The organism is Enterobacter sp. Lyrl_3 (genome assembly GCF_051948675.1).
GTDB classification, from domain to species: Bacteria; Pseudomonadota; Gammaproteobacteria; order Enterobacterales; family Enterobacteriaceae; genus Enterobacter; species Enterobacter cloacae.
This window is the reverse complement of the sequence record NZ_JAYJLI010000006.1, coordinates 172072-229124: the sequence shown is the minus strand read 5'-3', so window position 1 is coordinate 229124 and position 57053 is coordinate 172072. Positions and strand designations below refer to the sequence as shown.

Annotated in this window: 54 protein-coding genes, 1 tRNA gene and 1 other annotated feature (1 of these 56 running past the window's edge); of the genes, 28 read left to right on the top strand and 27 right to left on the bottom strand. The window is 55.7% G+C overall.

Features of this window, described 5'->3' with window-relative positions:
- Positions 1–135: 135 nt before the first annotated feature.
- Together VF709_RS14120 and VF709_RS14115 are read right to left on the bottom strand one after the other, a co-directional pair.
- Positions 136–1323: a tyrosine-type recombinase/integrase gene (locus VF709_RS14120; protein ID WP_440231782.1), complete on the bottom strand. Its 1188-nt coding sequence runs from the start codon at positions 1321–1323 to the stop codon at positions 136–138.
- Positions 1324–1488: 165 nt separating this feature from the next.
- Positions 1489–1565, bottom strand: a tRNA-Arg gene (locus VF709_RS14115).
- A 278-nt stretch (positions 1566–1843) separates the two neighbouring features.
- Here VF709_RS14115 and VF709_RS14110 point away from each other — a divergent pair.
- From VF709_RS14110 to fimZ, 3 genes are all read left to right on the top strand, one after another.
- Positions 1844–2542 (top strand): EAL domain-containing protein, encoded by a 699-nt coding sequence (locus tag VF709_RS14110; protein ID WP_038418832.1) that lies wholly within the window; start codon positions 1844–1846, stop codon positions 2540–2542.
- Positions 2543–2566: 24 nt separating this feature from the next.
- Positions 2567–3289 (top strand): helix-turn-helix transcriptional regulator, encoded by a 723-nt coding sequence (locus VF709_RS14105; protein ID WP_023622262.1) that lies wholly within the window; start codon positions 2567–2569, stop codon positions 3287–3289.
- 805 nt (positions 3290–4094) lie between these two features.
- Positions 4095–4727, top strand: a complete 633-nt coding sequence (gene fimZ, locus VF709_RS14100; RefSeq protein WP_013095936.1) for a fimbria biosynthesis transcriptional regulator FimZ — start codon at positions 4095–4097, stop codon at positions 4725–4727.
- 51 nt (positions 4728–4778) lie between these two features.
- Here fimZ and sfmF read toward each other — a convergent pair whose 3' ends face one another.
- The 6 genes from sfmF to fimA all read right to left on the bottom strand — a co-directional run bounded on the left by sfmF (position 4779) and on the right by fimA (position 10814).
- Complete coding sequence (gene sfmF, locus VF709_RS14095; RefSeq protein ID WP_013095935.1) at positions 4779–5303, bottom strand: fimbria assembly protein; 525 nt, start codon at positions 5301–5303, stop codon at positions 4779–4781.
- 9 nt (positions 5304–5312) lie between these two features.
- Positions 5313–6317 carry a type 1 fimbria D-mannose specific adhesin FimH gene (fimH, locus tag VF709_RS14090; RefSeq protein WP_020685033.1) on the bottom strand — a complete coding sequence of 335 codons (1005 nt, stop codon included), beginning with the start codon at positions 6315–6317 and terminating at the stop codon, positions 5313–5315.
- A 13-nt stretch (positions 6318–6330) separates the two neighbouring features.
- Positions 6331–8895: a fimbrial biogenesis usher protein gene (locus tag VF709_RS14085; protein WP_013095933.1), complete on the bottom strand. Its 2565-nt coding sequence runs from the start codon at positions 8893–8895 to the stop codon at positions 6331–6333.
- A 14-nt stretch (positions 8896–8909) separates the two neighbouring features.
- The gene (fimC, locus tag VF709_RS14080; protein ID WP_013095932.1) at positions 8910–9602 is read right to left on the bottom strand and encodes a type 1 fimbria chaperone FimC; all 693 of its coding nucleotides are present in this window, start codon (positions 9600–9602) and stop codon (positions 8910–8912) included.
- A gap of 34 nt (positions 9603–9636) precedes the next feature.
- Complete coding sequence (gene fimI / locus VF709_RS14075) at positions 9637–10182, bottom strand: type 1 fimbrial protein subunit FimI (RefSeq protein WP_013095931.1); 546 nt, start codon at positions 10180–10182, stop codon at positions 9637–9639.
- A gap of 68 nt (positions 10183–10250) precedes the next feature.
- The gene (gene fimA, locus VF709_RS14070) at positions 10251–10814 is read right to left on the bottom strand and encodes a type 1 fimbrial major subunit FimA (RefSeq protein ID WP_013095930.1); all 564 of its coding nucleotides are present in this window, start codon (positions 10812–10814) and stop codon (positions 10251–10253) included.
- Positions 10815–11125: 311 nt separating this feature from the next.
- Between fimA and folD the strand changes: the two genes are divergently transcribed.
- The 5 genes from folD (at position 11126) to VF709_RS14045 (ending at position 15645) form a co-directional block, all read left to right on the top strand.
- On the top strand, positions 11126–11992 hold the full coding sequence (folD, locus tag VF709_RS14065) for a bifunctional methylenetetrahydrofolate dehydrogenase/methenyltetrahydrofolate cyclohydrolase FolD (RefSeq protein ID WP_013095929.1): 867 nt from the start codon (positions 11126–11128) through the stop codon (positions 11990–11992).
- A 1-nt stretch (position 11993) separates the two neighbouring features.
- Positions 11994–12206 (top strand): ribosome-associated protein YbcJ, encoded by a 213-nt coding sequence (gene ybcJ, locus VF709_RS14060; protein ID WP_149896830.1) that lies wholly within the window; start codon positions 11994–11996, stop codon positions 12204–12206.
- A gap of 237 nt (positions 12207–12443) precedes the next feature.
- Positions 12444–13943, top strand: coding sequence for a PTS transporter subunit EIIC (locus VF709_RS14055; RefSeq protein WP_014830936.1), 1500 nt, complete (start codon positions 12444–12446; stop codon positions 13941–13943).
- Between the two features lie 83 nt (positions 13944–14026).
- Positions 14027–15043 (top strand): Mal regulon transcriptional regulator MalI, encoded by a 1017-nt coding sequence (malI, locus tag VF709_RS14050; protein WP_058681159.1) that lies wholly within the window; start codon positions 14027–14029, stop codon positions 15041–15043.
- 74 nt (positions 15044–15117) lie between these two features.
- The gene (locus VF709_RS14045) at positions 15118–15645 is read left to right on the top strand and encodes a metal-dependent hydrolase (RefSeq protein ID WP_038418829.1); all 528 of its coding nucleotides are present in this window, start codon (positions 15118–15120) and stop codon (positions 15643–15645) included.
- Between the two features lie 91 nt (positions 15646–15736).
- Here VF709_RS14045 and cysS read toward each other — a convergent pair whose 3' ends face one another.
- Positions 15737–17122 (bottom strand): cysteine--tRNA ligase, encoded by a 1386-nt coding sequence (cysS, locus tag VF709_RS14040; RefSeq protein WP_020685027.1) that lies wholly within the window; start codon positions 17120–17122, stop codon positions 15737–15739.
- Positions 17123–17296: 174 nt separating this feature from the next.
- Between cysS and ppiB the strand changes: the two genes are divergently transcribed.
- The 7 genes from ppiB (at position 17297) to mnmH (ending at position 22018) form a co-directional block, all read left to right on the top strand.
- Positions 17297–17791: a peptidylprolyl isomerase B gene (ppiB, locus tag VF709_RS14035; protein ID WP_149896829.1), complete on the top strand. Its 495-nt coding sequence runs from the start codon at positions 17297–17299 to the stop codon at positions 17789–17791.
- A gap of 3 nt (positions 17792–17794) precedes the next feature.
- The gene (gene lpxH / locus VF709_RS14030; RefSeq protein ID WP_029882625.1) at positions 17795–18517 is read left to right on the top strand and encodes a UDP-2,3-diacylglucosamine diphosphatase; all 723 of its coding nucleotides are present in this window, start codon (positions 17795–17797) and stop codon (positions 18515–18517) included.
- Positions 18518–18657: 140 nt separating this feature from the next.
- Complete coding sequence (locus tag VF709_RS14025) at positions 18658–18867, top strand: YdgH/BhsA/McbA-like domain containing protein (protein ID WP_045902393.1); 210 nt, start codon at positions 18658–18660, stop codon at positions 18865–18867.
- A gap of 65 nt (positions 18868–18932) precedes the next feature.
- Positions 18933–19118 carry a hypothetical protein gene (locus VF709_RS14020; protein ID WP_013095920.1) on the top strand — a complete coding sequence of 62 codons (186 nt, stop codon included), beginning with the start codon at positions 18933–18935 and terminating at the stop codon, positions 19116–19118.
- Positions 19119–19278: 160 nt separating this feature from the next.
- Complete coding sequence (purE, locus tag VF709_RS14015) at positions 19279–19788, top strand: 5-(carboxyamino)imidazole ribonucleotide mutase (RefSeq protein WP_040021485.1); 510 nt, start codon at positions 19279–19281, stop codon at positions 19786–19788.
- Positions 19785–20852: a 5-(carboxyamino)imidazole ribonucleotide synthase gene (gene purK / locus VF709_RS14010; protein ID WP_013095918.1), complete on the top strand. Its 1068-nt coding sequence runs from the start codon at positions 19785–19787 to the stop codon at positions 20850–20852. The genes purE and purK overlap by 4 nt, the downstream gene beginning before the upstream one ends.
- 95 nt (positions 20853–20947) lie before the next feature.
- Positions 20948–22018 (top strand): tRNA 2-selenouridine(34) synthase MnmH, encoded by a 1071-nt coding sequence (gene mnmH, locus VF709_RS14005; protein ID WP_149896828.1) that lies wholly within the window; start codon positions 20948–20950, stop codon positions 22016–22018.
- Positions 22019–22141: 123 nt separating this feature from the next.
- Here the strand turns inward: mnmH and VF709_RS14000 are convergent, their stop codons facing one another.
- From VF709_RS14000 to ybbA, 3 genes are all read right to left on the bottom strand, one after another.
- The gene (locus tag VF709_RS14000) at positions 22142–23287 is read right to left on the bottom strand and encodes a porin (protein WP_013095916.1); all 1146 of its coding nucleotides are present in this window, start codon (positions 23285–23287) and stop codon (positions 22142–22144) included.
- Positions 23288–23469: 182 nt separating this feature from the next.
- Positions 23470–25884: a putative ABC transporter permease subunit YbbP gene (gene ybbP / locus VF709_RS13995; protein WP_440231779.1), complete on the bottom strand. Its 2415-nt coding sequence runs from the start codon at positions 25882–25884 to the stop codon at positions 23470–23472.
- Positions 25881–26567, bottom strand: coding sequence for a putative ABC transporter ATP-binding protein YbbA (gene ybbA, locus VF709_RS13990; protein WP_013095914.1), 687 nt, complete (start codon positions 26565–26567; stop codon positions 25881–25883). Before ybbA ends, ybbP begins: the two co-directional genes overlap by 4 nt.
- On the opposite strand from ybbA, the gene tesA reads away from it, so the two are divergent.
- The 3 genes from tesA to VF709_RS13975 are packed head-to-tail and all read left to right on the top strand — an operon-like array spanning position 26538 to position 28873.
- On the top strand, positions 26538–27161 hold the full coding sequence (gene tesA, locus VF709_RS13985) for a multifunctional acyl-CoA thioesterase I/protease I/lysophospholipase L1 (protein ID WP_149896826.1): 624 nt from the start codon (positions 26538–26540) through the stop codon (positions 27159–27161). The two genes, ybbA and tesA, sit on opposite strands and share 30 nt — an antisense overlap.
- Before the next feature lie 28 nt (positions 27162–27189).
- Positions 27190–27960: an SDR family oxidoreductase gene (locus VF709_RS13980; protein WP_149896825.1), complete on the top strand. Its 771-nt coding sequence runs from the start codon at positions 27190–27192 to the stop codon at positions 27958–27960.
- Positions 27961–28018: 58 nt separating this feature from the next.
- Positions 28019–28873 carry a co-chaperone YbbN gene (locus tag VF709_RS13975; protein ID WP_013095911.1) on the top strand — a complete coding sequence of 285 codons (855 nt, stop codon included), beginning with the start codon at positions 28019–28021 and terminating at the stop codon, positions 28871–28873.
- Positions 28874–28921: 48 nt separating this feature from the next.
- Here the strand turns inward: VF709_RS13975 and fetB are convergent, their stop codons facing one another.
- Positions 28922–29704 carry an iron efflux ABC transporter permease subunit FetB gene (gene fetB / locus VF709_RS13970; RefSeq protein WP_020685020.1) on the bottom strand — a complete coding sequence of 261 codons (783 nt, stop codon included), beginning with the start codon at positions 29702–29704 and terminating at the stop codon, positions 28922–28924.
- Positions 29697–30368 carry an iron efflux ABC transporter ATP-binding subunit FetA gene (fetA, locus tag VF709_RS13965; protein WP_038982815.1) on the bottom strand — a complete coding sequence of 224 codons (672 nt, stop codon included), beginning with the start codon at positions 30366–30368 and terminating at the stop codon, positions 29697–29699. Before fetA ends, fetB begins: the two co-directional genes overlap by 8 nt.
- 162 nt (positions 30369–30530) lie before the next feature.
- Between fetA and VF709_RS13960 the strand changes: the two genes are divergently transcribed.
- Positions 30531–31445 (top strand): SPFH domain-containing protein, encoded by a 915-nt coding sequence (locus VF709_RS13960; protein ID WP_008499312.1) that lies wholly within the window; start codon positions 30531–30533, stop codon positions 31443–31445.
- Complete coding sequence (locus VF709_RS13955; RefSeq protein ID WP_020685017.1) at positions 31442–31894, top strand: NfeD family protein; 453 nt, start codon at positions 31442–31444, stop codon at positions 31892–31894. The genes VF709_RS13960 and VF709_RS13955 overlap by 4 nt, the downstream gene beginning before the upstream one ends.
- On the opposite strand, the gene cueR is transcribed toward VF709_RS13955, so the two are convergent.
- Positions 31891–32301 carry a Cu(I)-responsive transcriptional regulator gene (gene cueR, locus VF709_RS13950; protein ID WP_013095907.1) on the bottom strand — a complete coding sequence of 137 codons (411 nt, stop codon included), beginning with the start codon at positions 32299–32301 and terminating at the stop codon, positions 31891–31893. The two genes, VF709_RS13955 and cueR, sit on opposite strands and share 4 nt — an antisense overlap.
- 108 nt (positions 32302–32409) lie before the next feature.
- Here cueR and copA point away from each other — a divergent pair, with 108 nt between their 5' ends.
- The 3 genes from copA (at position 32410) to ybaK (ending at position 36530) form a co-directional block, all read left to right on the top strand.
- Complete coding sequence (copA, locus tag VF709_RS13945) at positions 32410–34908, top strand: copper-exporting P-type ATPase CopA (protein ID WP_149896824.1); 2499 nt, start codon at positions 32410–32412, stop codon at positions 34906–34908.
- Between the two features lie 148 nt (positions 34909–35056).
- Positions 35057–35851, top strand: coding sequence for a TraB/GumN family protein (locus VF709_RS13940; protein ID WP_149896823.1), 795 nt, complete (start codon positions 35057–35059; stop codon positions 35849–35851).
- A 199-nt stretch (positions 35852–36050) separates the two neighbouring features.
- On the top strand, positions 36051–36530 hold the full coding sequence (gene ybaK / locus VF709_RS13935; protein WP_010428207.1) for a Cys-tRNA(Pro)/Cys-tRNA(Cys) deacylase YbaK: 480 nt from the start codon (positions 36051–36053) through the stop codon (positions 36528–36530).
- Positions 36531–36652: 122 nt separating this feature from the next.
- Here the strand turns inward: ybaK and ushA are convergent, their stop codons facing one another.
- Positions 36653–38305, bottom strand: a complete 1653-nt coding sequence (gene ushA, locus VF709_RS13930) for a bifunctional UDP-sugar hydrolase/5'-nucleotidase UshA (protein WP_149896821.1) — start codon at positions 38303–38305, stop codon at positions 36653–36655.
- A gap of 163 nt (positions 38306–38468) precedes the next feature.
- Here ushA and VF709_RS13925 point away from each other — a divergent pair, with 163 nt between their 5' ends.
- Together VF709_RS13925 and ybaL are read left to right on the top strand one after the other, a co-directional pair.
- Positions 38469–39689: an MFS transporter gene (locus VF709_RS13925; RefSeq protein WP_013095903.1), complete on the top strand. Its 1221-nt coding sequence runs from the start codon at positions 38469–38471 to the stop codon at positions 39687–39689.
- A gap of 228 nt (positions 39690–39917) precedes the next feature.
- Positions 39918–41594, top strand: a complete 1677-nt coding sequence (gene ybaL, locus VF709_RS13920) for a YbaL family putative K(+) efflux transporter (protein ID WP_029882633.1) — start codon at positions 39918–39920, stop codon at positions 41592–41594.
- A gap of 73 nt (positions 41595–41667) precedes the next feature.
- Here the strand turns inward: ybaL and VF709_RS13915 are convergent, their stop codons facing one another.
- The 9 genes from VF709_RS13915 to VF709_RS13875 all read right to left on the bottom strand — a co-directional run bounded on the left by VF709_RS13915 (position 41668) and on the right by VF709_RS13875 (position 51035).
- Entirely contained in the window at positions 41668–42972 is a 1305-nt protein-coding gene (locus VF709_RS13915) for an inosine/guanosine kinase (RefSeq protein WP_020685011.1), read from the bottom strand.
- Between the two features lie 62 nt (positions 42973–43034).
- Complete coding sequence (gene hemH, locus VF709_RS13910; protein WP_013095900.1) at positions 43035–43997, bottom strand: ferrochelatase; 963 nt, start codon at positions 43995–43997, stop codon at positions 43035–43037.
- Between the two features lie 124 nt (positions 43998–44121).
- Positions 44122–44766, bottom strand: coding sequence for an adenylate kinase (gene adk / locus VF709_RS13905; protein WP_006809841.1), 645 nt, complete (start codon positions 44764–44766; stop codon positions 44122–44124).
- A gap of 195 nt (positions 44767–44961) precedes the next feature.
- Positions 44962–46836 carry a molecular chaperone HtpG gene (gene htpG, locus VF709_RS13900; protein ID WP_023620089.1) on the bottom strand — a complete coding sequence of 625 codons (1875 nt, stop codon included), beginning with the start codon at positions 46834–46836 and terminating at the stop codon, positions 44962–44964.
- A gap of 110 nt (positions 46837–46946) precedes the next feature.
- Positions 46947–47552, bottom strand: a complete 606-nt coding sequence (recR, locus tag VF709_RS13895) for a recombination mediator RecR (RefSeq protein WP_013095898.1) — start codon at positions 47550–47552, stop codon at positions 46947–46949.
- The gene (locus tag VF709_RS13890; RefSeq protein WP_003858972.1) at positions 47552–47884 is read right to left on the bottom strand and encodes a YbaB/EbfC family nucleoid-associated protein; all 333 of its coding nucleotides are present in this window, start codon (positions 47882–47884) and stop codon (positions 47552–47554) included. Before VF709_RS13890 ends, recR begins: the two co-directional genes overlap by 1 nt.
- A 53-nt stretch (positions 47885–47937) precedes the next feature.
- Positions 47938–49866 (bottom strand): DNA polymerase III subunit gamma/tau, encoded by a 1929-nt coding sequence (gene dnaX / locus VF709_RS13885; RefSeq protein WP_047023616.1) that lies wholly within the window; start codon positions 49864–49866, stop codon positions 47938–47940.
- Positions 48544–48608 (bottom strand) — a sequence feature (DnaX frameshifting element). It overlaps the preceding gene by 65 nt.
- A gap of 88 nt (positions 49867–49954) precedes the next feature.
- Positions 49955–50506, bottom strand: a complete 552-nt coding sequence (apt, locus tag VF709_RS13880) for an adenine phosphoribosyltransferase (RefSeq protein ID WP_000127359.1) — start codon at positions 50504–50506, stop codon at positions 49955–49957.
- Positions 50507–50657: 151 nt separating this feature from the next.
- Positions 50658–51035 carry a DUF454 family protein gene (locus VF709_RS13875; protein ID WP_013095896.1) on the bottom strand — a complete coding sequence of 126 codons (378 nt, stop codon included), beginning with the start codon at positions 51033–51035 and terminating at the stop codon, positions 50658–50660.
- 50 nt (positions 51036–51085) lie between these two features.
- Between VF709_RS13875 and priC the strand changes: the two genes are divergently transcribed.
- Together priC and rsmS are read left to right on the top strand one after the other, a co-directional pair.
- Positions 51086–51613 (top strand): primosomal replication protein N'', encoded by a 528-nt coding sequence (gene priC, locus VF709_RS13870; RefSeq protein WP_058651636.1) that lies wholly within the window; start codon positions 51086–51088, stop codon positions 51611–51613.
- Positions 51614–51625: 12 nt separating this feature from the next.
- Entirely contained in the window at positions 51626–51811 is a 186-nt protein-coding gene (gene rsmS, locus VF709_RS13865) for a pleiotropic regulatory protein RsmS (protein WP_023620091.1), read from the top strand.
- Position 51812: 1 nt separating this feature from the next.
- Here rsmS and mscK read toward each other — a convergent pair whose 3' ends face one another.
- Positions 51813–55160 (bottom strand): mechanosensitive channel MscK, encoded by a 3348-nt coding sequence (gene mscK, locus VF709_RS13860; RefSeq protein ID WP_038418817.1) that lies wholly within the window; start codon positions 55158–55160, stop codon positions 51813–51815.
- Between the two features lie 113 nt (positions 55161–55273).
- Positions 55274–55927 carry a multidrug efflux transporter transcriptional repressor AcrR gene (acrR, locus tag VF709_RS13855; protein ID WP_013095892.1) on the bottom strand — a complete coding sequence of 218 codons (654 nt, stop codon included), beginning with the start codon at positions 55925–55927 and terminating at the stop codon, positions 55274–55276.
- A gap of 141 nt (positions 55928–56068) precedes the next feature.
- Between acrR and acrA the strand changes: the two genes are divergently transcribed.
- Positions 56069–57053, top strand: partial view of a multidrug efflux RND transporter periplasmic adaptor subunit AcrA gene (acrA, locus tag VF709_RS13850; RefSeq protein ID WP_023620093.1) — the 5' portion only. 209 nt of this gene lie beyond the right edge of the window; the window shows 985 of its 1194 coding nt (coding positions 1–985); the start codon lies at positions 56069–56071; its stop codon lies off the right edge, out of view.

Sequence of the window (57053 nt, the reverse complement as noted above, 5' to 3'; positions counted from 1 at the left end):
GAAAGTTGTTCCAGAGTTGTTCCAGATTAAAAGCATGCATATAAATAAAAACAATAAGTTATCTTTATAAACATACATATGGAACAACTGGAACAACTGGAACAACTACTTTTCATCACACATGAAGGCAACAGGTTAACACACCACTTTTCCAGCCAACTCATCCAGGTAGTCCGCATACCACTGGAGCATTTCGCGCCGCCCATCAAGGTACTGAGCATGGTTGTAAGTCCCGCGAATGGTATTCCGGTCAGCATGCGCCAGCTGCGTCTCAATCCATGCAGAATTGAAGCCTTTCTCGTGTAGCACAGTGCTCATTGTGTGCCTGAAACCATGCCCTGTAGCCTTCCCACCATAACCTATGCGCTTAATCACCTGGTTTATGCTGGCCTCACTCATTGGCTTGTGTGCATCGTTACGTCCAGGGAAGACATATTTCCCCCAACCGGTGATCGATTTCAGCTCTAAAAGAAGCGATTTAACCTGCATAGAAAGCGGTACAAGGTGCGGGCGACGCATCTTCATGCGTTCTTTTGGTATGAGCCACAAATCGGCCTTAAAATCGAATTCAGCCCATTCTGCGGCCCGTAACTCGATTGTTCTGACACTGGTATACATGAGCAGCAGTGTCGCCATGCGAGTCACTTTACTGCCACTATAGGCGTTTACTGCATGAATAAATGGACCAAGTTCAGTGGGGAGGAGGTGCGGGAAGTGATTTTGTTTCGGGGATTTAAGTGCACCAGCCAGATCAGTCACTGGGTTAACCTCTGCCCTGCCAGTAATAATCGCGTAGGTAAATATCTGCCGGCATGCCTGGCGGGTTTTCTTTAGCTTATCCAGTACACCCCGCTCTTCCATCTTTCGCAATACCGACAGCATGTCCATCGGTTTGATTTCAGTAATTGCTCTCTTGCCAATATACGGAAATATATCCTTGCGCAGATATTCGAGAATGTCGTCAGAATAACCAGAAGACCAGTTCGGTTTCTTATGTTCATGCCATTCAAGTGCAAGAGACTCAAAACTGTTATTTACCGCGAGTATTTTGGCTTGCTTCTCCGCCTGCTTAACCTCAGACGGATCTTCACCATTAGCAAGTAATCGCTTCGCTTCATTTCGCTTTTCTCTTGCCTCAGCGAGGGTTATATCCGGAAAGACGCCAATAGAAAGGAGCTTTTCTTTTCCTGCAAGGCGGTATTTCAGACGCCAGTATCGGGAACCATTCGGGTTAACTAGCAGGTACAGACCACCACCATCCGCCAGTTTATAGGGTTTGTCTTGAGGCTTAGCTGTGCTGATCTGGCGTGCCGTTAACTTCATTTGGGGGTATCTCGCTTCATTGAACCTATAGATACCCCCGAATGTACCCCCTTCTGAGCGTAGATTTCAATAGATGATACTAGACGTTGGGATAATAAAATTCAGCTGAACCGCCTGTAAACACTGGATTTTGTAGACTTTGAAAGATGTTGAGAGAGGTTTAAATGGCACGCCCTGTAGGATTCGAACCTACGACCTACGGCTTAGAAGGCCGTTGCTCTATCCAACTGAGCTAAGGGCGCACTGAGAAGAGTGAACTTCGCGGTGGTGAAACGCGAAGAATTATACGGTCAATGGCAGGTGAGTCAATGCCTTTTCCGTTTTCACCCCCGATTAGGGTTAGCTGATTGTAAATATGGCTGTTTTTTCAACATTCCCGGCTTTTCTTTCGTAGAATTTAGCGCTGCGAAAAGGCTTAGCTGCATTTAAGTAACGCCTGCTGTTTTCCTGAGCGTCAGCTCGTCACACTAGTGTGAGGTATCCCGGCCGCCTGGAGGCTGACAGACAACAGGACAATGGAGTGACAGCGCAAAACCTGATCGATACGTCCCCCAGCTTACAGCACCTCTCTCACGGTATCGCGGGCATCAAACTTGAGCCTATCATCGCCCTCTCCTCGCAGCGCCAGGTTGGGGTGGAAGTGTTGAGCGTTCTGTCAGCAAGAGAGCAAAGCGAAGCATTTTTCAACGATCGGTCTGCGGAGTGGTCACTTACGCTGCTTGAAGCGCAACTTGTCGCGCTAAAAAATACCCCGCACTGTCATAATCTTTACGTCAATCTGCCGATAACCGTATTAACGCAGCCGGACGCCTTTCAGCGGCTTCTCCGGCTGCCTGCCGCACCGCTGAATATAGAAATTGTCGACCCGGCACGCTTTCTGGCGCTGTCTGACACAAAACGGCAGGACGTTCACCAGCGCCTGCTGCAGCTCAGAAGACAAGGCCACGGTATCTGGCTGGATGATATTGATGAAGCGATCGTCCAACCGTTTTTGTCCTGCCGGCTGCCGTTAACCGGCATAAAAATCGACAAGGAAGCATTCTGGCGTTTACGCGCCACCCCTGCGCTCGGGCAACTGGTAACACGTTGCTTTCAGCTTGCCGACAACGTGCTTATTGAAGGTATTGAGACTGAAAAGGATCATAACCGGGCACGACAGGCAGGAGCAGGACTCGGCCAGGGGTACTACTGGCCGTCCTGGACATGGCCGGAGGAATAAAAAGCCATTTCCAGGAGGGAAGCCATGCGAATGACAGTGCGCCGTTACCGGCGGCGGCGTACAGGAAGTGATGCACTGGGATTTACGCACTCGCCTTTTGCTCCCCCCTTTTTCGACCGGCTCGAATTTTTGAGCCAGTCCATCCACCAACATCGCAAAACCGACGCGCCCTTTATTATTCTGGTCACGGAAGATCATTTCCTGCGCACCGGTTTTCTGAACGGCCAGTTTCCCCTGAGCAGCTGTAGCGACTACCCGACGCTGGACGAAGCTTTTCAGGCGTTGAATCAGTGGCCTGCAGCCCGTCTGGTGGTAGATATTGAAAGCCGCACCACGGCGCTTATGGAAAAGCTGGATCAGTTGAGAAGACACAGCCTGTATCCGCCCTTTCTCACGCCGTATCTGTTGGTCAGGGCGGATAATTACGACACCCGTCTGTTCTGTAAAGCGGCGGGGCCGTTTCATGTCCTTGAACGCCAGTCAACGGCGGCGGCACTCCAGCACAGCCTGATGGACATTAGCCCTCCACAGGGCTCCAGTAAAGAGTGGTTCTCTCGCGGCGAGTGGCCCATTTTACAGGAGCTGTCGCGGGGGAAGTCACTACGTCAGATCGCCCTGCTGCAGAATCGCCCCTACAGCCGCATTATCTATCGCCTGAGCTGCATTCTGGTGAAGCTCGGGCTTAGCCATCGCCAGGAACTGCTGCATCTTCTCAATAATCTCTCCGACTGCCCGTTTTACTCTTAACCTAACCCCTTATTTCCTAAAGATCTTTAGGAAGTTACTTACTGAAAATGTTAATTTTATGTTAACCGTTAACATAAATCTCGAAATTACAACTATTCCTAATTTCTGACTCTGAACCACGTGAAATATTAAAGAATAAGTAAAGCGCAGCACTTTCATCCATGCGTTAAGGGATTGATGGTTCCGTTAACAGGATGATAATGATGTAAAAACAAGCAATTTGGTTGCACGCCCCTGGCGCTTAAAGCGAAGGCCGCAGAAGATTTTGCTCTTCCGGCATAGTATTTTTCTGATATCGGGGAGAGGTATCAGGATGAGGATGAGACGCGCTATCTGTGCAAATTCACGCCATTTCAGCAGCAGGTGAGACGTTTTACTGCCCTGTCATTTCATTAACAACTTTGCAACATATAGTGGTATCTGTTATTTTTTGTTATTACATAAAGATGAAAAGATGCGGTAAATGGAATAACAGGACATTTCCGCTAAATTTAAAAAAATAGCCATTCAGATCCAGAAGATAATACAAATCAATAATCATGAATTAATCTGCAGGCTTTTCGGAGAAAACTTACACGGTATAATAAGACGCGTACCAATTATGAATAAGAAAAACCTTTTTGCCGCCACCAGCCAAATGAGATGACCGCGCTGAGGCAATGACATTACCACTACGTTAACAAGGATGCTTTCGCTCTTTCCAGGGAAATACCACCCTATAAGGATCTGCAAATTTATCCTTCCGGCATTTCGAGAGTTTGAACCAAACTCAGCATAACGCTTTTAACAATCTGAGGCATAAAAAATGAAACCGGCATCCGTTATCATTATGGACGAACATCCTATCGTCAGAATGTCGATAGAAGTCCTGCTACAGAAAAATAAAAATATCACAGTCAAACTGAAGTCTGGCGACAGCCATGAAGTTCTCGACTGTATCCGCAATCACGCCATCGATCTGGTGATCCTGGACATTGAACTTACGGGCACCGATGGCTTCGCTTTATTGAAAAGAATCAGAAACTTAAACAAAGACATCAAGGTCCTGTTCCTCTCTTCCAAATCGGAGTCCTTTTACGCAGGCCGTGCCATCCGCGCCGGGGCAAATGGGTTTGTCAGTAAACGAAAAGATTTAGGTGAGATCTACAACGCCGTGGAAATGATTCTGATGGGCTATTCTTTTTTCCCGTCGGAAACGTTGAACTTTATTAATCACCTGGGCTCCGGGAAAGGGATGGCATCCGATATGCCATTATCGAACCGTGAGGTCACCGTACTGCGGTATCTGGCGAATGGCTTATCGAATAAGGAAATTGCCGAACAGCTGCTATTAAGCAACAAAACCATTAGCGCGCACAAATCCAATATTTATTCCAAGCTCGGTGTGCAAAGCATTGTGGAATTAATTGATTACGCCAAGGCACACGAGCTGCTATAACCTGAATTCACTCCCTGCAGTTTATCTGAGTTGCAGGGAGTGCGGTCAGCGCTAATTATAATTAATCATAAATGTGGCATCCGCATCGGCGCGTCCGGGTCGGGGGTTATCCGCTGTGGCAATATAATTAGCATAGAAAGACAGCACGGCATTACCCTGCGCATCTACCGCTACCGGCTGGCTGGCCTGCTGTAACGCAAGACGCGTTTTATCCGCATCCCTGATCTCCACCGCGACGTTATTCGCCGTACTGGCGTCATTCAACGCCAGCAATCCGCTGTCGCTCCCGTCAGTTTTCCCGGAAAACGTAATTGATGCCGAGCCTGGCGGACAGCCGGTCAGCTTCAGCGTAAAGGGCATGGGCTGCGTGCGACTCCCCGTGGTGCTGAGCTGCTTCGTCGGCCAGGTGCCCAGCGTGACGGTCTTGTCGCTGTCGCTGCCCTCTGCCACGCAGGTAAAATCAACGATATTGCCGTACATCTGAATATTGATCTCGCCCAGCGCTGTGGCTGACCACGCGTTTGCCTGACACATCGTCAGGGCCAGCGCAGCGAAAGGCCATTTCCAGTTCCCCATCTCTTCCCCTTAATCGTAATCCACGCGCAGATAGCCGCGAGAGGTGAACCGGCCTTCTGCTGGCTTATTCCCCGTAATGCTCACCGGCCAGACCCGGATCCCCACCTGCGCCTGCGCGCTGTCATCCAGACGGAACGGAATTTTGCTGTTCAGGTTGTTAGGCGTCAGAGGCGTACCGCTATCGTTCGCCACGACAAACCCTAAATCCGGGTTATCGGAAACCAGCGCATTGCCCGAGATTTTTTCCGCCTCGATGCGCATCGTCAGATACGCATTGGCCTCCACATTGGTGCACTTAATGGCAATGGTTTTGCTTTGTGGTGAGACGTTCTGAGGACGATTGCCGGCCCCCGCCTGGCTGAACAACGACGCGCCAATATCACCAAAATCAAACTCCACCACCTGCCCGGCGTTAATCGCACAGCTTTGTGGTACCTGAATGGTGCCGCTGTAGCTGATGGTATAGACCGGCGTATTCAGCGGATCGGATGACGTGGTGGTGACATAGACGGTGAACATGGTCTGCTGGGGGATCACCACCATGTTGATAAACCGCCGTGTGACCCGCAGACGAAAGACCAGCTTCGAATCGGTGACAGGAAACGCTTTGTTGTTCGGAACGTTAGGGTGCTGCCCCATCTGAATGTAGTCTGACGGTGGATAGAAGGTGCCCGCGTAGTCATCGTGGATCTGCATTGCACCATCAAGGTAGTCATTCAGCTTCACATACTTATAGCCATCAATTACCGTCGTTATCGGCAGGCTGGTGACATAACTACGCATCGTGGACTTTCCGGTTGTTCCTTTAGGGCAAATGGCGTTCACGCCCACCAGCCCGGATTTTTGCGCAAGGGTCACAATCTGCCCCGGTTTGTTATTGGAACTGTTAAAGACGTTTGAAAGATCGTATGAGATATCCTTCGGCACGCCCGTGGCGTTCTGGCAAACCGTCGCCCAAGCGGGCATCGTGCTGCAGAGCAGCGCTAAGCTAAACACATTGCGTAAACTGCGCATCTTTGGGTTCCTGTTAACGGTCACAGCTTGCCCCCGCCATGGTAATGGCCTGGTTTTGGCTTTCAGGCGATAAACGATAGTGCGCACGACACTGGGACTGCATCCCATTGCCCCACTGAATAAGCAACTCCCCTTCCAGCGGCAGCCCGCTCAGGTAAATCTGCCCGTCATCGCCCACCATACTGGTGACCCCGCTCTGGGTTTCACGGACCACGGCACCAAACGGCACAGGCTGGTTGCCGCGGGTCACGGTCAGCAGGGCACGCACGCCGATACGGGTATCGAAGCTGGCGCGCACCAGCGCACCTTTGGTCGGTACTACGCTGCTGACGTTATTTTCGATGTCGGTGTTGTTACTCATGGAGTTGGTATCCAGCGCCACGCGGTTATAGCGGTAGACGGTGGCATACGGCATGACCGCGTAGCCTCGCCAGTCGGTTTTCACCCCGGTCTGGTTTTCCACGCTGACGCCCGAGGCTCCCGGCGCTTTGATCAGGACGTTAGTGTCGCCCAGCGGCTGGCTGAAGGTGACGCCGTCGGCATGGCCCACCACCCCACCGGAGAGCTGCCAGTTGAGATCGTGCTGATCGCGCGCGTAGTTGTAGCCCACCCCCAGCGTGCCGTAGGTCGCCTGCCAGTTTGCGCTGGCGCTACCGCTTGAGCCGTTGGTGCTGGTGTGCCCCTGCGTAACGCTGTAGTTCAGGTTGCGATCTTCCAGCAGGGTGCCGCTGACCCCGGTTTGCCAGCTGGTATCACCGTCGCTGTTGCGGCTGGCTGAGGCCGTGGCGTAAGCGCGATCGATGGCGCTGTCCCGGCGATACCCCTGACGGGTAAAGAGGCTGAACGGCACCGAGACGTTAAAGGACGCGATCCGGTCCGTGCCCTCTATCCCGACGGACTTGTTCCACGACCATGACAGGGAGTAGTTGATCCCTTTTACACCTCCGGCATAGCCGAGCTGATACCAGAGGTTCGACTGGCTGGTGCCCCAGTAGGTCTGCTCGCTGCCGGAGACATAGACTGAGCCGTAATCACCCAGCGACTGAGAGATGTTGAGCTGGAAGCGCCCTTTTTTGTTCCACGTCAGGTTGTGATAGCTCTGCACGTCCGGCACGCCGTCATCATCCTTGCTGTCGGCATATTGATAGCCTTCCATCGAACGCCAGGCCACATCATCCAGGGTGTAAAACCCTTTCGTGGAGTAGCGATAGCCCAGCAGCTGGAAGTTAGTGCCGAATCCGTTGAGTGATTTTGCATACAGGAAACGCAGGGACTGGCCCTCATGGCGGCTGTCGTCCGCCAGCTGGCTGCGGGCATGGGTGATATCGACCGACACCGCCCCCCAGTCACCGAGGTTTTTCCCGGCGCCAATGGCCACCGCGGTATAGCGCGACGCCAGCTGCGTACCGCCGTAGAGCGTGTAACCATTGGCCAGACCGGTAATCAGCGTGCCCTGGGTGAAGAACGGCGTGTCCTGATCGCTGTTACCGCTGCGGTAATCCCCGGCCACGAGGTCATACTTCCAGCGACCTTCACGCTGCAACAGCGGCACGGTGGAGTACGGCACTGTATAGCGTTGCTGACTGCCGTCCTTCTCTTCTACGGTCACTTCCAGATCGCCGCTTGAAGAGGTAGGGTTCAGATCGGTAATGGCAAACGCGCCAGGCTGGACATAGCTCTGGTAGATAACATAGCCGTTCTGGCGAACAACCACTTTGGCCGGGGTACGGGCGATACCGCGCACGGTTGGCGCGTAGCCCTGCAGGCTGTCCGGGTACATGCTGTCGGACGAGAAAAGCCGCCCGCCGCGGAAACCGACGCTGTCAAAGACATCATTGCCGGTATTGCTGTCGCCCAGCACCAGCTCGCTTTTGAGCGGAATGACGGTGCGCTGCGCCCAGGTGCCAATGTTTTGCCAGTTACTGTGCCGCTGGCCGTTGTTTTGCGTATAACGCCAGGCCCCGTTATTGCGTAAACGCCAGGCGCCATAGTTCAGCCCGCTCTGCAGGTTCAGATAGTAGCTGTCATCCTCGCTTCCCCGGTTGCCGGTAAAGCTGTAGTTCAACAACGCGGCGGGGATCCCTTCATCCCACTGTTCAGGCGGAATATAGCCACGGGCGCTGTTCTGCATCGCCACCTGCGGCAGGCTGATATTCAGACGCTGCGAGGCGAAGTTAAATGCGACCAGGCTGCCGGGGATCGCTGTCGCCAGCGGGACACAGGTGTCGTCCTGCACCTTTACCAGCTCGGGAAACGCGGCGAGGTTAACGCCAAACCGTTCCAGCATTTTACGTGTGATGCACGGCGCCAGTCCGCCCGCCACCGGTGGCGTATCGTCGGCCTGCTCAAAGCGCACGTCCTGGGTCGCGATAAACTCATCGTTACGCCAGATATCCACGCGATACACGCCGGGTGCCTGCTGGTGACCTTGTTCAAAACGCGATAAATCCGCCACGCTGGCGGTATCGTCGGACAAAAAGGCCGGGTTAAAGTAGCTTTCGCTCCAGCCCGACTGCGGCCAGAGCGTTGCCATCAGCGCCAGTGCAACCGGGCAGTAACGCCATTGATGATTATTCATCGCCCTGACTCTGCTCACAGGTTGACGCTACGCGCCGGAGTAATGGCACCGTAGTCATTGACGCTCTGCCAGGAGAGCGTACCGCCCGCACCAGCCGGCAGCGCCTGCTGTGCCGAATTTTTTGGCGCAATCATGATGTTATCCAGCGTCTGTCCGCCCAGCTTCAGATTGACCAGCGTGATGTAATACGGTGAGGCGTTGCTGATCTTCAGATGCGAGCCAACGCGCTCAAAGCGCAGCTGAGAGAGCGCCTCTTCCGGCTGCATTGCCAGATTATTCGGGCGCACAAACAGCTTGATACGCGACAGGATGGCCAGTTGCAGCACGTTGTTGTTTTCGGTTTTGGCTTTGTTCACTGACGGGATCGCTTTCACGTTCATGTAAAACAGCGATTCACGATCGGCAGGCAACGCAGGCCCGGCGTAAATAATGCGCAGCGTGTTTTCGCTGTCCGGCTCGCTGACAAACAGCGGTGGCGTGACGGCAAAAGTTTTTTCTTTTTGCCCGTTTGCGTTTTCGATCCACGCGTTAATTAAATAGCGTTCTTGCTTGTTACTGTTGGTGATCGCCAGTGAAGTTTGTTTAGCATCTGCCGGATAAATAACGCGCGTGGCTCCAAGTGCAATACCGCCGGACGCATTCGCGCTTGCAGAAACCATCATTAAAATAAACGATAAAATCAGTCCTGGTTTAATTAGGGTATTCATCAAAACCGTACCTTTAATAATGTGTTCGCAGGTGTTATGGATAAATCAACGTAAACCAGACATCCGACTGAATATTGCCTGGCACAAGGTGTTCGGAAATAGCCCGATATCGGGCGCTAAAATGAAACGCAAGCTCGCGGGTATCAATGGGCAGCCAGCTGACCGCGGTGGCGTTGGGGATTATCTGACGCTGCTGTTCGTCAAAGAGTGCCAGCCCCACCCCGCTGCTGATGGGTGTTTCACCGGGGCGCGATGTCGCCAGAAAAACCTGCGGGTCTTCCGCGGGCGTGATGCCCTGAAACTGGATCCCGACGGTGCGTGAGACATCCACGCTGCAATCCAGCAGCCGCACGGTAAAAGGCACATTTACGGTGGAAAAACTGCCCACCCCGGAAAACGAGTTGGTCCGGTATTGTCCCATATCGATGCGCATATTCTGGCTGTCTGGCGCCACGGCGCAGCCACCGTTCACCAGTTCACCCCGGAGGTGTACTTTGCCGCCGTCAATCACCACCGTATGGGCGAATGCCTGGGAAGCCATCGCAAGGGTTAACAGCAGTAGTGTTCCTGTCCTTGTCATCCTTCGTTCCTGGCCTGAGCGTATGACGGGCCTCATCCCTGAGGCCAAAACATCCCTGTACGGAGGAATTATTCGTATTTCATAACGAAAGTGGCGTCAGCGTTTGCCTGGCCTGGTTCAGTGGTCGCAGCAGTGGCTTTATAACGCGCGCTGAAGTTCAGGGTGTTGGTGCCCTGGATCAGGTTCTGCGCAGCAGAGAAGGTGGCACCGTCTGGCGTCAGAACGCTGGATTTGCTGTCGAGGATCTCGATACCTACACCTTTCGCGGTGTTGTCGTTGCTACCGGAAGTCACTGCCAGCAGGGTTTTGTCAGTGGCGTCGATCTGACCGGTGAACGCCACAGCAGCCGTTTTCGCCACCAGCGGATCGCAATCGTTCAGTTCGATGGTGAATGGAATGTTGGTGGTGGTATCACCCACTTTGGTGAATTTCGCGGTACGGTACTGACCGAGATTAACAGTCTGCTCGGAAGAATCGGTATTTACTGAACATGCAGCATTAACCAGTTCACCTTTAAAATGCACGGTACCGCCATTTACGGAAACTGGCGTAACCGGATCGGCAGCGTGAGCGGCACCCGCGACCAGGGCCAGTGAAGCAATAACAGTAGAAGCAATGTTGCTGAGTTTCATGTCTATTCCTTTAAAATGTAAATAACCCTTCCCGCGAATTTTCGGGAATAAGAAATACGTTCAATTGAAAAAATTGAAAGCTTATTTCGGAGGAGACAAAGTAGCTCAGGAAACTATTTTTAAATATGTCAAAACGCTGCCATTTTACCAGGTCACATCCTAATCCTGCCTAAGAAATTGACCATCACCCGAGAAGGGTCTTTACGCCCGCCGGAGGAAAACTCGCAAAGGGTGACTGACAGCGGCGCTCGCTTCTGACAAAATACAGGCCATCCCCCCTTTCAAACGTTACAGACGGAATCTTCTCTCTGATGGCAGCAAAGATTATTGACGGTAAAACGATTGCGCAGCAGGTGCGCTCTGAGGTCGCAGAAAAAGTGAAGGCGCGTAAAGCGGCTGGTTTTCGCGCACCAGGGCTTGCCGTTGTGCTGGTTGGTAGCAACCCGGCATCGCAGATTTATGTCGGCAGCAAACGCAAAGCGTGTGAAGAGGTGGGGTTCGTCTCCCGCTCTTACGATTTGCCAGAAACCACCACCGAAGCAGAACTGCTGGAACTTATTGACACCCTGAATGCCGATAAAGAGATCGACGGTATTCTGGTCCAGCTGCCGCTGCCGGCAGGCATCGACAACGTGAAGGTACTGGAGCGTATCGCGCCGGATAAAGATGTGGACGGTTTCCACCCGTATAACGTTGGCCGTCTGTGCCAGCGCGCGCCTCGCCTGCGTCCCTGCACCCCGCGCGGCATCGTGACGCTGCTGGAGCGTTATAACATCGACACCTACGGTCTGAACGCCGTAGTGATTGGCGCCTCCAACATCGTGGGCCGTCCGATGAGCATGGAGCTGCTGCTGGCCGGTTGCACCACCACCGTGACCCACCGCTTCACCAAAAACCTGCGTCATCACGTCGAGAATGCCGATCTGCTGATCGTCGCGGTCGGTAAGCCGGGCTTCATTCCCGGGGAATGGATTAAGGAAGGGGCGATTGTCGTGGACGTCGGGATTAACCGTCTGGAAAACGGCAAAGTGGTTGGCGACGTGGTTTACGAAGACGCCGCAGCGCGTGCCTCTTACATTACCCCGGTACCGGGCGGCGTAGGCCCGATGACCGTAGCAACCCTGATTCAGAATACCTTGCAGGCATGCGAGGAGTATCACGACGTAGAGGACGCGTAACATGGCGACATTTTCATTAGGTAAACATTCACACGTTGAGCTGTGCGATCTGCTGAAGCTGGAAGGCTGGAGCGAGAGCGGTGCGCAGGCCAAGATTGCCATTGCCGACGGGCTGGTTTTCGTCGACGGCGTGGTAGAAACGCGTAAGCGCTGCAAGATTGTTGCCGGTCAGACCGTCAGCTTTGAAGGTCAGAGCGTGACCGTTACGGCCTGAGCCGTCTGATGCCCTCACCCTAACCCTCTCCCGGTCGGGAGAGGGGATAAAAAAATCCCCCCACACCCATCAAGGTTAATTATCGATCAACTTCAAATAATCACTATTTCATCTGTTGAAAAGTGAAAATTGTGTTGCGCGTTTTTCACGCTTTGCCCACGATAAGTAGAACGTTCTACTAAAACGTTCTACTTACAATAACAGCGCCAAAAAAAGCGCTTCTCGGGGGAAATCAGCATGAGTCTGATATCAGGGTTTGTTAAATCGCTGTCTAAGTTATCGATGATTGGTCGCGCCTTAATGCTGCCAATTTCACTGCTTCCCGCTGCGGGCCTGCTGCTGGCCTTTGGCGATAAGTTTCACCTGCCGCTGATGATGAACGCGGGTGGGGTTATCTTTGATAACCTGCCCATGCTGTTTGCCATTGGCTCCGCCGTGGGTCTGGCATCGGAATCCGGCATTGCCGCACTGTCTGCCGCCGTCTCGGTGTTTGTTACCAATATCACCATCAGTACCGTGCTGAGCATTACGCCGGAAATGGCCTCTCAGGGCGGTAAATACGCTATGGTGGTCGGCATCCCGACGCTGCAGATGGGCGTCTTTGGCGGGCTTATCTGCGGTATTCTGGCGGCGTGGTGCTATAACCGTTTCCACACCATGCAGCTGCCGGAGTTCCTTGGCTTCTTCTCCGGCAAACGCTTTGTGGCGATTGCCACGGCGTTTCTCTCGTTCCTGCTCGGTCTGCTGCTGCCCTACGTCTGGCAACACATTCAGGCAGGCATCGACGCGCTCTCCGTGGTGGTGAACGGCGATAATCAGGCCGCCTCAACCTTTATCTTCGGTCTGGTCGAACGCGCCCTCATCCCGCTCGGTCTGCACCATATCTGGTATCCCTCTTTCTGGTATTCATTTGGTGATTACACCACTCAGGCGGGCCAGGTGATCCACGGCGACCAGACCATCTGGTTCAAGATGCTGGAAGAAGGTGTGAAATCCTTCAGCAGCGACACCTACCAGAACGCCGGTAAGTTCATGCAGGGTGAATTCCCGCTGATGCTGTTTGCCCTGCCTGCGGCGTGTCTGGCGATGTATCATGAAGCGCATACCAAAAATAAAAAAATCGCGGCCGGTATTCTGTTCTCTGCGGCACTCACCTGCTTCCTGACGGGGATCACCGAGCCGGTGGAGTTCACTTTCATCTTCGTCGCGCCGATCCTCTACGTCTTTAACGCCATTATGGCGGGCCTGGCGTACATGACCATGTATCTGCTGCACGCCCATATCGCCAAGTCGTTCTCGGCAGGCTTTATCGATTATCTGTCATTCGGGATCCTGCCGTCATTCAACGGCTATCAGACCAATTTCCTCAATGCCATTATCATTGGTATTCCGATGGGCCTGATTTATTACTTCACCTTCCGTTTCGTGATCCGTCGCTTTGACGTGAAAACGCCGGGCCGTACCGAAGTGACCGCCAGCGCGGATGATAAATCCGATTCTGAACTCGCCACCGAAATCATTACCCTGCTGGGCGGTGCGCACAACATCGACTCCGTTGGCTCCTGTATTACCCGTCTGCGCCTGGAAGTGGCAAAAAGTGATGCGGTGGATAAAGATGGCCTGAACGGACTCGGTGCACGCGGCGTGGTCTTCGTGGGTGATAACGGAATTCAGGTGATTTTCGGTGCCAGAGCACAGTTTATCGCCCAGACCATGTCCACCATGATTGGCAAATAATAAGATGCCGGAACGACACGTCTCCTGTAGGCTGAGAGACGTGTCGTATCTGGCTGATAATCGGTAAATTTCAGGGAGCGGTTTTGAAGAAAGTCAGCATCATTGATGTCGCAAAGCACGCGGGGGTGTCGGTCTCTACCGTATCGCTGGTGCTGCGCCAGAAAGGGAAAATCTCCGAAGCAACGATCGAGAAGGTCAATGCCGCCATCACGACGCTGGGCTATGTTCATAACGTTGCCGCTGCTAACCTTCGCGCCAACACCTCCAACCTGATCGGCCTGATCCTGCGTGATTTCAGCGACAGTTTTTCCATCAAAGTCATGGCGAGTATCGTCCAGGAGCTGGAGAAGCAGGGCTATATGGTTTTTCTCGGCCAGCCGCTGAACGATCGGGAGCATTTAGAGCGCACCCTGCTCTCCTTTAAGCAACAGGGCGTGGCGGGCGTGATCTATCTCGCGTCGGATACGCGCTCCCCAACCCTGCCGGAGCAGATCCGCCAGTGTCCGCTGCCGCTGGTGGTGGTCTCGCAGTCTCTGCTGGATGAAAAATGCAACCTGGTGATGCGCGATAACCGCCAGGCGGCAAACCTGGCCGCGCGCTATCTTATCGAGCGCGGGCACCGCAACATCGCCTACATTGGCGGACGGGAAGGCTGCCTTATTCGCGAACAACGCCTGCTTGGATTTCGCAGCGCAATGACCCAGAACGGGCTGGTGTGGCGCGATGAAAGCTCCCCGGCCTGCAGCGATGACACGCAAGCCGCCGCAATGGCGACCCGCCAGCTGCTTGAAAAAAACAACACCATCACCGCCCTGCTCTGCCATTCACCGGATGCGATGATCGGCTGCATTAGCGGCATTCATCAGGTGGGCCGCACCGTGGGAAAAGATGTATTTCTGACGCAGCAGGTCGCGCTGGTGGGCTTTGAAGATATGCTGCACGTCAACCTGACCTCGCCGTCGTTTACCTATGTCTCCTCCGCCAGTGACGAGACAGGCCGCCAGGCGGCGGGTCTTATCATCCGTAAGCTGAAAGAGCCAGAGCTGCAGACGCAGCGCATTACCCTCTCCGGCCAGCTTATCGCGCGGGAATCGGCGTAAAAATCGGAATTTAGCACAGGTCAGTTTCAGCGAAATCGCTGCTATATTCCCATGATTTGTCACGGAAAATTACGATGCCTACCGTTATCACTCACGCTGCTGTTCCGCTTTGCCTGGGCTTAGGCCTGGGAACCCGGGTTATTCCTCCCCGCCTGCTTTTCGCCGGTGTCGTGCTCGCGATGCTGCCCGATGCCGACGTGCTGGCGTTTAAGTTCGGCGTTGCTTACGGCAATGTTTTCGGCCATCGCGGCTTTACCCATTCACTGCTGTTTGCCTTCGTGGTGCCGATACTCTGCGTACTGGTCGGGCGACGATGGTTCAGGGCAAGTTTGACGCACTGCTGGCTGTTTTTAACCGTGTCGCTGCTGTCGCACAGCCTGCTCGATTCCGTCACCACCGGCGGCAAGGGCGTCGGCTGGCTGTGGCCGTGGTCAGATGAACGGTTCTTTGCGCCGTGGCAGGTGATTAAGGTCGCCCCGTTTGCCCTGTCGCGCTATACCACGCCGTACGGGCATCAGGTGATTATCTCTGAACTGCTGTGGGTGTGGCTGCCGGGAGTGGTGCTGATGGGGTTGTTGTGGTGGCGAAAGCGTGCACGCTGATGCCCTCACCCCGGCCCTCTCCCACAGGGAGAGGGAGAACACCTAACAATCCCCTCTCCCTGTGGGAGAGAGGGTTAGGGTGAGGGGAAAATTACTTACGGCGCCAGGTGGTCCCCTGTGGGCCATCTTCCAGGATGATCCCCATCTCGGTCAGGCGATTGCGCGCCGCATCCGCTGCCGCCCAGTCTTTCGCCTGACGGGCTTCGAGACGCGCGTTAATCAGCGCTTCAATCTCTGCCACTTCACCGTCATCTGCCTGCGCACCGCTCTGCAGGAAGGCATCCGGCTCCTGTTCCAGCAGGCCAAGCACGGAAGAGAGTTTACGCAGGTGAGAAGCCAGCGCATTCGCCGCGGCCATATCTTCTGACTTCAGGCGGTTGACTTCACGCGCCATATCGAACAGCACCGAGTAGGCTTCCGGGGTGTTGAAATCATCGTTCATCACCTCAACAAAGCGGGCCTCAAACGCCTCGCCGCCCGCGGCCTCCACGGACTTGTCGGTACCGCGCAACGCAGTGTACAGACGCTCCAGCGCAGAGCGTGCCTGTTTCAGGTTCTCTTCACTGTAGTTCAGCTGGCTGCGGTAGTGGCCTGACATCAGGAAGTAACGCACGGTTTCCGCATCGTAATACTTCAGCACGTCACGCACGGTGAAGAAGTTGCCCAGCGATTTAGACATCTTCTCGCGGTCAACCATCACCATCCCGGAGTGCATCCAGTAGTTCACATACTCGCCGCCGTGCGCACAGGTGGACTGCGCGATTTCGTTTTCGTGGTGCGGGAACATGAGGTCTGAACCGCCGCCGTGAATGTCAAAATGTTTGCCCAGCTGTTTGCAGTTCATCGCCGAGCACTCAATGTGCCAGCCCGGACGCCCTTCTCCCCATGGAGATGGCCAGCTTGGTTCGCCCTCTTTGGACATCTTCCACAGCACGAAGTCCATTGGGTTACGCTTCACGTCAACCACGTCAACGCGGGCGCCAGCCTGCAGTTGGTCAAGATCCTGACGGGAAAGCGAGCCGTAGGTAGGATCGGTTGGCACTGAGAACATCACGTCGCCATTGTCCGCAACGTATGCGTGGCCGCGTTCAATCAGCTTTTCCGTGATCTCGATAATTTCGTGAATATGGTGGGTCGCACGCGGCTCGCTGTCCGGGCGCAAAATGTTTAACGCGTCAAAATCCTTGTGCATCTCAACGATCATACGATCCACCAGCGCGACAAAGCTTTCGCCATTTTCATTAGCGCGCTTGATGATTTTGTCGTCAATATCGGTGATGTTACGCACGTACTTCAGGTTATACCCGAGGAAACGCAGGTAACGCGACACAACATCGAATGCGACAAAGGTACGGCCATGGCCGATATGACAGAGATCGTAAACCGTAATACCACACACGTACATGCCGACTTCCCCGGCATGGATAGGTTTAAATTCCTCTTTCTGGCGCGTCATTGTATTAAAAATTTTTAACATCGAAGATTCCATGTAAACACGTGTGTGGACGAAAACCGGGTATTCTACCCGTAATTCAAACCCGAAGCAGCACACAATGCAAGGTGATCGCATCCTGTGGTTATGCTATAACAGGCCCCTATATCTGACCCGAACGCGGGTCGACGTACCACAATAACGGAACAGGATGCAAAAATGGTTACTTTCCACACTAATCATGGCGATATCGTAATCAAAACCTTTGATGACAAAGCGCCTGAAACAGTTAAAAACTTCCTGGACTACTGCCGCGAAGGTTTCTACAACAACACCATTTTCCACCGTGTGATCAACGGCTTTATGATCCAGGGCGGCGGTTTTGAACCGGGTATGAAGCAGAAAGAAACAAAAGAAGCGATCAAAAACGAAGCCAATAACGGCCTGAAAAACACCCGCGGCACGCTGGCGATGGCGCGTACTCAGGCACCTCACTCTGCCACCGCGCAGTTCTTCATCAACGTGGCTGACAACGACTTCCTGAACTTCTCCGGCGAAAGCCTGCAGGGTTGGGGCTACTGCGTATTCGCAGAAGTGGTTGAAGGCATGGACGTGGTCGACACGATCAAAGCCGTTTCCACCGGCCGCAGCGGCATGCATCAGGACGTTCCAAAAGAAGACGTTGTGATTACCAGCGTGACCGTCAGCGAGTAATTCGTGGCGACACTCTTTATTGCAGATTTGCACCTGCAAACAGAAGAACCGGCGATCACCGCCGGTTTTCTGCGTTTTTTAGCGGGTGAAGCCAGACACGCCGACGCGCTTTACATCCTTGGCGACCTGTTTGAAGCCTGGATCGGCGACGACGACCCCAACCCGCTGCACCGTGAAATGGCTGCCGCCATTCACGCGCTGGTCACCTCCGGCGTTCCCTGCTACTTCATTCACGGCAACCGCGATTTTCTGGTCGGCCCTCGCTACGCCCGCGAAAGCGGCATGACGCTGCTGCCAGAAGAACAGGTGCTTGACCTCTATGGTCGAAAAGTCCTGATCATGCACGGTGACACGCTTTGTACGGACGATACCGGCTATCAGGCGTTTCGCGCGAAGGTCCACACCCCGTGGATCCAAAAGGTGTTCCTTGCCCTGCCGCTGTTTATCCGGAACCGTATCGCCGCCAGAATGCGCGCGGGCAGTAAAGCCGCCAACAGCAGTAAGTCGATGACCATCATGGACGTCAACCCGCAGGCAGTGGTCAACGTGATGGAGAAACACCACGTCCAGTGGTTGATCCACGGTCATACCCACCGTCCCGACGTGCATACGTTGGTCGCCAACGGCGAACCGGCTCACCGTGTGGTACTGGGCGCGTGGCACAGCGAAGGATCGATGGTGAAAGTCACGCCTGAAGGTGTGGAACTGATCGCTTTCCCGTTTTAATCTCTCCCGCAAAACTCATTCTATTTTTTTGAACGATATCGGCAAATTGTTTCGATTTTAATCAGCCCGTGGTCGGCCTATCATTTATCACATCAGGGCAACACGCCCTATCCCAAACAAAACACTTAAGGATTACGACCATGAAATCTATCAAAACTTTCGTTGCAGTTGCCGCTCTGTCTCTGATCTCTTTCGGTTCTTTCGCACAAAGCATTAGCGCGACAGCCTCAACCCTGGATCGTGCAGAAGCGAAAATTGCCGCTCAGGCTGCTGAACAGGGCGCGTCTTACAAAATCACCAGCGCACAGTTCAATAACCGCGTGCACATGACTGCAGAACTGACTAAATAAGATCGCCGTTTGCCGTGCCGCCAGTAGATCCGCGACAGCGACAAGACGATGAGGAAGGAAAGAGAATGAAAAAAATCAGCATCGTAAGTGCCCTGCTGCTGGTCGCTGGACTGTCCACTGGCGCGATGGCAGCAGAGAATGGCTTCTGTGTACCGGAAGCCGGCTCGAATATCGACACCAGCATGGTGAATCATATTGATGTCAGCCACGCATTCGACAAAGAGAACCTGACCGCAGGGGATCTTCAATAACCTCTCAAAACAGACCGCCTGAATGCGGTCTGTTTTGTTATTCCCGCGCACCACAACGGCTCGGTTTTTAACCGCGCAACCGTTTTCCTTGCCCGTATTACATGCTATTCTCTGTGCCCTCGAAAGCAGTGTGTTTCGCACCACAGGAGTTTTAAGACGCATGTCTTCCCGCAATAATCCGGCGCGTGTCGCCATCGTGATGGGGTCCAAAAGCGACTGGGCTACCATGCAGTTCGCCGCCGAAATCTTTGAAATCCTGAATGTTCCTCACCACGTTGAAGTGGTTTCCGCACACCGCACGCCGGATAAACTGTTCAGCTTTGCCGAAAGCGCGCAAGAGAACGGTTACGAGGTGATCATTGCTGGTGCGGGTGGCGCAGCACATCTGCCGGGCATGATTGCCGCCAAAACGCTGGTGCCGGTACTGGGTGTTCCGGTGCAGAGCGCCGCACTGAGCGGTGTCGACAGCCTTTACTCCATCGTGCAGATGCCGCGTGGCATTCCTGTGGGTACGCTGGCCATCGGCAAAGCGGGCGCGGCAAACGCGGCTCTGCTGGCAGCGCAGATCCTGGCGACGCACGATAAAGCCTTACTTCAGCGTCTGGCGGACTGGCGTAAAGCCCAGACCGACGAAGTGCTGGACAACCCGGACCCGCGGGGTGCGGCATGAAGCAGGTTTGCGTCCTCGGTAACGGTCAGTTAGGCCGCATGCTGCGCCAGGCCGGTGAACCGCTGGGTATTGCCGTCTGGCCGGTCGGTCTGGATGCCGAACCCGAAGCCGTGCCGTTCCACCAGAGCGTCATTACCGCTGAGATTGAACGCTGGCCGGAAACCGCGCTGACCCGTGAACTGGCGCGCCATAACGCTTTTGTAAACCGCGACGTGTTCCCAATCATTGCTGACCGTCTGACGCAAAAACAGCTGTTCGACAAGCTCGGACTGGCCACCGCGCCGTGGCAGTTGCTGTCTGATAAAAGCGAGTGGAACGATGTCTTCGCAATGCTGGGCGAACTGGCGATTGTAAAGCGTCGCGTCGGCGGTTATGACGGCCGCGGACAGTGGCGTTTGCGCGCGCACGAAACCGCCGAACTGCCGGAAGAGTGCTACGGAGAGTGCATCGTTGAGCAGGGCATCAATTTCAGCGGTGAAGTGTCGCTGGTTGGCGCTCGCGGCCACGACGGGCGTACCGTATTTTATCCTCTGACCCATAACCTGCATCAGGACGGGATCTTACGCACCAGCGTCGCCTTCCCGCAGGCCAATGCTGAACAGCAGGCCCAGGCGGAAGAGATGCTCTCGGCCATTATGCATGAACTGGGTTATGTGGGCGTGATGGCGATGGAGTGTTTTGTAACGCCGTCTGGTCTGCTGATCAACGAACTGGCACCGCGCGTTCACAACAGCGGTCACTGGACCCAAAACGGCGCATCAATCAGCCAGTTTGAGCTGCACCTGCGCGCCATTACTGACCTGCCGCTGCCGCAGCCGGTGGTTAACAGCCCTTCAGTGATGATCAACCTGATCGGTACCGATCTGAACTACGACTGGCTGAAGCTGCCGCTGGTGCACCTGCACTGGTACGACAAAGAGGTTCGTCCGGGGCGTAAAGTGGGTCACCTGAACCTGAACGACAGCGACGCAGGCCGCCTGAGCGCTACCCTGGAAGCGATGATCCCTCTCCTGCCGCCGGAATACGCAAGCGGGATTGTCTGGGCGCAATCAAAGCTCAAATAAGCGATAATTGCCGGGGAGTTGATCTTCCCCTTCCCCGGCCTCTCCTCACGCGCGTAAAATCCCCCTCCATTGCTGTTTTGATTTCTGGAATAACCATGAACGATGGAACGGATTATCGCGCGATACTCGCGTCCGATACCCCTTTGATTGACGTTCGCGCGCCGATCGAATTTGCGCAGGGTGCGATGCCTGCGGCAATCAACCTGCCTTTAATGAACGACGACGAACGCGCCGCCGTGGGGACCTGCTACAAACGCCAGGGGCCCGACGCTGCGCTGACGCTCGGCCATAGTCTGGTGAACGGCGACACGCGGGAGGCCCGGATCAACGCCTGGCGCGAAGCCTGTCTTGCCCGTCCTGAGGGCTTTATCTGCTGCGCGCGCGGCGGACAGCGCTCGCATATCACGCAGGCCTGGCTGAAAGAGGCGGGCGTGGATTACCCGCTGATCCGCGGCGGCTATAAAGCCCTGCGTCAGACGGCGATTCAGGTCACTATTGAGCAGTCACAAAAACCGATGGTGCTTATCGGCGGCTGTACCGGAAACGGTAAAACGTTGCTGGTGAAGCAGCACGCGCAGGGGATCGATCTGGAAGGGCTGGCCCACCATCGCGGCTCATCGTTTGGCCGCACGCTGACGCCACAGCTTTCCCAGGCAAGCTTTGAAAATCATCTGGCCGTCGAGCTGTTGAAAAAAGATGCTGCACGTTGGGTGCTGGAGGATGAGGGCAGGATGATTGGCTCTAACCATCTGCCGGAATGCCTGCGCGACCGGATGGCCGAAGCCCCTATCGTGGTGGTAGAGGATCCATTTGACATTCGTCTTGAGCGCCTGCGCGAAGAGTATTTCAACCATATGTGGGCCGATTTTTCTGCCGCCTACGGCGAAGAGGCAGGCTGGAAGGAGTATAGCGAGTATCTGCACCACGGCCTGTTCGCCATTCGCCGCCGTCTGGGGCTGCAGCGTTATGCGGAATTCACCGCGCTGTTAGATTCCGCACTGCTGGAACAACAACGCTCTGGCAGCACTGACGCACACTTTAGCTGGCTTGCGCCGCTGCTCAGAGATTATTACGACCCGATGTACGGCTATCAGCTGGAGAAGAAAGCGGAGAAGATTGTGTATCGCGGGACGTATGGCGAGGTCGCTGACTGGCTTGATCGCTAAAAGAAAGCCGGGTGGCGAGGTAAAAGCAAAACGGCAACCTGGTTGCCGTTTTTAATGTTTGTACCCTCTCCCTGTGGGAGAGGGTCAGGGTGAGGGCATCAGACCGCACCCTGTGCTTCGACCTTAGAAGTCGTAACGCAGACGCACCAGGTTCATATCGCCCAGGTTGTCGGTGCTGGAGGTGAACACGTGTTCGTAATCCACACGGAAACCGTAGTCCAGCTGGAAGCTGATACCCACACCGTTGTCGATGCGCTGGTAGTTACGGCCGTTCACGTACTCGATACGGTCACCCATGAAGTATGGCTGGATGGATTTAACAGCATACTGATTGATTGGGAATTTGTACCCTGCGAAGTATTCGATACCCCATGCGTCACCGGCAAAGTAGTCGTTAACAGACACTTTTTTGGTGGTCAGGAAGTTCTGGTACCAGCCGCCGCCAGCAGAGAAGGTCCAGTTATCCGGTGTCCAGCTGAGCGCGGTACCGAGGATGTTCTGGTCATAGGTTTTGCTGTCGCCGTTGTCCGGGTTACGCATATCCGCACGGGTGTAGTTCCATGCCGCGCCCCAGGTCAGATCGGTGGTCAGGTGGTAATCGATACCCAGGGAACCGCCGCCTTTACGCTTGTAGCGCAGACCGTTGCCCGGCAGGTATTCGCTGTCTTCAAACAGGTAAGAGGCGTAGATATCAGCATCGCCAACGGTTTTCTTATATTTCAGCATATTGCGTGAACGATAAGAGCCATCGTAGTCGCCGTTGATACCGTTACCTGGTGCCTGACCGATCATGTCGTAGTCCCAGATATCGGTTTTCACGCCCACCACATCATAGTACACGCTGTTCTGTTGACCGAAGGTCAGCGTACCCCAGGTGTCGCTCTTCAGGCCGGTGTAGAGCATACGGCGCGTGGTGTCGTGGGCACCCTCGGCATAGTGATGATCCCAGTTGAACTGGGCTGGGATATTCACACCCAGTTCGTAGTAGCTGATCCAGCTGATGTCGTCGAACAGATAGTAATCTGCCGCAAAACGGAAACGGGTGCCGCCGTCGAAGCCGTTACGTTTGTAGCTGTTTTTACCGTCGTCGCCCGTCATGTTCTGGAACTGAGGACGAATACTGCCGCCAACGGTAAAGTTCAGACGGCTCAGCGGGTTACCCGCCTGAGGATCTTGCTTAAGAACCGTGATTTCCGCCTGAGATGCGAAGGAGGTTAATGCCACTGCGGCGCCAATAGCTGTCGCCAGCGCGGTTGTTTTTATAGTCATTATTTTTCCTTAATAGACACGCTGCTAAATATTTAGCGTGTGAATATTAACTGGAAATAATCGGGCTGTGTGGGCGGTTTTTTAATGTTTTGTGCTACTAAATGAGTGGGTATTATCGATTTGTGCTGTTAACGGGCTGCGCACCAGCATTTAAACCGGTACGCAACCATCACATCTGTGAACTAACTGACAAACTGGCGGAACAATGCCTTGCCTTTTAACAGCCGCGTTCCAAGCCAGCCGCCGCAAAGTGAAAGCAAAAGCGCACCGCACACCGGCAGCGTCAGCCACAGGCGCCAGTCTGGCTCCCACGGGAAGTCGAAGACTTTCGACTGCAGCACTGCCAGCGCCGCCTCTGCGCCAATGGCGGCCACCAGGCCTGCCACCAGCCCCAGCAGGGCGAACTCGCTCCACAGCGTAGCCCTCAGCAGGCGCTTGCCGGCTCCCAGCGTACGGTAGACCACCAGCTCCTGATGACGCTGACGCATGCCAACCTGCACCTGTGCCAGCAGCAACAGCACGCCGCAAATCGTCACCAGCACCACCATCACCTCCAGCGCGCGGCTGACCTGCTCCAGCACCTGACCGACCTGTTTCAGTATCGCGCCAATATCCAGCAGGCTGACCGTCGGGAATTCCCGGTTAAGCTGCGTCAACATGCCGTTGCCGTTTTCCCAGCGGAAGCTGGTGAGCCAGCTCTGCGGCTGTCCATCCAGTGCCCCGACAGGGAAGATAAAGAAGAAGTTTGGCCGCAGGCTTTCCCAGTCCACTTTGCGCAGGCTGGTCACTCTGGCGCTGAAATCCTGCGTGTCGCCGGTAAAGGTCACGCTATCTCCCAGCTTCACATTCAGACGCTTTGCCAGCCCCTCTTCCATCGACACTTCCCCGGCCTTTGGCGGCCAGCTTCCGGCGGTGATCGGGTTGTGATCCGGGCGCTTCTCCTGCCAGGTCAGGTTTAGCTCACGGTTGAGCGACTCATCTTTATTTCCCTCCGTCGACTGACCGTTGATCTGCGTCAGGCGCGCACGCACGATCGGATAGAACGACTCGGGAATAATGTGATGCTCAGAGAGAAAACCCTTCAGTGGCGTCACCTGTTCTGGAGCAATATTGATCAGAAAATAGTTCGGGCTTTCCGGCGGAAGCTGCTGTTGCCAGCGATCCAGCAGATCGCCGCGCAGCACCAGCAAAAGCGCCAGCAGCATAAACGAGAGCGAAAACGCCGAAAGCTGGCTCAGCGTTGACCACGGCTGATGCAGCAGACGGTTCACCGCCAGCCGCACGGGAAGGGAGTTAATCGTCATCCTTTTCAGAACAGTGAGCAACATCCAGCCCAGCACGCCACACAGCAGCGCCAGAACCACCGCCCCGACCAGCACGGCCCACAGCAGGGTACTCCCGCCCATCAGCCAGGCAAGGAGCCCGATCACCACGGCTATCATCACCGGCAGGTAGTATTTAAGCGGCCAGACGCTGGCCACCACATCGCGGCGCAGCACGCGCAGCGGCTGGGTGGCGAGCAGGAGCCGGTACGGGCGCAACCCCACCAGCAATGAAATCACGGTCATCGCGCCAATCGCCCACAGCCACGGCCAGAGGCTTGCTGGCGGCAGCGCGGCAGGCAGTACCGGTTTCAGGAGCATCATCAGCAGCTTTTCAAACAGCAGACCTGTCGCCCCACCGGTGACGGCCGACAGCGCCAGCACCATCAGCCACTGGCCAACAATCAGCCTCTGCAATTGGGCCCTGCCCGCGCCAAGAGTTTTGAGGATCGCCACCAGATCGTAACGGCTGCGGCAGTAGTGTCCCATCGCCACGGCAACCGCCGCGACGGCCAGCAGCAGGGTTAACAGCGCCGAGAGCAGCAGAAACTGCTGAGAGCGTTCAAGAGACTTGCCGAGCGCGCCTTCATCCTGCTCAAGCCCGTACCGGCGGTGCTCCGGTTTTAACTGCGGCAGAAGCCATTTTTCATACGCCTCCAGCTGCGCAGGCGTGCCGCCAAACTTATAGCGCCAGGTGACACGGCTCCCCGGCTGGACGGCGTTGGTTTTTGCCACGTCTGCGGTGTTCATCAGCAAGCGTGGGGCGAGCTGGAACGGGTTGAAGCCGGAATCGGGTTCCTGAACCACCTCCCCGGCAATGGTCAGCGTAGCGTCCCCCACGTCGATGCTGTCACCTGTTTTCAGGTTCAGCAGCGCCATCAGTCGCGGTGCCAGCAGCACCGTACCGGGTTTCGGCTTGACGCCTGGCGGGCTGGTCTGCAGTTCACCGTACATCGGGTAGATATCATCCACGGCTTTGACGCTGGCCAGCTGCGGCGTGTCACCGGCAAAGGTCATGGTCTGGAAGCTTATCTGCTCCCCGACCTTGAGCCCCCGCTTGCGCGCTTCGTCGATCCAGCCCGGCGGGACGGCACGCGAGCTTTGCAGCGCCCTGTCGCCCGCCATAAATTCGCGGCTTTGCTGGCTAAGCCCTTTCTCCATGCGATCGCTGACGCTGCCCAGCGCCAGCACGCAGGCCACCGCCAGGCTTAACGCCAGCCAGACGATCAGCAGCGAAGGCGAGCGCCACTCGCGCCAGAACCAGCGGGCAATCATGCTTCCTCCTGCAATTCACCGTTGACCAGCCGCAGGCGGCGATCGCAGCGGGCGGCCAACTGCGGATCGTGCGTGACCAGAATCAGCGTGGTGCCATGTTCCCGATTGAGCGAGAACAGCAGATCGGCAATCTTATCGCCGGTTTTACGGTCCAGGTTCCCGGTGGGTTCATCGGCAAACAGCACCTCCGGGCGACCATTAAATGCGCGGGCCAGCGCCACGCGTTGCTGCTCTCCACCGGAAAGCTGCGCCGGAAGATGGTCAAGGCGTTTCCCCAGCCCCAGCTGTTCCAGCAATGCCTTCGCATGATCGCGGCTTTCACGGCTGCTTTCTCCGCGCAGCAGCGCGGGCAACTCAACATTTTCCAGCGCGTTCAGGGTGGGGATCAGCATGAAGGACTGAAACACAAAGCCGATGTGACGGGCACGTAGCGCGGCACGCGCCTCTTCATCAAGCTGATGCAGCGGCTGTCCGACCAGGTTAACCTCGCCGCTGCTGCCGTCGTCCAGTCCGGCCAGAATAGCCAGCAGCGTGGACTTACCGGAACCGGATTCGCCAATCAGCGCAATGGTTTCGGCAGGTTTGACAACGAGTTCAACTCCGGTGAGGATGGAAAGCTCGTGTTCCCCCTGACCGACGGACTTCTTAAGACGATGAACTTCAACAATGTTTTCCGCTGGCATTTGCCCTTCCTGTTTTTGATTCTGATGACTTTCCGCGCGGCGGCAGCGGACACGTTACTGGTTCTCGGCGACAGCCTCAGCGCAGGCTATCGTATGGCGGCCAGTGTGGCCTGGCCGGCTCTGCTCAACGAAAAATGGCAGAGCAAAACGTCTGTTATTAACGCCAGCATCAGCGGTGATACCTCGCAGCAGGGCTTGTCGCGTCTGCCGGCTTTGCTCAAACAGCATCAACCGCGATGGGTACTGGTGGAGCTGGGCGGTAACGACGGATTGCGTGGCTTCCAGCCTCAGCAAACGGAACAAACCCTGCGCACCATCCTGAAGGACATTAAAGCGGCGAACGCCCAGCCGCTGCTGATGCAAATTCGCCTGCCCGCCAACTACGGTCGTCGGTATAATGAAGCCTTTAGCGCGATCTACCCTAAGCTTGCCAACGAGTTTGATATTCCGCTGCTGCCATTTTTCATGGAAGAGGTCTATCTCAAACCCAACTGGATGCAGGATGACGGGATCCACCCCAATCGCGATGCACAGCCGTTTATTGCCGACTGGATGGCAACGCGGCTGGCTCCTTTAGTTAACCATGACTCCTGATTAAGCGGAGATCCTGACAGGTAAAGTTATGCAAAAATCGGTCTTAATTACAGGATGTTCCAGCGGAATTGGTCTTGAAAGCGCGCTCGAATTAAAGCGTCAAGGATTTCAGGTGCTGGCGGCCTGCCGTAAACCTGACGATGTGGAACGCCTCAACGGGATGGGGTTCACCAGCGTGTTGCTGGATCTGGACTCACCGGAAAGCGTTGAACGCGCCGCAGATGAGGTGATCGCCCTTACCGGCAACCGTCTGTACGGTCTGTTCAATAATGCCGGTTACGGTCTCTATGGCCCGCTGAATACGATCTCCCGCGAACAGCTTGAACAACAGTTTTCCAGCAACTTTTTCGGTGTGCATCAGCTCACCATGCGCCTGCTTCCGGCGATGCTGCCTCACGGTGAAGGGCGTATCGTGATGACCTCCTCGGTGATGGGGCTGATTTCTACCCCCGGCCGCGCCGCGTATGCCGCCAGCAAATATGCGCTGGAAGCATGGTCGGACGCCCTGCGCATGGAGTTGCGTCACAGCGGGATTAAGGTGAGCCTGATTGAACCCGGCCCCATCCGCACCCGTTTTACGGATAACGTCAACCAGACGCAGGCGGACAAACCGGTCGAAAACCCCGGCATCGCCGCACGTTTTACCCTTGGGCCGGAAGCGGTTGTCGCGAAAGTGCGCCATGCTTTTGAGAGCGATAACCCAAAAATGCGCTATCCGGTAACGCTGGTCACCCATGCCGTAGGCTGGTTAAAACGTCTGCTGCCGGGCCGGATGATGGACAAAATTTTACACGGTTGAGTTGAAGCGACGACGCTCACCCCCATGTAAATAACAAACCGATAAAAGAGAATGCCGCATGTCCGTACAGAATATCGTCAATATTACTGAAGCAAACCTGCAACAGGTCCTCGAACAGTCGATGGTTAAACCGGTACTGTTCTACTTCTGGTCTGAACGCAGCCAACACTGTCTGCAACTGACGCCGGTCCTCGAAAGCCTTGCCGCGCAATATAATGGCCAGTTCATTCTCGCCAAACTGGACTGTGATGCAGAACCCATGGTGGCCTCTCAGTTTGGCCTGCGCGCCATCCCCACGGTCTATCTTTTCCAGAATGGACAGCCTGTTGATGGCTTCCAGGGACCGCAGCCTGAAGAGGCGATCCGCGCCCTGCTGGATAAAGTGCTGCCGCGTGAGGAGGAGCTAAAAGCGCAGGAAGCCATGGCGCTGATGCAGGAAGGTAAATACGACGAAGCCCTGCCGCTGTTGAAAGACGCCTGGCAGCTCTCTAAGCAGAACAGCCAGATTGGCCTGCTGCTGGCTGAAACACAGATTGCCCTGCACCGCTCAGAAGATGCTGAAGCCGTGCTAAAAACGATCCCGTTGCAGGATCAGGACACCCGCTATCAGGGCCTGGTGGCGCAAATTGATCTGCTGAAACAGGCGGCGGATACCCCGGAAATCCAGCAACTCCAGCAGCAGGTTGCCGATAACCCGGCCGACGCAGCGCTGGCAAGCCAGCTGGCACTCCAGCTGCATCAGGTGGGTCGAAATGAAGAGGCCCTGGAACTGCTGTTCAGCCACCTGCAAAACGATCTGGCTGCCGCAGACGGTCAGGCGCGGAAAATGTTCCAGGAGATCCTGGCCGCGCTGGGTACCGGCGATGCGCTGGCCTCGAAGTACCGTCGTCAGCTGTACGCGCTGCTCTACTAAAAAAAATGCCCGGTGGCGCTCACGCTTACCGGGCCTACACAAACAGGCTTAATCCGCTTTTTTTAGCTGTGTGACCACCAGCTGATGCCGGGCGTTGTAGAACTTCCGGTAGGTCAGGTAACAGGCAATGATGGTCGACAGGCTCGCCGTGGAGAGCAGCATAAAGGTCACCATGATCTGATATTTGATCGCTTTCACCGGATCAATCCCGGCGAAGATCAGCCCTGACATCATCCCCGGCAGACTCACCAGCCCGACCGTTTTCGCCGAATCCACCGTGGGGATCAGCGACGCGCGGATACTCTCACGAATCAGCCGCGCCGACGCCACTTTTGGCGTGGCCCCCAGGCTTAACTTCTCCTGCAGCTTCTGTTGCTCACTGCTGAAGCGCTGGCCAAGGTTGTTGTAGCACAGCCCTACCGCCACCATGGCGTTCCCGGCGATCATCCCGGAGATGGGGATCACCTGCATCGGCGTAAACTCAATAGAGCCAGATAGCACCAGCACCGCCAGCGTCAGTGCGGTCCCGGTCGTAATGGCAATAAATGACGAGACAAACGCCTTATCGATATATTTGCTGCGCTTCTGCGCATTCCACGCTGCGTTGAAGCAGATAAACAGCACCATCAGCAGCGTCAGCACCGCGTGGTTGACGTTAAAGATGTACTTCAGCACATAGCCAACGATGATGAGCTGAATCACCGCGCGGCAGATGCTCCAGAGAATATCTTTCTCCAGCCCCAGCTTTTCCCGGTAGCTCACTAAAATCGCCACCAGTACCAGCACCATCGAAAACGCCAGCGATGCGTTGGTGATATTATGCTCACCCATGGTTTGCCTCCTGCCATTTCCCACCCTGCGGCTGCAGCGTGATGACATCATCCGCATGGGCAATTTCATTTGCGTCGTGCGTCACCCACAGCACGGCAATATTTTGTTCACTGGCGTAGCGATGGATGATGTCGTTCACGTTGCGCTTGTTGGCCTCATCCAGCGCGCTGGTGATCTCGTCCAGCAGCAGCACCTTCGGTAAAAATTGCAGGTTACGAATCAGCGAAACGCGCTGCTTTTCGCCCCCGGAGAGCTCATTAATGGATTTGGTCAATGTCTCCTGCGCCAGGCCAAAGCGGGCCAGGTCAGCGATAAATTTATTCGGCTCCGGCGTTTGCTGGCGAATCTGCCACGGGAAGATCAGGTTGTCATAGACCGTTTCGCCGAACAGTGAAGGGGTCTGTACACAATAAGAGACCTGCTGGCGATAGCGTTCCGGGGAGAGGGTCGCAATATCGTTGCCCTCAAACAGAACGGTTCCCTCCGTAGGACTTAGCAGTGAAGCCACAATTTTCAGCAACGTGCTTTTGCCGCAGCCTGACGGCCCGGTGATTAATTTAAACTCGCCCGGTGAAAGGCAAAATTCGACGTGCTGAAGGATCGTATTTCCCCCAACACGAAATCCGACATCCCTGAGATGTAATATGTTTTTTTGATCGTTCATTCCGCTTCCGTTAACCGCTTCTGGTAAAAATCGTCTGTAGCATAATCCTTTGTCCCTTCCCAGCCTATTTTCAGAGGCGAATTTCAGCCCGATAGCCGATATACTGATGAACAATAAACATGCATTTTTACTCATCAACAGCATGCAAAACAGGAGGTTTTTATGCTTATCGTTGTTCCTGTCCTTATATTCGTTGCGCTGGTTATTGTGGGCGCCGGGGTCAAAATTGTCCCGCAGGGATATCAGTGGACCGTTGAACGCTTCGGCCGCTACACCAATACACTCCAGCCAGGTTTGAGCCTGATTGTTCCCTTCATGGACAGAATTGGTCGCAAGATCAACATGATGGAACAAGTGTTGGATATCCCCTCGCAGGAAGTTATTTCGAAGGATAACGCCAACGTCACCATCGATGCCGTCTGTTTTATTCAGGTAATTGATGCGCCCAAAGCCGCCTATGAGGTGAGCAACCTGGAGCTGGCGATTGTTAATCTGACGATGACCAACATCCGTACGGTACTCGGCTCTATGGAGCTGGACGAAATGCTCTCTCAGCGTGACAGCATCAACACCCGTCTGCTGCACATTGTTGATGAAGCGACAAACCCGTGGGGCATTAAAGTCACCCGCATTGAAATCCGGGACGTTCGCCCGCCTGCGGAGCTTATCGCTTCGATGAACGCCCAGATGAAGGCAGAACGAACCAAGCGCGCCTATATTCTGGAAGCCGAAGGGGTGCGTCAGGCGGAGATCCTGAAAGCCGAAGGGGAAAAACAGTCGCAAATTCTGAAAGCGGAAGGGGATCGCCAGTCTGCCTTCTTGCAGGCAGAGGCGCGTGAACGTTCTGCCGAAGCGGAAGCCCGCGCAACCCAGATGGTATCCGAGGCCATTGCCGCCGGTGACATCCAGGCCGTGAACTACTTTGTCGCGCAAAAATATACCGATGCGCTGAAAGAGATCGGCTCGGCAAATAACAGCAAAGTGGTGATGATGCCGCTGGATGCCAGCAGTCTGATGGGCTCCATTGCCGGGATTGCTGAACTTATCAAAGACAGCGGAAACGAGCGCAAAAAATGATCGAGCTGATCGTCGCACATCCTCATGCTTTCTGGCTAAGTCTGGGTGGCTTACTGCTGGCCGCAGAGATGCTTGGTGGCAACGGTTATCTGCTCTGGAGCGGTGTGGCCGCGGTGATTACCGGGCTGCTGGTCTGGCTGCTCCCCCTGGACTGGGCGTGGCAGGGCGCGCTGTTTGCCGTGCTGACGCTGGTGGCCGCCTGGCTGTGGTGGCGCTGGCTGAACCGTCAGGTTAACGAGCAAAAACCGCTGGATACCCATCTCAATCAGCGTGGACAGCAGATCGTCGGCCAGCGCTTTACGCTTGAGACTGCTCTGGTGAACGGCCGCGGACATATGCGCGTGGGCGATAGCTCCTGGCCGGTGGTGGCCGACGATGACCTCAGCGCCGGGACGCGGGTTGAGGTCATCGCGGTGGAAGGGATTACGCTTCGGGTGAAAGCCTGCTAAGCCTGCGCCTTACGATGACAGCAGCCGGCAAGATTATCGATAATCGGGCAGTCGGCGCTGTCATCTCCCGGACAGGATTCCGCCAGCGCCAGCAGCTGCTTGCGCATCGCTTCCAGTTCCGTAATGTGCCGTTCAATCTCCGCCACTTTTTCCAGCGTCCTTTTTTTTACATCTGCGCTGTGGCGTTTTGGATCGTTGAACAGATTCACCAGCTCACCGCACTCTTCAAGGTTAAAACCCACCTGACGCGCCTGACGCAGTAAGGTCAGCTCGTCCAGATGCAGTTGCGTGTAGCTACGGTAGCCGTTTTCGCTGCGCAGCGGCGGCGTCACCAGCCCCTTCTCTTCATAAAAGCGGATTGCTTTGCTGGTCAATCCGGTTTTTTTCGCAACATCGCTGATATTCACATTTCCCCCTTGACCTTCCCCTTGATGGAAGGTTTAACCTTCATAACAGTTAGCGAAAAGCGTTACTCCGGTCAACAACTGACCAGTTCATTATACGGGAGTTTTGTTATGTCTCACACAATTGACCTGACACTGGACGGCCTCTCCTGCGGCCACTGTGTCAAACGCGTTAAAGAAAGTCTGGAACAGCGTCCTGATGTCGAAAGCGCTGACGTCACTATCGATCACGCCGCCGTCACCGGCAGCGCCAGTGCGCAAGCGCTGATTGATACCATCAAACAGGCAGGTTATGGGGCGGAGCTGAGCCACCCAAAGGCTAAACCGCTGGCAGAGTCATCATCCCCGTCGGAAGCACTGACAGCGGCCACTCCTGAGCTTCCGGCAGCTGATGATATCGATGACAGCCAACAGCTGCTGATCAACGGCATGAGCTGCGCCAGCTGCGTCTCCCGGGTGCAAAATGCCTTGCAGGCGGTACCCGGAGTCGCGCAGGCACGGGTCAATCTTGCGGAGCGTACTGCGCTGGTCATGGGCAGTGCCTCCGCCGCAGAATTAGTGCAGGCTGTTGAAAAAGCGGGCTATGGCGCAGAGGCCATCGAAGATGATGCCAAACGCCGCGAACGCCAGCAGGAAACGGCTATCGCCACCATGAAACGCTTCCGCTGGCAGGCCATTGTTGCGCTGCTGGTCGGGATCCCGGTGATGGTGTGGGGCATGATCGGTGACAACATGATGGTCACCGACGATAACCGCACGCTGTGGCTGGTCATTGGTATTATTACGCTTGGTGTAATGGTATTTGCAGGCGGACATTTCTACTCCAGCGCCTGGAAGAGCCTGAAAAACCGCACCGCAACCATGGATACGCTGGTGGCACTCGGCACGGGTGCGGCATGGCTCTACTCCATGAGCGTGAACGTCTGGCCACAGTGGTTCCCGATGGAAGCCCGCCATCTCTATTATGAAGCGAGCGCGATGATCATCGGCCTGATTAACCTGGGCCATATGCTGGAAGCCCGTGCCCGTCAGCGCTCCTCAAAGGCGCTGGAACGGCTGCTGGATTTAACCCCCCCGACCGCCCGCGTGGTCACTGACGACGGAGAAAAAAGCGTTCCGCTGGCCGAGGTTCAGCCCGGTATGACGCTGCGTCTGACCACCGGTGACCGTGTTCCCGTGGACGGAGACATCACGCAGGGTGAAGCCTGGTTTGACGAAGCGATGCTCACCGGGGAACCCGTTCCGCAGCAGAAATCACAGGGTGATGGCGTGCATGCCGGTACGGTGGTGCAGGACGGCAGCGTGCTGTTCACCGCCAGTGCGGTGGGAAGCCACACCACGCTGTCCCGTATTATCCGCATGGTGCGCCAGGCACAGAGCAGTAAGCCTGAAATAGGTCAGCTGGCCGATAAAATCTCCGCCATTTTTGTGCCGGTAGTAGTGGGCATCGCGCTGCTGAGCGCGGCTATCTGGTATTTCTTCGGCCCGGCGCCGCAAATTGTCTATACCCTGGTGATCGCCACCACGGTACTGATTATCGCCTGTCCTTGCGCGCTCGGCCTTGCGACGCCGATGTCGATTATCTCCGGCGTGGGCCGCGCCGCCGAGTTTGGCGTGCTGGTACGTGATGCAGATGCCCTGCAACGCGCCAGCACTCTCGACACGCTGGTCTTTGATAAAACCGGTACCCTGACCGAAGGTAAACCGCAGGTTGTATCCGTGCATACCTCAGGCTTCGCGGAGGCAGACGCGCTGCGTCTTGCCGCGGCCCTGGAACAAGGCTCCAGCCACCCGCTGGCGCGAGCCATCATTGAGAAAGCCGGTGAGGCCAGCCTGCCGCAGGTGAACAACTTCCGCACCCTGCGCGGATTAGGCGTCAGCGGTGAGGCCGAAGGACACACACTGCTGCTGGGTAACCAGGCCCTGATGAATGAAAACGGCATAGCGACTTCAACGCTGGAAAGTGAACTGAATGCCCAGGCATCACAGGGCGCAACCCCTGTCCTGCTTGCGGTGGACGGTCATATTGCGGCCCTGCTGGCCGTGCGCGATCCGTTACGTCAGGACAGTGTGGATGCCTTACAACGACTGCACCGCGCGGGCTACCGCCTGGTGATGTTAACCGGGGATAACCCAACCACGGCCAACGCCATCGCCAGAGAGGCGGGGATCGATGAAGTCATTGCCGGTGTCCTGCCGGACGGCAAAGCGGACGCCATTAAAACGCTGCAACAACAGGGGCGCCAGGTCGCGATGGTTGGCGACGGTATTAACGATGCGCCGGCGCTGGCACAGGCAGAGGTGGGGATTGCCATGGGAAGCGGGAGCGACGTTGCCATTGAGACGGCAGCCATCACACTGATGCGACACAGCCTGATGGGTGTTGCCGATGCGCTGGCGATTTCGAAAGCCACGTTGCGCAACATGAAGCAGAACCTGCTGGGTGCGTTTATCTATAACTCGCTCGGTATCCCGATTGCTGCCGGCATTCTGTGGCCCCTGACCGGTACGCTGCTTAACCCGGTGGTCGCAGGTGCAGCGATGGCGCTCTCCTCCATTACCGTGGTGAGCAACGCCAACCGTCTGCTGCGCTTTAAACCGAAAGCGTAATACGTTGTAGGCCGGGGAAGCGCAGCGCCACCCGGCTTTTTTGCCTGATGGCGCTGCGCTTATCAGGCCTACGAAACGTGCCGACGTTCACCTGTTGCGCCGCCCTGCCCCACGCGTTAGCATGAACCTTTCCGTTTATGGAGCGCGTATGAGTCTGTTTCGCCGTATAAAAACATCGTTTCGCGCCCTCTTCCCCCGCCGTTATACCTGGCCCGGAATGGATATTTCGCTCCCCGGCGGTCAGCATCTGCACCTGGTGGGCAGCATACATATGGGCACGCAGGATATGTCCCCGCTGCCCTCTGGTCTGTTATCCCTCCTGAAGCAGGCCGATGCGCTGGTGGTTGAGGCGGATATTTCAGGCCACGAGTCTCCCTTTGCCGGGCTGGAGAGCGATTTGACCCTGGCCGACCGTCTGGACGAGGCTCAACTCGCCGAACTGACGCGCGTGGCGGATGAAACCGGCGTTTCGCTCTCGATGCTGGACACCCTGCCGCTCTGGCAGATTGCCATGATATTACAGGCGACGCAGGCGCAGCGTCTGGGTCTGCGCGGTGATTACGGTATTGATTACCAGCTGCTGAATGCGGCCCGGGCACACCGTCTGCCGATCATTGAGCTGGAAGGTACCGATAGCCAGATTGCCCTCCTTCGCCAGCTGCCTGATGACGGTCTCATTCTTCTTGATGATACGCTGACGCACTGGCATACCAACGCCCGTCTGCTGCAAACCATGATTGGCTGGTGGCTGGATGCCCCGCCTGCTGAGGGGAAATTAACGCTGCCGTCGACGTTCAGTGAATCGCTGTATGATGTGCTGATGAACGCACGCAATGCGGCATGGCGGCAGACGCTGCATGCGTTACCTGCCGGGCATTACGTGGTTGCGGTGGGGGCATTACATTTGTACGGAGAAGGAAACTTGCCGTCGCTGCTGAAATAAAAAAATGGCCAATATTTCTATTGGCCCGTCAAAGAGGAATTTCATCGTTTTTATTATGCCGAAGGAGACCTTCGGTTGAGCCGATTGTCGCTCAAAGTGACCATCACTGCCAATACTATTGCGCAAGATGGTGCTATTTTTTAGACAAACGTCAGGCGTATGCTGTCAGCATGAATTGTCTGTCGTAAGAAGGATAGCTATGACTCCCGCCGTTAAATTACTCGAAAAAAACAAAATTTCTTTCCGGATCCACACTTACGATCACGATCCGAACGAAACCAATTTTGGTGATGAAGTGGTGCGCAAACTGGGGCTGAACGCCGACCAGGTCTATAAAACGCTGCTGGTGGCCGTGAATGGCGATATGAAGCATCTCGCCGTCGCGGTCACGCCCGTGGCTGGTCAACTGGACCTGAAGAAAGTGGCCAAAGCGCTGGGAGCGAAAAAGGTAGATATGGCAGACCCAATGGTTGCGCAACGCACCACGGGTTATCTGGTGGGCGGGATCAGCCCGCTCGGGCAGAAAAAACGCCTGCCAACGCTGATTGACGCCCCTTCTCAGGAATTTGAAACCATCTATATTTCCGGCGGCAAGCGCGGGCTGGATATCGAACTGGCCGCAGGCGATCTGGCCAAAATGCTGGATGCGAAGTTTGCGGATATTGCGCGCAGGGATTAAAAGAAAAAGCCGGGTGGCGGCTGCGAGGTAAAAGCAAAACGGTAACAGACGTTACCGTTTTTTGTGTTCGCGCCCTCTCCCGGTGGGAGAGGGTTGGGGTGAGGGCATCAGGCCGCACAACGTTACTGCCAGCTCACCTCGCCTTTCGGCTCATACGCATTCACGTCGATCGGTGAATTCTGCTCGATAAACTGCTTCAGAACCTCGGCATCAATAAAGCCGGTATTCACATAGCCCGGTTTGTTATCGATGTGCGGATAACCGTCGCCGCCGGTGGCGTTAAAGCTTAAGGTTGCCAGACGGTAGGTTTTCGCGGGATCAACCGGCTCACCCTTGATTTTGAGATCGTTGAGCTTGCCGTCTTTGGCCACAAAGTTGACGTTAGCGAACTGCGGATAGGCGCCGGAGTCCGGCTTCATCTGCGCCACGGCGGTAAGGTACTCAATCACCTCTTTCCCGCTCATATCGGCATAAACCACCACGTTGCCAAACGGCTGCACCTTCAGCACATCTTTATAGGTGATATTCCCGCCTTCGATGGAATCACGGATCCCGCCGCCGCTCATCACACCAAAATCAGCGCCGGTGCGCGCGATTTGTGCCGCCAGCACCAGGTGACCCATATTGGTCTGTACGAAACGGACTTTGCTGCGGTCCCCTTCCAGACGCCCGTTCAGCGTACCGATTTTCACGTCCAGCTGCGCTTTGCCTTTATTCTGGAACGGGGTTAACAGGGAGAGCATCTGTGGGTTCTCGGGGATTTCCGGGGTGTAGAGTACGCGCTCACTTTTCCCGTCCGGATAGGTCACTTTTTTCTTCAGGTTGACCGGGATGAGCTGATAATGCACCAGTTTCATCTCGCCGTTACGGAACTCAAAGTCGGCACGGCCAACGTATTTACCCCACTCGTGTGCCTGCACAATCCAGATCCCGTTCTGACGGTCTGGTGCACACGGCGTGCCCGGAACATAATCCACCTGCTTTTTATTCTCCGAGGCCATGCACACCGGATCTTGTGAGTGACCACCCACAATCATTGCCAACGAGCCCGCAGGGAGGCTGCGCGCCATTTCAACATCGCCCGGCGCGTTAGAACCATGCTCGCCGTTGTCGTAATGTCCCATATGGGTGGTGGCGATGATCACGTCCGGTTTTTCGTTTTGCTGCAACTCCTGAATCACCAGCTTCGCTTCGTCTGCCGGTTTACGGAATTCGATATCGGTAAAGAACTCCGGGTTGCCAATTTTTGCCGTATCGTCCGTGGTGAGGCCAATCACCGCGATTTTCAGATCCTGACGCTTAAACAGCGCCCACGGTTTAAACAGGCGTTCACCGGTACTTTTCTGATAGATATTGGCGGAGAGGAATGGGAACTTGGACCACTTTTCCTGCTGGCGCAGCACGCTCAGCGGGTTATCAAACTCATGGTTTCCGACGGCCATCGCATCGTAACCGATTAAATTCATACCGCGAAAATCAGGCTCAGCATCCTGTAAATCGGACTCCGGCACGCCGGTATTGATATCGCCCCCCGATAACAGCAGCACGCTGCCCCCTTCGGCGGCAACCTCTTTACGAATGCCATCCACCAGCGTTTTTTGCGCGGAGAGACCATATTCGCCGTACTCGCTGCGCCAGAAATGGCCGTGGTGATCGTTGGTATGCAGGATCGTAATTTTATACGTTTTGTCTTTTTCATACGCCTGTGCGGGCAGGCTTGCCAGACCCCAGGCGGCGAGCAGCGCCAACGCGACGCCATGCTTCATTAACTTCATCTTCTCTCTCCCTGACCAATAGACAAACGCAAAAATTACAGTGAGTAACAAGAATAGACAAATAAGTTTTCATAATTGCGACTTTCTTCAAATGTCGCTGACAGGTATGTTAGTTGGATAATAATTACCCCCTGCATTTTTCATCACTAACGACGTGGTATTTATGGCAATCAGTGAATCAACCCAGCCCGTTTCGGGCGCGCCGGCGTCGCCGCCACCCTCGCGCACCTCATTTAAAGTCTTAGGCGCTATTAGCCTCTCCCATCTGCTCAACGACATGATCCAGTCGCTGATCCTGGCGATTTACCCGCTGCTGCAATCCGAGTTTTCATTAACCTTCGTGCAGATCGGGATGATCACCCTGACCTTCCAGCTGGCCTCTTCGCTACTGCAACCTATCGTCGGTTACTGGACGGATAAATATCCGATGCCGTGGTCGCTGCCGATTGGCATGTGCTTCACCCTGAGCGGGCTGGTGCTGCTGGCTATGGCGGGAAGTTTTGAAGCGGTGCTGCTTGCCGCCGCACTGGTGGGAACCGGCTCGTCGGTCTTCCATCCGGAGTCCTCCCGCGTGGCACGTATGGCCTCCGGCGGGCGCCACGGGCTGGCGCAATCACTCTTCCAGGTGGGCGGTAATTTTGGCAGTTCCCTCGGCCCGCTGCTGGCGGCAGTGATCATCGCGCCGTACGGCAAGGGTAACGTCGCCTGGTTTGTGCTGGCCGCCCTGCTGGCAATCGTTGTGCTCGCCCAGATCAGCCGCTGGTATGCCGCACAGCACCGCGTAAACAAAGGCAAACCAAAAGTGAAGGTTATCAATCCCCTTCCACGCAATAAGGTTATCCTGGCCGTGTCCGTGCTGCTGGTGCTGATTTTCTCGAAATATTTCTATATGGCGAGCATCAGCAGCTATTACACCTTTTACCTGATGCAAAAATTCGGATTATCGGTACAAAACGCGCAGTTCCATCTGTTTGCTTTCCTGTTTGCCGTCGCAGCAGGGACGGTGATTGGCGGGCCAGTCGGGGATAAAATTGGCCGTAAATATGTTATTTGGGGCTCTATCCTTGGCGTTGCCCCCTTTACCCTTATTTTGCCTTACGCCAGCCTTGAATGGACGGGCATTTTAACGGTGATTATTGGTTTTATTCTGGCTTCGGCGTTCTCGGCTATCCTGGTGTATGCGCAGGAGTTGTTACCGGGGCGTATTGGTATGGTTTCCGGGCTCTTCTTTGGTTTCGCCTTTGGCATGGGCGGCCTTGGTGCAGCCGTGTTAGGTATGGTTGCCGACCACACCAGTATCTTCCTGGTTTATAAAATCTGCGCTTTCCTGCCACTTCTGGGGATGTTGACCATATTCCTGCCTGATAATCGTCATAAAGCGTAATTTCATGGCTGCCAAAGTGTAACTTTGGCAGCCTGATGCCCTCATGGCATAAGGCTTTCCTGTTCATCCCTTCTCTGAATTTATCAAAACCTGCCTTTTCTGAGGCATATTGCCGTTTTATTCAAACTTCAACAATTATTCATAAACACAAGGGTAAAAATTGTCATAAACTATTACTCGGTTTTTGGTTTTCACCAAAATGGAACACCCACAACGAAAGGAGACGGAATGCACCACGCCACACCGCTTATCACCACCATTGTTGGTGGACTTGTGCTCGCTTTTATTCTCGGCATGATTGCCAATAAACTGCGTATTTCCCCTCTTGTGGGCTATCTGTTAGCCGGGGTACTGGCGGGACCGTTTACGCCTGGCTTCGTTGCGGATACCAAACTGGCACCTGAACTGGCGGAACTGGGCGTGATTCTGCTGATGTTTGGCGTGGGGCTGCATTTTTCCCTGAAGGACCTGATGGCGGTAAAGTCGATCGCCATACCGGGAGCGATCGCCCAGATAGGGGTGGCGACGCTGCTGGGCATGGCGCTTTCGGCCGTACTGGGCTGGTCGTTAATGACCGGCATCGTATTTGGGCTGTGTCTCTCAACCGCCAGTACCGTGGTGCTGCTGCGCGCGCTTGAAGAGAGGCAGCTGATAGACAGCCAGCGCGGACAAATCGCAATCGGCTGGCTGATTGTTGAAGATCTGGTAATGGTGCTGACGCTGGTCCTGCTCCCTGCCGTCGCCGGAATGATGGAAAAAGACACCCTCGGCTTTGCCTCGCTGGCGCTGGATATGAGCATCACCATCGGAAAAGTGGTGGCGTTTATCGCCATCATGATGCTGGTAGGCCGCCGTCTGGTGCCGTGGATCATGTCGCGCAGCGCGGCCACCGGCTCGCGTGAACTGTTCACCCTTTCCGTCCTTGCGCTGGCGCTGGGGATTGCCTTTGGTGCGGTGGAGCTCTTTGACGTCTCCTTTGCCCTTGGCGCGTTCTTCGCCGGGATGGTGCTGAACGAATCCGAACTGAGCCACCGAGCGGCGCACGACACCCTCCCCCTGCGTGATGCCTTCGCGGTGCTGTTCTTTGTCTCCGTCGGGATGCTGTTTGATCCGATGATTCTGGTTCAGCAGCCGCTGGCCGTACTGGGGACGCTGGCGATTATCATCTTTGGTAAGTCGGTCGCCGCCTTTTTCCTGGTGCGAATGTTCGGCCACTCGCCGCGTACCGCTCTTACCATCGCCGCCAGCCTGGCACAGATTGGTGAGTTCGCCTTTATTCTGGCGGGTCTGGGGATGGCGCTGAACCTGCTGCCGCAGGCCGGGCAGAACCTGGTGCTGGCGGGAGCGATCCTCTCGATTATGCTGAACCCGGTGCTGTTCGCCCTGCTGGAAAAATATCTCGATAAAACGGAAACCCTTGAAGAGCAGACGCTCGAAGAGGCCATTGAAGAAGAGAAGCAGATCCCGGTGGATATTTGCAACCACGCCCTGCTGGTCGGCTTTGGCCGCGTGGGAAGCCTGCTCGGCGAGAAGCTGATGGCGCAGGGGATCCCGCTGGTGGTGATTGAAACCTCGCGTACCCGCGTCGATGAGTTGCGCGAGCGCGGTATCCGCGCGGTGCTGGGCAATGCGGCGAACGAAGAAATTATGAACCTGGCGCATCTGGACTGCGCCCGCTGGCTGCTGCTGACCATTCCAAACGGCTACGAAGCGGGTGAGATTGTGGCCACTGCACGTGAGAAATGCCCAACGATTGAGATCATTGCCCGCGCTCATTACGACGACGAGGTGGATTACATCACCGAACGGGGTGCGAATCAGGTGGTGATGGGTGAGCGCGAAATTGCGAATACGATGCTGGCGCTGCTGGCGAAGCCGCCGGTTGAAGAGGCTGTGACGAGGTAAGTTTCGTGCGGCCTGATGCCCTCACCCTGACCCTCTCCCCACAGGGGCGAGGGTTAGGGTGAGGGGTTTTCTTTTACCTGTCCCAGTACGCCTCTTCGAGGCTGTCTTCCCTTTCCGGCAGGCCACGCGTTAAGCGCGGGGAGTGCTGGTTCAGCACCTGATAACTGACGCGGTTCGCGTATTTACACACCTGCGCCAGCGACGAATAGGTGAGCCAGCTGAACTTATGTTTGCTGGAATTCGGCACGTTGGTTTTGTGGTAGGCATTGGCGGTGATGTCATGCAGCAGTGCCGCCAGCGCGCCGTCGCCCGCGCCGTTGGTGTTCATGATCTTCTCCGGGCCGCCCATGTACGGGGCGATGTGCGAGTAGATCCGCAGCGGATTAACACAGTCTTTATAACGCATGCCACGGCTAAACTCATACTGGTTGAACTCGGCGATGGCGCCAGGCAGCAGCGGATGCTGGGTTTTGCGTTTGCTCTCTTCTTCCGTGAAGCCTGCCATATACAGCCCTACCGGTCCGGCGGTGCAGAGCACCAGATCCACCCAGTCCAGCGCTTTATCGGAGGCCAGCAGCGGATCGCTCTCGCCGGTGAGAGCCTCAGCTTCTTCTTCGTTCATCGCCAGAATCGAGACATGCTCTTTCAGGAAGGCCTGCCACCACTCCGGGTTGTCGGCAATCACAAATTTCGTTCCCAGCGTCAGGACCACCGGCACATCGTACTTTTTAGCGTACTCAATCGCCTTCATGGTGGCTTCCGGCATCGGCTCGCCCGGCTTGCAGCGCACCAGGTAGGAGGTGAGCACCAGCGCCGACGCGCCCGCAATCACCTCTTCGGGAATACTCTCGGCACGCAGCTTGTTCATGTGGCCAGGGCTGATGGCAAAGGTACGCTCGCCGGATTCACCGATCAGCGTAAAGCAGCGGCCAATGGGGCCGTCGACACCCTGCAGATAGTTAAGATCGGTACGGCTGGAGGTATTGCACAGGTAACGGTAGGCGTAGCCACCAATTTCGATGTTGCTGCACATCACGCCGAGCAGCACTGAGCGGTCGTCTGCCAAAACGGAGTAGTTGTGCATGGTATTGCCGATAGTGCCACCGGCAAACTGATGGGTGATCAGGTTGTCACGCACCAGCTCCTGATAGAGCGCCTCAGCAACGTCGTCTTCAATTACCAGCGAGTGGCCGGCGCTCAGACCGTAACGGGCGACAAACGCATCATCCACTTTCGCTTCAATGTCCACCAGCGTCTGATCAATACCGACGACCCATGCGGCGCTGGTTTCATTTTCAGGCTGGATTTGCTGCAGGAGCGGATCGCGGGCATCAACAGGGAAGTAGTGTTTGGATTTGCGTTTACCGGGAAATTTCATGGTCTGAACTGTGCATAGAATATGGGCCGGGAATGGTAGCACAAACCCGGCCCAGAGTGCGATCAGCGGCTGTTGGTCACCAGCGAGACCATCATGTCGATATGTTCCGGAGCGTCGTTAAGTGCCGGAATGTACTCGTACTTCTCACCGCCAGCCTCCAGGAAAAACTCCCGGTTTTGCACCGCGATCTCCTCCAGCGTTTCCAGGCAATCGGCCGAAAAGCCCGGGGACATTACCTGAATATGCTTCACGCCTTTCTCGCCGAGCATTTTGAGGGTTTCGTCCGTATACGGTGTCAACCACGGCTCGCGACCAAAGCGCGACTGGAAAGTCATCATCACCTTCTCCGGCGGCAGGCCGAGCGCGGACACCAGCTCACGCGTGGTATCGCGACAGCGCTGCGGATAATCATCCCCTTCGTTAGCGAAACGCTGCGGAATGCCGTGATAGGACAACAGCAGCAGATCCGGCTCGCCGTGTTTTTCAAACGACGCGCGGGCACTGCTGGCAAGCGCTTTGATATAGAGTTCGTTATCGGCGTAGTCGCGTATAAAGGTCACGCCCGGAATGCGGCGGCGGGTCGCCAGAATGCGGGCCAGTTCGTCCCACACCGCAGCGACTGTCGAGCAGGAGTACTGCGGGTAGAGTGCCAGCACCACAATGTGCTCAACCCCCTGCGCCAGCAGCGCGTCGACCGCACTTTCCAGAGACGGTTTGCCATAGCTCATGCCGAGTGCGACAGGCATATCCGGCAGGCGGGCAGCCAGCGCTTTCTCCTGACGACGGCTGTAGACCATCAGCGGCGAGCCCTCTTCCATCCAGACAGACTGATAGAGTTTGGCGACGCGCGGTGAACGAATGGGCAGAATCACGCCACGCAGTAATGGCCACCACAGCAGTCTTGGGGTATCCACAACGCGCGTGTCGCTTAAAAATTGTCGCAGATAGCGTTTTACCGCTTCTGGCGTAGGTGCTTCTGGGGTGCCCAGATTGGCAAGCAGGATGCCGGTTTTCGCCTGACTCATTCACGCCTCTTAACCATTTGAATGGTTGTCAATTGTAGCGGAAATGCGTTTAAACGGAACCCATTGCTGTAATAGGTAAGATGAGAAATATTCTCACCCGGGGCCCCGGGTGAGAGCAGTGCGATTAGCCGAGGATTTTTTCCAGCTCTGCACGAACGTCAGCCACGGCTTTAGTGCCGTCAACTTTCGCGTATTTGGTGTTACCCGCCTGCGCTTCTTTGGTGTAGTAGCCGATCAGCGGCGCAGTCATCTGATGGTATTCCACCAGGCGCTTACGCACGGTCTCTTCCTGATCGTCTTTACGGGTGGTCAGCTCTTCGCCGGTTACGTCGTCTTTACCTTCAACCTTAGGTGGGTTGAATTTAATGTGGTAAACGCGGCCAGAAGCAGCGTGCACACGGCGACCAACGATACGATCAACGATCAGCTCGTCTGGTACGTCGAACTCCAGCACGTAGTCTACGTTGATGCCCGCTTCTTTCATGGCGTCAGCCTGAGGAATGGTGCGTGGGAAGCCGTCCAGCAGGAAACCGTTACGGCAGTCTTCCTGAGCAATGCGCTCTTTGACCAGAGCGATAACCAGCTCGTCGGTCACCAGTTTGCCAGCGTCCATGATGTCTTTCGCTTGTTTACCCAGCTCAGAGCCAGATTTAACAGCGGCGCGCAGCATATCACCGGTGGAGATTTGCGGAATACCGTATTTCTCCATGATGAACTGAGCCTGAGTTCCTTTACCCGCGCCCGGAGCGCCAAGCAGAATAATACGCATTGCGAAAATCCCCTCAAAAGTCGATTCAATTTTTCAAAAGCGCTAAACAATACCACCAGAACGGATGCGGCTCAAGGAAGGCGGGAGGGCTGAAACGGTTAATGGGGGGAGATAATTTGGGGGAGTGCGGTCTGGTGCCCTCACCCCGGCCCTCTCCCACGGGGAGAGGGAGAAGACCAGGGGAGGCGTGGTCAATTACGCCAGCAGCAGCGCATTCACACGTTTAATGAAGAGGTTAGGATCTTCCAGCGTGCCGCGCTCGGCCAGCAGAGACTGATCCAGCAGCAGTTCAACCCACTCGGCAAAGCGGGTTTCGTCCTGGGTATCCGCCGCGCGTTTCACCAGCGGGTGATCCGGGTTCAGCTCGAAGATATATTTCACTTCTGGCATCGCCTGACCTGCCGCGGCGAACAGTTTCGCCATCTGGGTACCCATTTCGTCCGCATCGGTAGTCACAATCGCCGGCGTATCGGTCAGACGGTGGGTGAAGCGCACCTCTTTCACACGATCGCCCAGCAGGGTTTTCACGCGCTCAACGAACGGCTCCAGCGCCTTCTCGGCTTCTTTCGCGCTTTCATCCACTTCATCCGCCAGCTTGTCGATGGATTCATCGGCTTTGGCAACAGACTGGAATGGCTTACCGTCGAACTCGGTCAGGTAGTTCATCATCCACTCGTCGATGCGGTCAGAAAGCAGCAGCACTTCGATGCCTTTCTTACGCAGCAGCTCCAGGTGTGGGCTGCTCTTCGCCGCGGCGTAGCTGTCGGCGGTGATGTAGTAGATCTTCTCCTGCCCTTCTTTCATGCGGGAAACGTACTCTTCCAGCGACACGGTCTGCGCAGAGGAGTCAGTGTGCGTAGAGGCAAAGCGCAGCAGTTTGGCGATCGCTTCTACGTTCGCGGTGTCTTCCGCCGGGCCTTCTTTCAGCACCAGGCCAAACTGCTTCCAGAAGGTCTGGTATTTTTCCGCGTCGTCTTTCGCCAGTTTTTCCAGCATCTGCAGCGTACGTTTGGTCAGCGCGTTACGCAGGTTGCGGGTCACGGTGCTGTCCTGCAGAATTTCACGGGAGACGTTCAGCGGCAGATCGTTGGAATCTATCAGGCCACGGACAAAGCGCAGGTAATTCGGCATGAACTGCTCGGCGTCGTCCATGATGAAGACACGCTGAACGTAAAGCTTCAGACCGTGCTTGTGATCGCGGTTCCACATATCCCACGGCGCCTGCGACGGGATATACAGCAGGCTGGTGTACTCCTGCTTACCTTCCACACGGTTATGGCTCCAGGTCAGCGGATCGGTAAAGTCGTGGGCGATGTGTTTGTAGAACTCGTTGTATTCGTCGTCCTTGATTTCAGCCTTATTGCGCGTCCACAGGGCCTGCGCCTTGTTGATTTTCTCCCAGGAGACCACGGTTTCACCGTCTTTCTCTTCCTGTTTTTCAATCTCAACCGGCAGGGCAATATGGTCGGAATATTTGCTGATGATGGAGCGCACGCGCCAGTCGTTCAGGAAATCATCTTCGCCTTCACGCAGGTGCAGGGTGATTTCGGTGCCGCGATCCGCTTTGGTGATGTCATCAACGGTGTATTCACCTTCACCTTTGGATTCCCAGAACACGCCGTTTTCCGCGCTGTCACCCGCCGCACGTGTACGCACGGTCACTTTGTCCGCCACGATAAACGCCGAATAGAAGCCCACGCCGAACTGGCCGATCAGCTGGCTGTCTTTCGCCTGGTCAGAACCCATAGATTCCAGGAACGCTTTGGTCCCGGATTTGGCGATAGTCCCGAGGTGGTCGATCACCTCGTCGCGGTTCATGCCGATGCCGTTATCGGCGATGGTCAGGGTACGGTTCTCTTTATTGAAAGAGACGCGCACGCGCAGCTCGCCGTCGCCTTCATACAGATCCGGGTTAGACAGCGCGCGGAAACGCAGCTTGTCCGCCGCATCGGAGGCGTTGGAAATCAGCTCACGCAGGAAGATTTCTTTGTTGGAATACAGGGAATGGATCATCAGGTGCAGAAGCTGTTTTACTTCTGACTGGAAACCACGGGTTTCTTGTCCTTTCATCTAAGTCGACCTCAACAATGCCATTTAATGGGGTTGTAAAACGTTGAGGGAGAGATGGGGATAAGCAGGGAAATTTTCAAGCGGAGGCTGCGAATGCCGCCTCCGTTTGGTCAGAAAATAATCTTGTGACGTCCGGCCAGAGAGTGCGACAGCGTGGTGCCGTCAACCATCTCCAGCTCGCCGCCAACCGGCACGCCGTGAGCGATACGGCTGGCGTCAACGCCGTACTGCGCGCACAGCTCGGCGATGTAGTTGGCGGTTGCCTCCCCTTCCACCGTGGGGTTGGTGGCGAGGATCACCTCTTTGATGGTCTCGGACTCCAGACGCTGTTCAAGGCGATCAAGACCGATATCATCCGGGCCAATACCGTCCAGCGGGGAGAGATGCCCCATCAGCACGAAATAGCGGCCAGAGAACTGCCCGGTTTGTTCGATGGCATAGATGTCCGCCGGACTCTCCACCACGCAAATCTGACCGTTCTCCTGACGACGCGGATTCGAGCAAATATTACAGACGTCCTGCTCGGTAAAAGTACGGCAATCCGCACAGTGACCAATTTCTGACATGGCGCGGGTCAGAGCCTGCGCCAGGCGCATCCCGCCGCTGCGGTCGCGCTGCAATAGCGTAAACGCCATACGCTGCGCCGACTTCGGGCCTACGCCCGGCAGGCAGCGCAACGCTTCCATTAACTGCGTGAGCAGCGGACTGGTTTGCATCAGAACGGCATCTTGAAGCCCGGCGGCAGTTGCATACCGCTGGATACAGAGGCCATTTTCTCTTTCTGGGTTTCGTCGATACGGCGAGCGGCATCGTTGAACGCGGCTGCAACCAGATCTTCCAGCATCTCTTTGTCGTCTTCGAGCAGGCTTGGATCGATTTCAACGCGGCGGCAGTTATGCGCACCGTTGATGGTCACCTTGACCAGACCGGCACCGGATTCACCCGTGACTTCCAGCTGAGCGATCTCTTCCTGCATCTTCTGCATTTTTTCCTGCATCTGCTGAGCCTGCTTCATCAGGCCACCCAGACCGCCTTTTCCACCAAACATAGGCTTCTCTCTCTTTCACGTTTAACGATGACAACCGTAAGTCAGACTCACGATCAAATGGGGCGAATACTCTCTTCATCCAGATCGGCGTCGAAGAACCGGCGCAGGGTCTGGATGTTGTTATCCGCAATAATCGACTCACGCGCCTGCGCGAGTTTCTCTTCATAAATGGCCTGGCGCCACTCCAGTGGCGTTCGCACCGCCGGATTATCATCTTCAATGATAGTCAATTCAACCGGTGCACCCTGCAATGTGGCCAGCGCCTCCGCCAGTGCTTTTTGTGCGCCGGGGGAGTTCAGGTGCCGTTGACCGGGACGCAGATGCAGACGCACCTGATTACCGTCCTGCTCTTTCCAGGCATTCAGCGCGACCTGCTCGACCAGCTTAGGCAGTTGCAGTTTACTGACCTCAGCGGCCCAGGCGTCACGCGCGATAGACTCTTCCGCGAGCTTCGCGGAAAGCTCCGGTGTTTTTTCATGCTCCAGCGCTTTCTTCAGCGCTTTTGGCGTGGCAACCTCTTTCTTCACCTCTTCGACGATAGTCGTCGACTTCCAGCGGTAAGCCTCTTCTTTCACCGGGGCTTTTTGCTCGAGCGCGGACGGTGCCGGGCGCGCCTGTACGCGCTCCGTTACCGAGGCCAGTCGTTCAAGCGCGGCGTTGTTAACCGGCCGCGCTCTTCCTGGCGCTGCCGGTTCACTCTTTTTTGGTTTGGTTGCTCCCTGCGCTCGCTGCAACTGGCTGCGGGCGGCAAGCACCGAACTGGTGGCATCCGACAGCGGTACATTTTGCGGCGGCGGCGCTGCCGGCTGTGCTGGCACCTGCTGCGGCGACATCACTGCCGTCGGGGCGGTCGGGGCGAATGACTGCCGGGGCACTTCAGGCTCTGGCAGCGGCATACGCGGGTGGAACGCCAGCGCACGCAGCAGCGTCATTTCAACGCCCATTCTAGGATCCGGCGCAAACGGCAGCTCTTTACGGCCAATCAGCAAGGTCTGGTAATAAAGCTGTACGTCAGCAGGCGGCACGGTTCGCGCAAGTTCACGCATCCGCTGTTCAATGGCCGCCATATCCGCCCCCATTGCTGACGGAGAGAGCTGCAGCATCGCTACACGGTGCAGCAGGCTAAGCATCTCGACCAGCAAGGCTTCCCACTCGACGCCACGGGCTGCAGCGGCATTCACCAGCGACATGACGCGCTCACCGTTCGCGGCGATCGTGGCTTCAATCAGGGAGAGCGCCTGGTCGTCGTCCAGCGTGCCGAGCATGGTGCTGACCGCCTCCGTCGACAGTTTACCGTCACCGCTGGCAATGGCTTGATCCGTCAGGCTGAGCGCATCGCGCAGGCTGCCGTCCGCTGCACGGGCCAGCAGTTGCAGGGCGCGCGGCTCGTGGACAATGTTCTCTTCGTCGAGAATGTGTTCCAGCTGAGTACGGATCTGTTCAACGTCCAGCGCCTTCAGATGGAACTGCAAACAGCGCGACAGAATCGTCACCGGCAGCTTTTGCGGATCGGTGGTAGCCAGCAGGAATTTCACATGCGCAGGCGGCTCTTCCAGCGTTTTCAGCAGGGCGTTGAAGCTGTGACGTGACAGCATGTGCACTTCATCGATCAGATAGACCTTGAAGCGGCCACGCGCCGGGGCGTACTGCACGTTATCCAGCAGGTCACGGGTATCTTCAACTTTGGTGCGCGAGGCGGCGTCGATCTCGATCAGATCGACAAAGCGCCCCTGCTCGATCTCACGGCAGTTGTCACACACGCCACACGGCGTGGCGGTGATCCCGGTTTCGCAGTTCAGACCTTTTGCCAGCAAACGGGCAATAGAGGTTTTACCGACGCCGCGGGTACCGGAGAAGAGATAGGCGTGATGGATACGACCTAGCGACAAGCCGTTCGCCAGGGCCGTCAGCACATGTTCCTGACCGACAACGTCGGCAAAGGTTTGTGGTCGCCATTTACGGGCTAACACCTGATAACTCATGGGCAGGCTCTGCAACGCTGGAAGGTGAATTAATGGAGGGGAATGCTATCACAACCTCACCCATTGAGCGAGGTTGTGAGAAACGGGATTAATGACCCGGGAAAGGCACCAGGCTGTAGCTGGTAATACCCTGTTTTTCCAGGCGCTGTTCGCCGCCCAGATCGAACAGATTGATGATGAAGGCCGCATCGGTCACTTCACCACCCAGGCGACGAATCAGCTTCACGGTCGCTTCGATAGTGCCACCGGTTGCCAGCAGATCGTCCACCACCAGCACTTTGTCGCCAGGCTTAATGGCATCGACGTGGATTTCCAGCTGATCGGTGCCGTATTCCAGCTCATAGCTCTCCGCGATGGTTTCACGCGGCAGTTTGCGCGGCTTACGCACTGGCACAAAACCTACGCCCATTGCCAGCGCCACCGGTGCGCCAAACAGGAAGCCACGGGCTTCGGTACCTACTACTTTGGTGATCCCGGCGTTTTTATAACGCTCTACCAGCAGTTCAATGCTGAGCGCGTACGCTTTCGGGTCTTCCAGCAAGCTGGTGACATCACGGAAAAGAATGCCAGGTTTTGGATAGTCCTGGATGCTTTTGATGCTGTTTTTCAGATATTCAAGCTGCTGTGCAGTTGCGGTCATCGGTTTGTGCCTAAATGAAACAGTGTTACTCACAGCGCGCAAAGAGGCGGTAAAGGTAACAATTGTTTAACCTTTAACCAGGCGCGCCTGTGCTCGAAAACGGTCGAATTTACTGGCTGCGCACAATAATTGCAACAGCCATTATAAGGCTTCAGTGCTTTTGTTGCTTTTCATCAACCACGGGGATCCGCCACATGAAGATAAGCAGGCAGGTCAGGATAACCAGCAGCAGGATCCGCACCCACATCATTTTCACCAGCCATAATGAAATGGCGAAGGTGATGAGGATGACTGCAATCGCACGCGGCTTTGCGCCAGGCGGCATGGCCCGGTGTTTCTGCCAGTGGCGCAGATAGCCGCCAAACCACGAGCGATACAGCAGCCAGTGATGAAAACGCGGGGATGAGCGGGCAAAACACCAGGCTGCCAGCAGAATAAACGGCGTCGTGGGCAAAAGTGGCAAAACCACGCCCAGGGTGCCTAACACTACCGCCAGCCAGCCAATGATGATTAAAATAGTACGCTGCATAATGCGAATCGTTATCAAACTGAACGGCTACTTTACCACTGGAGCGCGCCTTGAAAATAGCCCTGCTTTTAGAGACGCTGCAAAATCAGCTCGTTGCCCTGCGCACGCAGGCGTCACCGTTGATGCAGCATGCGACGCTCAAACCGCGCTTTGACCGGCAGTTATTTCATACGCGAAGTACGCTGATGAAAGACTATCTTGATGAGGCGCAGACCAACCTCGACGAACTGCGACAGGCCGTGAATGACGGTAAACATGAGCAGGTGGCCTGGCTTGCGGAGCATCTCACCAGTCAGATCACCGCCTTGCACCGGGAGATCGCAGCCTGGCCCCTGCGTACCTGGGATAGCGCGTCTCCCGGCCTCGGTAAATGGCAGCGAAAACGGCTGGAGCACCAGGAGTTTGAACGCCGTCTGTTTGAGATGAAGCGCGAGCGGGAAGCACGTCTGAACAACAGTGAAACGCTGGAAGAGCAGCAGTTATTGATGCGCGAAATCGACGCGCTGGATGGACGTCTTGTCCGTTGCCGTCATGCGCTGGATGAGATCGAACGCGTCATTGAACGCCTGACCCGTTAAAAGGAGCCACACATGTCGCTGGAAAATGCCCCCGATGAGGTCAAACTGGCCGTCGATTTGATTATGCTGCTGGAGAATCATGAGATCCCGGCTGAGACGGTGCTGAAGGCACTGGAGATTGTGCGGCGGGATTTTGAGGGAAAGGTGAAGGCCGGTTGCCCTCACCCTAACCCTCTTCCACAGGGAGAGGGAAAATAGTTCAGGCGGGAGTCGGATCGTCACCCTTAATCTCACGCTTCACTTCCGTATGCTCGTCACCTTTCTCGTTATGCAGGTGAACCTCAAGCTGGTTGAAAGCAATATTGATATTGTTTTCACGGCACAGACGGTCGATGGAGCGGTTCAGTTCATCCACGGTGTAGCTGCGATCGCGAAGCTCACGCACGTATAAACGCAGCTCGTGATCCAGCGTGCTCGCCCCGAAGGTGGTGAAAAAGACGTCTGGCGCCGGCTCGTGCATAACCTTTGGATGCTCTTTTGCGGCCTTCAGCAATACCTCTTTCACCTTATCCAGATCCGAACCGTAGGCTACGCCGAGGCGGATCACCACACGCGTCGTCGTATCAGAGAGCGACCAGTTGATCAAACGCTCGGTCACGAACGCTTTGTTCGGGATGATCACCTCTTTGCGATCGAAGTCGGTAATAGTGGTCGCACGAATGCGGATCTTGCTGACGGTACCGGAGAAGGTCCCGATGGTCACCGTATCGCCAATTCGCACCGGACGTTCGAACAGGATGATCAGGCCGGAAACGAAGTTACCGAAAATCTCCTGCAGGCCAAAACCGAGACCCACAGAGAGCGCTGCCGCCAGCCACTGCAGTTTGTCCCAAGACACGCCCAGCGAGCCGAAGACCGTCATCGCCCCGACAATAATAATGACGTAGTTGAGGATGGTGGTAATGGCATAGGACGCCCCCTGACGCAGGTTCAGGCGCGACAGCACCAGCACCTCCAGCAGACCCGGCAGGTTTCGAATCAGCGCCCAGGCCACCATCGACGACACCACCGCAAACAGCAGGCTGCCCATGGTGACGCTTTTCATCACCGCAGCGCCTGCTTCGGTCCCGCTGTACTGCCAGAGAGTGATACTGTCGAGATAGGCAAAGACGGTAATCAAATCAGACCAGATGGCCCAGAACATCACCGCGAACAGGGCGATCATCACCAGCATGGTGATACGCAGCGTCTGCTGGTTAACCTGCTCCAGCGCGATGGTCGGCTCTTCCTGCGGCTCCGCGCCTTCGGCGCCCTCTTTCACCTGATGCTGACGACGCGCAATGGCGCGGCGATAAGCGATACGGCGAGCCGCCACGCTCAGGCCGCGCAGCACGGTCTGGTAGAGCAGGTTCCAGACAATCACCAGATAGACGGTTTCTATCCAGCGGCCGGACAGGCGCAGCGTGGTGTAGAAGTAGCCCGTCGCCGTGAGCACCATCAGCGCCAGCGGAATGATTGCCAGCACCGTGACGGTGGCGAGGCGCAGGTTGTGGGACTCTTTATCACGCCAGCTATCGCGGCACATCGGCCACATCAGGATGGCAATCAACAGCAGGTTCAGCAGAATGACCAGCTGACCCAGAACGTCATCCATCAGATGCAGCGGAGAAAGCTCGGAAACCACCGACCAGAAGTGCAGCGGCAGGAGCGCCAGGCTGATGCGGACAATCTGACGACGCCAGTGGCTGGTCAGTTGCTGTGGCATATTGAAGTGACGCACCGCCACGCCGTCTTTTTCCAGCACCTTCCAGCACAGACCAAACACCAGCCAGAACAGGGCCAGCTTTTTACTGAAAGCCCACAGCAAATCGCTGACGTTGAGCTGCATGGTGAGCAGGATCAGGCCAACAGCAAGGATGATCAGGCACACCGGCAGCGCGCGAATGAGATCGATCAGAATCGCTTTTGGCGTATGCAGCTGGCTGTCATTTCGCAGTTGCCCCACTTCTGAGGCCAGCTTCGCCTGATAGTTCTTCAGCCATCCCAGACGCCAGCGGATCACGCCCGCAATCAGCAACAGCGGTAATCCCGCCAGGAAGGCAATCATCACCGCGGGCCAGGCTTTCTCCCAGTTCCCGGTGATTTTCATGCTTTTAATCTGCGTTTTCAGCGTTTCGGGGAAGGATTTAACCCAGTCCCAGTCCATCGGTTTGTTGCTGTTAACCCAGAAAATCTGCTGGGTTAAAATCTCCTGCAGACTTTTAGAAACGCTCACCAGCTGCTGCTGGTTGATCTGCAGGTTAATCGCCATCATCAGCTGATTACCCAGCTGTTTATTGAGCTGGTCAAGCAGCTCGCGGCGCATATCCACCACCTGCAACAGTGCGTCGTGCACTTCCGGGTTCACTTCACTGGAGTGGCCCTCTTCTATTTTGGCGACAAAGGTATCGCTCTGGAAAAGGGCATCGCGCTGCTGGTTGACGTCAAACTGTTCCAGACGTAAATCCGCAATGCGGTTGGTCATGTCCTCCAGCTCGTCGGCAGAGGGCAGCGTCTGCTGTTGCTGATAAAGAATGCGTGACAGCAGAAGGCTGCCTTTCAGCACCGCAATTTGCTCTTTGATGTTACGTTCCGCCTGGAGCGCGCGGTCCAGCCAGTTTTTAACTTTAATGTTCTGTTGAACCAGCGAGTTACCGTTTTCGGTCGCCTGAATCAGGCGCTCGCTCAGCTGATGGTTCGCATCGAGCTCCTGCTTCACCAGCGGATTGGCCTGGATGCGGGCGGTTTCGTCCGGCGATACCGCCTCCTGGGCGGTTTTTTCCGTCAGCGTCAGGCGCTTGCTGTTCACCGCCTCCTGCAACAGCTGAAGCTGGTGTTCCAGACGGTTGATGTTAGCGGTCACGTAATCACGCTGTTTTTGTAACGTGTCCTGCAGCACCGTATTCCCTTCCAGGCTTTTACGCTGCTGTTCAATTTGCGCATTCAGTAACGACTGCTGAACCAGCAGCAGCGTTTGCTGCGTCGGGCGCAGCGTGCCTTCACCCACCGTGGTGCCGTTCAGGCGGTTGCGGATTTGCTGCAGTTGCTGAGACGCGGCGTACATCGCGTTTTGTACGCGCTCGGGCTGAGTCTGCAAAGAGACAAGCTGACTGTTGTAGGTGGCGAGATCCGACTGTGCGGTTTGCAGGTCGTCGAGCAGTTGTGCGACGCGCGACTCCAGCTGACGCAGCGACAGCGTTGCCAGCGTTTTGCGCGTTTCGTCGTCGTTATCTACGTCGCTCAGGGCATTTAGCGAATCCGTTGCCTTACGCATGTTTTCAGGCGCCTGCGCCACCTTCTGACGAAGCTGGGTGGTTTCCGCTTTGACGCGATCAATTTTATCCAGTGATTCCAGCGTTTCCGTCAGATCCTGCTGAACGAGTTTGTCCTGCGGCGTGAGATCTTTTTGTTTATTCAGGGCGTCGAGCTGCGACTGAACATCAGCACGGGATGGAATGTCATTGCCGTTATCGGCGCGGGCCCAGGAAAGCGGTGCCGTTGCGAAGAAAAACAGCGTCGCGAAGAGTAGTGCAAGAACAGGATGTTGCGAGCGATTGGTGTGCAGCATAGTCGTGAGTGATGTCAGAAGATGACCGAAAATAGTCCGGCGTGCAGAATATCACGCTCGCCTGAAGCAGAATAGCGCGAACGTGAGCCTCTGAGATAAATCCTGGGAATGGCTCAGGCAGTGAGCGAAGGCGCGTCGCTGCGCAGCGTCGGGCAGAGCTGTAGCATTTCCAGTAAAATCGCCACGTAGCTGCGGGCTTCCGCTTTTAAGTCAAAGGATTGCGGGGCGAAAAGCCAGTTTTCCATCAGGCCCGAAATGTAGCTGCGCATCAGAATAGCCGCCCGGCGGGTCAGGAGATTGGCCGGTAGCAGTTTAGCCTGCATGCACTGGTTCAGGTTCTGTTCAATGCGGTCATAGCTTTCCAGGCTGAGGCTGCGTTGCGCCTGCTGCACGACAGCCATCTCTCCCACAAACTCACATTTATGGAAAATAATTTCCATCATTAACCGACGGCGCTCTTCAACTACCGTCGCTTCAAGGATATATACTAATATTTCTCTTAATACTGAGAGTGGATCGTCAGGGAATTTTGCCCGATACTCACTCTCGAGATCGCTAATGCTGGACTCTGAAAGCTCCCAGATTTCACTGAACAGATCTGACTTGTCTTTAAAATGCCAGTAAATCGCTCCCCGCGTAACGCCAGCGGCCTGAGCAATCTGTGCCAGCGAGGTTGACGAAACACCTTGCTGAGAAAATAAGCGGATTGCCACATCCAGAATGTGTTGTCGGGTTTCAAGCGCTTGTTGTTTGGTTTTTCGTGCCATAAGTGGGTGAATTTACAGGCGTCAGATTTACATACATTTGTGAATGTATGTACCATAGCATGACGATAATATAAACGCAGCAATGGGTTTTTGGACTCAGGACCATTGATCAATTTGAAATCGGACACTCGAGGTTTACATATGAACAAAAACAGAGGGTTAACGCCTCTGGCGGTCGTTCTGATGCTCTCAGGCAGCTTAGCGCTTACAGGATGTGACGACAAACAGGCTCAACAAGGAGCGCAGCAGATGCCAGAAGTTGGCGTTGTGACGCTCAAATCCGAACCTCTTCAGATCACCACCGAATTGCCTGGCCGCACAAGTGCTTATCGCATTGCAGAAGTTCGTCCTCAGGTGAGCGGCATTATCCTGAAACGTAACTTTACCGAAGGCGGCGATGTGCAAGCCGGTGAGTCTCTTTATCAGATTGATCCCGCAACGTATCAGGCGTCGTATGAAAGCGCGAAAGGCGACCTGGCGAAAGCGGAAGCGGCGGCCAAAATCTCTCAGCTGACGTTGAATCGTTACAAAAAACTGCTCGGTACGCAGTACATCAGCCAACAGGACTACGACACAGCCCTGGCGGATGCACAGCAGGCTAACGCGGCCGTTGTGGCAGCAAAAGCAGCTGTCGAAACCGCGCGCATCAACCTGGCCTATACCAAAGTGACCTCCCCTATCAGCGGTCGTATTGGTAAATCCTCCGTGACGGAAGGGGCACTGGTGCAAAACGGTCAGGCCACAGCGATGGCAACCGTGCAGCAGCTTGATCCGATCTACGTTGACGTGACGCAGTCCAGCAACGATTTCCTGCGACTGAAACAAGAGCTGGCAAACGGCACCCTGAAGCAGGAGAACGGTAAAGCCAAAGTGGAGCTGGTCACTAACGACGGCATCAAATATCCACAGGCGGGTACGCTGGAATTCTCTGATGTGACGGTCGACCAGACCACCGGTTCCATCACCTTACGTGCGATCTTCCCGAACCCTGACCACACCCTGTTGCCAGGTATGTTCGTTCGCGCACGTCTGGAAGAAGGCACTAACCCAACCGCACTTCTGGTTCCACAGCAGGGTGTGACCCGTACGCCACGCGGCGATGCGAGCGCACTGGTTGTTGGCGCTG

Excerpts from the sequence above, each read along its gene's own strand:
- VF709_RS14120 (WP_440231782.1), bottom strand. The coding sequence starts at position 1,323 with ATGAAGTTAACGGCACGCCAGATCAGCACAGCTAAGCCTCAAGACAAA.
- VF709_RS14105 (WP_023622262.1), top strand. The coding sequence starts at position 2,567 with ATGCGAATGACAGTGCGCCGTTACCGGCGGCGGCGTACAGGAAGTGAT.
- fimZ (WP_013095936.1), top strand. The coding sequence starts at position 4,095 with ATGAAACCGGCATCCGTTATCATTATGGACGAACATCCTATCGTCAGA.
- sfmF (WP_013095935.1), bottom strand. The coding sequence starts at position 5,303 with ATGGGGAACTGGAAATGGCCTTTCGCTGCGCTGGCCCTGACGATGTGT.
- fimH (WP_020685033.1), bottom strand. The coding sequence starts at position 6,317 with ATGCGCAGTTTACGCAATGTGTTTAGCTTAGCGCTGCTCTGCAGCACG.
- VF709_RS14085 (WP_013095933.1), bottom strand. The coding sequence starts at position 8,895 with ATGAATAATCATCAATGGCGTTACTGCCCGGTTGCACTGGCGCTGATG.
- fimC (WP_013095932.1), bottom strand. The coding sequence starts at position 9,602 with ATGAATACCCTAATTAAACCAGGACTGATTTTATCGTTTATTTTAATG.
- fimI (WP_013095931.1), bottom strand. The coding sequence starts at position 10,182 with ATGACAAGGACAGGAACACTACTGCTGTTAACCCTTGCGATGGCTTCC.
- fimA (WP_013095930.1), bottom strand. The coding sequence starts at position 10,814 with ATGAAACTCAGCAACATTGCTTCTACTGTTATTGCTTCACTGGCCCTG.
- folD (WP_013095929.1), top strand. The coding sequence starts at position 11,126 with ATGGCAGCAAAGATTATTGACGGTAAAACGATTGCGCAGCAGGTGCGC.
- ybcJ (WP_149896830.1), top strand. The coding sequence starts at position 11,994 with ATGGCGACATTTTCATTAGGTAAACATTCACACGTTGAGCTGTGCGAT.
- VF709_RS14055 (WP_014830936.1), top strand. The coding sequence starts at position 12,444 with ATGAGTCTGATATCAGGGTTTGTTAAATCGCTGTCTAAGTTATCGATG.
- VF709_RS14045 (WP_038418829.1), top strand. The coding sequence starts at position 15,118 with ATGCCTACCGTTATCACTCACGCTGCTGTTCCGCTTTGCCTGGGCTTA.
- cysS (WP_020685027.1), bottom strand. The coding sequence starts at position 17,122 with ATGTTAAAAATTTTTAATACAATGACGCGCCAGAAAGAGGAATTTAAA.
- ppiB (WP_149896829.1), top strand. The coding sequence starts at position 17,297 with ATGGTTACTTTCCACACTAATCATGGCGATATCGTAATCAAAACCTTT.
- VF709_RS14025 (WP_045902393.1), top strand. The coding sequence starts at position 18,658 with ATGAAATCTATCAAAACTTTCGTTGCAGTTGCCGCTCTGTCTCTGATC.
- VF709_RS14020 (WP_013095920.1), top strand. The coding sequence starts at position 18,933 with ATGAAAAAAATCAGCATCGTAAGTGCCCTGCTGCTGGTCGCTGGACTG.
- purE (WP_040021485.1), top strand. The coding sequence starts at position 19,279 with ATGTCTTCCCGCAATAATCCGGCGCGTGTCGCCATCGTGATGGGGTCC.
- purK (WP_013095918.1), top strand. The coding sequence starts at position 19,785 with ATGAAGCAGGTTTGCGTCCTCGGTAACGGTCAGTTAGGCCGCATGCTG.
- mnmH (WP_149896828.1), top strand. The coding sequence starts at position 20,948 with ATGAACGATGGAACGGATTATCGCGCGATACTCGCGTCCGATACCCCT.
- VF709_RS14000 (WP_013095916.1), bottom strand. The coding sequence starts at position 23,287 with ATGACTATAAAAACAACCGCGCTGGCGACAGCTATTGGCGCCGCAGTG.
- ybbP (WP_440231779.1), bottom strand. The coding sequence starts at position 25,884 with ATGATTGCCCGCTGGTTCTGGCGCGAGTGGCGCTCGCCTTCGCTGCTG.
- tesA (WP_149896826.1), top strand. The coding sequence starts at position 26,538 with ATGAACTTCAACAATGTTTTCCGCTGGCATTTGCCCTTCCTGTTTTTG.
- ybbA (WP_013095914.1), bottom strand. The coding sequence starts at position 26,567 with ATGCCAGCGGAAAACATTGTTGAAGTTCATCGTCTTAAGAAGTCCGTC.
- VF709_RS13980 (WP_149896825.1), top strand. The coding sequence starts at position 27,190 with ATGCAAAAATCGGTCTTAATTACAGGATGTTCCAGCGGAATTGGTCTT.
- VF709_RS13975 (WP_013095911.1), top strand. The coding sequence starts at position 28,019 with ATGTCCGTACAGAATATCGTCAATATTACTGAAGCAAACCTGCAACAG.
- fetB (WP_020685020.1), bottom strand. The coding sequence starts at position 29,704 with ATGGGTGAGCATAATATCACCAACGCATCGCTGGCGTTTTCGATGGTG.
- fetA (WP_038982815.1), bottom strand. The coding sequence starts at position 30,368 with ATGAACGATCAAAAAAACATATTACATCTCAGGGATGTCGGATTTCGT.
- VF709_RS13960 (WP_008499312.1), top strand. The coding sequence starts at position 30,531 with ATGCTTATCGTTGTTCCTGTCCTTATATTCGTTGCGCTGGTTATTGTG.
- VF709_RS13955 (WP_020685017.1), top strand. The coding sequence starts at position 31,442 with ATGATCGAGCTGATCGTCGCACATCCTCATGCTTTCTGGCTAAGTCTG.
- copA (WP_149896824.1), top strand. The coding sequence starts at position 32,410 with ATGTCTCACACAATTGACCTGACACTGGACGGCCTCTCCTGCGGCCAC.
- VF709_RS13940 (WP_149896823.1), top strand. The coding sequence starts at position 35,057 with ATGAGTCTGTTTCGCCGTATAAAAACATCGTTTCGCGCCCTCTTCCCC.
- ybaK (WP_010428207.1), top strand. The coding sequence starts at position 36,051 with ATGACTCCCGCCGTTAAATTACTCGAAAAAAACAAAATTTCTTTCCGG.
- ushA (WP_149896821.1), bottom strand. The coding sequence starts at position 38,305 with ATGAAGTTAATGAAGCATGGCGTCGCGTTGGCGCTGCTCGCCGCCTGG.
- VF709_RS13925 (WP_013095903.1), top strand. The coding sequence starts at position 38,469 with ATGGCAATCAGTGAATCAACCCAGCCCGTTTCGGGCGCGCCGGCGTCG.
- ybaL (WP_029882633.1), top strand. The coding sequence starts at position 39,918 with ATGCACCACGCCACACCGCTTATCACCACCATTGTTGGTGGACTTGTG.
- VF709_RS13915 (WP_020685011.1), bottom strand. The coding sequence starts at position 42,972 with ATGAAATTTCCCGGTAAACGCAAATCCAAACACTACTTCCCTGTTGAT.
- hemH (WP_013095900.1), bottom strand. The coding sequence starts at position 43,997 with ATGAGTCAGGCGAAAACCGGCATCCTGCTTGCCAATCTGGGCACCCCA.
- adk (WP_006809841.1), bottom strand. The coding sequence starts at position 44,766 with ATGCGTATTATTCTGCTTGGCGCTCCGGGCGCGGGTAAAGGAACTCAG.
- htpG (WP_023620089.1), bottom strand. The coding sequence starts at position 46,836 with ATGAAAGGACAAGAAACCCGTGGTTTCCAGTCAGAAGTAAAACAGCTT.
- recR (WP_013095898.1), bottom strand. The coding sequence starts at position 47,552 with ATGCAAACCAGTCCGCTGCTCACGCAGTTAATGGAAGCGTTGCGCTGC.
- VF709_RS13890 (WP_003858972.1), bottom strand. The coding sequence starts at position 47,884 with ATGTTTGGTGGAAAAGGCGGTCTGGGTGGCCTGATGAAGCAGGCTCAG.
- dnaX (WP_047023616.1), bottom strand. The coding sequence starts at position 49,866 with ATGAGTTATCAGGTGTTAGCCCGTAAATGGCGACCACAAACCTTTGCC.
- apt (WP_000127359.1), bottom strand. The coding sequence starts at position 50,506 with ATGACCGCAACTGCACAGCAGCTTGAATATCTGAAAAACAGCATCAAA.
- VF709_RS13875 (WP_013095896.1), bottom strand. The coding sequence starts at position 51,035 with ATGCAGCGTACTATTTTAATCATCATTGGCTGGCTGGCGGTAGTGTTA.
- rsmS (WP_023620091.1), top strand. The coding sequence starts at position 51,626 with ATGTCGCTGGAAAATGCCCCCGATGAGGTCAAACTGGCCGTCGATTTG.
- mscK (WP_038418817.1), bottom strand. The coding sequence starts at position 55,160 with ATGCTGCACACCAATCGCTCGCAACATCCTGTTCTTGCACTACTCTTC.
- acrR (WP_013095892.1), bottom strand. The coding sequence starts at position 55,927 with ATGGCACGAAAAACCAAACAACAAGCGCTTGAAACCCGACAACACATT.